45 protein-coding genes and 2 pseudogenes are annotated in these 57671 nt (G+C 39.8%); 16 read left to right on the top strand and 31 right to left on the bottom strand.

Annotated features, from left to right (window positions below; all coding sequences use genetic code 11):
- Positions 1 to 231 precede the first annotated feature (231 nt).
- Complete coding sequence (gene thrS, locus QM469_RS06650) at positions 232 to 2175, top strand: threonine--tRNA ligase (RefSeq protein ID WP_414276335.1); 1944 nt, start codon at positions 232 to 234, stop codon at positions 2173 to 2175.
- A gap of 146 nt (positions 2176 to 2321) precedes the next feature.
- Here thrS and QM469_RS06645 read toward each other — a convergent pair whose 3' ends face one another.
- The 5 genes from QM469_RS06645 to QM469_RS06625 all read right to left on the bottom strand — a co-directional run bounded on the left by QM469_RS06645 (position 2322) and on the right by QM469_RS06625 (position 8546).
- Positions 2322 to 3371, bottom strand: coding sequence for a DUF389 domain-containing protein (locus tag QM469_RS06645; protein WP_414276334.1), 1050 nt, complete (start codon positions 3369 to 3371; stop codon positions 2322 to 2324).
- Between the two features lie 451 nt (positions 3372 to 3822).
- Positions 3823 to 5814 carry an ABC transporter permease gene (locus tag QM469_RS06640; RefSeq protein ID WP_248034543.1) on the bottom strand — a complete coding sequence of 664 codons (1992 nt, stop codon included), beginning with the start codon at positions 5812 to 5814 and terminating at the stop codon, positions 3823 to 3825.
- A gap of 1 nt (position 5815) precedes the next feature.
- Positions 5816 to 6574, bottom strand: a complete 759-nt coding sequence (locus QM469_RS06635) for an ABC transporter ATP-binding protein (RefSeq protein WP_248034542.1) — start codon at positions 6572 to 6574, stop codon at positions 5816 to 5818.
- 327 nt (positions 6575 to 6901) lie between these two features.
- Positions 6902 to 7876 (bottom strand): sensor histidine kinase, encoded by a 975-nt coding sequence (locus QM469_RS06630; RefSeq protein ID WP_414276333.1) that lies wholly within the window; start codon positions 7874 to 7876, stop codon positions 6902 to 6904.
- Positions 7869 to 8546 carry a response regulator transcription factor gene (locus QM469_RS06625; protein WP_049495474.1) on the bottom strand — a complete coding sequence of 226 codons (678 nt, stop codon included), beginning with the start codon at positions 8544 to 8546 and terminating at the stop codon, positions 7869 to 7871. Before QM469_RS06625 ends, QM469_RS06630 begins: the two co-directional genes overlap by 8 nt.
- Before the next feature lie 95 nt (positions 8547 to 8641).
- Between QM469_RS06625 and QM469_RS06620 the strand changes: the two genes are divergently transcribed.
- From QM469_RS06620 to QM469_RS06605, 4 genes are all read left to right on the top strand, one after another.
- Positions 8642 to 9718, top strand: coding sequence for a DUF2974 domain-containing protein (locus QM469_RS06620; protein ID WP_414276354.1), 1077 nt, complete (start codon positions 8642 to 8644; stop codon positions 9716 to 9718).
- Between the two features lie 169 nt (positions 9719 to 9887).
- A complete protein-coding gene (locus tag QM469_RS06615; protein ID WP_414276332.1) occupies positions 9888 to 11081 on the top strand; it encodes an oxidoreductase in 1194 nt (397 codons plus the stop codon).
- 516 nt (positions 11082 to 11597) lie between these two features.
- Positions 11598 to 11861, top strand: a complete 264-nt coding sequence (locus QM469_RS06610; protein ID WP_414276331.1) for a hypothetical protein — start codon at positions 11598 to 11600, stop codon at positions 11859 to 11861.
- Positions 11862 to 11982: 121 nt separating this feature from the next.
- Positions 11983 to 12612, top strand: a complete 630-nt coding sequence (locus tag QM469_RS06605) for an MBL fold metallo-hydrolase (protein ID WP_414276330.1) — start codon at positions 11983 to 11985, stop codon at positions 12610 to 12612.
- A 148-nt stretch (positions 12613 to 12760) separates the two neighbouring features.
- On the opposite strand, the gene QM469_RS06600 is transcribed toward QM469_RS06605, so the two are convergent.
- The 4 genes from QM469_RS06600 to QM469_RS06585 form a co-directional block, all read right to left on the bottom strand.
- Positions 12761 to 15937 (bottom strand): LPXTG cell wall anchor domain-containing protein, encoded by a 3177-nt coding sequence (locus QM469_RS06600; RefSeq protein ID WP_414276329.1) that lies wholly within the window; start codon positions 15935 to 15937, stop codon positions 12761 to 12763.
- Between the two features lie 302 nt (positions 15938 to 16239).
- Entirely contained in the window at positions 16240 to 16863 is a 624-nt protein-coding gene (locus QM469_RS06595; RefSeq protein ID WP_248035941.1) for a recombinase family protein, read from the bottom strand.
- Between the two features lie 248 nt (positions 16864 to 17111).
- Positions 17112 to 17876 carry a hypothetical protein gene (locus QM469_RS06590; protein WP_414276328.1) on the bottom strand — a complete coding sequence of 255 codons (765 nt, stop codon included), beginning with the start codon at positions 17874 to 17876 and terminating at the stop codon, positions 17112 to 17114.
- Positions 17877 to 17964: 88 nt separating this feature from the next.
- Positions 17965 to 19857, bottom strand: coding sequence for a M13 family metallopeptidase (locus QM469_RS06585; RefSeq protein ID WP_414276327.1), 1893 nt, complete (start codon positions 19855 to 19857; stop codon positions 17965 to 17967).
- Between the two features lie 179 nt (positions 19858 to 20036).
- Here QM469_RS06585 and QM469_RS06580 point away from each other — a divergent pair, with 179 nt between their 5' ends.
- The 8 genes from QM469_RS06580 to QM469_RS06545 all read left to right on the top strand — a co-directional run bounded on the left by QM469_RS06580 (position 20037) and on the right by QM469_RS06545 (position 25723).
- The gene (locus QM469_RS06580; RefSeq protein ID WP_075231208.1) at positions 20037 to 20759 is read left to right on the top strand and encodes a metal ABC transporter ATP-binding protein; all 723 of its coding nucleotides are present in this window, start codon (positions 20037 to 20039) and stop codon (positions 20757 to 20759) included.
- The gene (locus QM469_RS06575) at positions 20756 to 21604 is read left to right on the top strand and encodes a metal ABC transporter permease (RefSeq protein ID WP_075231207.1); all 849 of its coding nucleotides are present in this window, start codon (positions 20756 to 20758) and stop codon (positions 21602 to 21604) included. The genes QM469_RS06580 and QM469_RS06575 overlap by 4 nt, the downstream gene beginning before the upstream one ends.
- Positions 21605 to 21635: 31 nt before the next feature.
- A complete protein-coding gene (gene psaA, locus QM469_RS06570) occupies positions 21636 to 22565 on the top strand; it encodes a metal ABC transporter substrate-binding lipoprotein/adhesin PsaA (RefSeq protein WP_315639398.1) in 930 nt (309 codons plus the stop codon).
- A 121-nt stretch (positions 22566 to 22686) separates the two neighbouring features.
- Positions 22687 to 23181, top strand: a complete 495-nt coding sequence (tpx, locus tag QM469_RS06565; RefSeq protein ID WP_315639400.1) for a thiol peroxidase — start codon at positions 22687 to 22689, stop codon at positions 23179 to 23181.
- 89 nt (positions 23182 to 23270) lie between these two features.
- Positions 23271 to 23921, top strand: coding sequence for a metal-dependent transcriptional regulator (locus QM469_RS06560; protein ID WP_315639402.1), 651 nt, complete (start codon positions 23271 to 23273; stop codon positions 23919 to 23921).
- Between the two features lie 117 nt (positions 23922 to 24038).
- Positions 24039 to 24749 (top strand): nicotinamide mononucleotide transporter, encoded by a 711-nt coding sequence (locus QM469_RS06555; protein ID WP_414276326.1) that lies wholly within the window; start codon positions 24039 to 24041, stop codon positions 24747 to 24749.
- Between the two features lie 128 nt (positions 24750 to 24877).
- Entirely contained in the window at positions 24878 to 25291 is a 414-nt protein-coding gene (locus QM469_RS06550) for a hypothetical protein (protein WP_228113874.1), read from the top strand.
- Positions 25292 to 25309: 18 nt separating this feature from the next.
- On the top strand, positions 25310 to 25723 hold the full coding sequence (locus tag QM469_RS06545; RefSeq protein ID WP_153225438.1) for a hypothetical protein: 414 nt from the start codon (positions 25310 to 25312) through the stop codon (positions 25721 to 25723).
- A gap of 38 nt (positions 25724 to 25761) precedes the next feature.
- On the opposite strand, the gene dtd is transcribed toward QM469_RS06545, so the two are convergent.
- Together dtd and QM469_RS06535 are read right to left on the bottom strand one after the other, a co-directional pair.
- Positions 25762 to 26205, bottom strand: coding sequence for a D-aminoacyl-tRNA deacylase (gene dtd / locus QM469_RS06540; RefSeq protein WP_153225439.1), 444 nt, complete (start codon positions 26203 to 26205; stop codon positions 25762 to 25764).
- Positions 26206 to 26235: 30 nt separating this feature from the next.
- Positions 26236 to 28452: a RelA/SpoT family protein gene (locus tag QM469_RS06535; protein ID WP_049503998.1), complete on the bottom strand. Its 2217-nt coding sequence runs from the start codon at positions 28450 to 28452 to the stop codon at positions 26236 to 26238.
- A gap of 292 nt (positions 28453 to 28744) precedes the next feature.
- Between QM469_RS06535 and QM469_RS06530 the strand changes: the two genes are divergently transcribed.
- On the top strand, positions 28745 to 31126 hold the full coding sequence (locus tag QM469_RS06530) for a bifunctional 2',3'-cyclic-nucleotide 2'-phosphodiesterase/3'-nucleotidase (protein ID WP_414276325.1): 2382 nt from the start codon (positions 28745 to 28747) through the stop codon (positions 31124 to 31126).
- A 100-nt stretch (positions 31127 to 31226) separates the two neighbouring features.
- Here QM469_RS06530 and QM469_RS06525 read toward each other — a convergent pair whose 3' ends face one another.
- From QM469_RS06525 to QM469_RS06430, 20 genes and pseudogenes are all read right to left on the bottom strand, one after another.
- A complete protein-coding gene (locus QM469_RS06525) occupies positions 31227 to 32357 on the bottom strand; it encodes an ABC transporter ATP-binding protein (RefSeq protein ID WP_049504000.1) in 1131 nt (376 codons plus the stop codon).
- A 113-nt stretch (positions 32358 to 32470) separates the two neighbouring features.
- On the bottom strand, positions 32471 to 33340 hold the full coding sequence (locus tag QM469_RS06520; protein WP_414276324.1) for a helix-turn-helix domain-containing protein: 870 nt from the start codon (positions 33338 to 33340) through the stop codon (positions 32471 to 32473).
- 2 nt (positions 33341 to 33342) lie between these two features.
- A complete protein-coding gene (locus tag QM469_RS06515) occupies positions 33343 to 33729 on the bottom strand; it encodes a Mini-ribonuclease 3 (protein ID WP_045763483.1) in 387 nt (128 codons plus the stop codon).
- Entirely contained in the window at positions 33722 to 35065 is a 1344-nt protein-coding gene (cysS, locus tag QM469_RS06510) for a cysteine--tRNA ligase (RefSeq protein WP_315640925.1), read from the bottom strand. Before cysS ends, QM469_RS06515 begins: the two co-directional genes overlap by 8 nt.
- 228 nt (positions 35066 to 35293) lie before the next feature.
- Positions 35294 to 36055 (bottom strand): nucleoside phosphorylase, encoded by a 762-nt coding sequence (locus QM469_RS06505; protein WP_315639409.1) that lies wholly within the window; start codon positions 36053 to 36055, stop codon positions 35294 to 35296.
- Positions 36056 to 36058: 3 nt separating this feature from the next.
- Positions 36059 to 36925 carry a GNAT family N-acetyltransferase gene (locus tag QM469_RS06500; protein ID WP_315639410.1) on the bottom strand — a complete coding sequence of 289 codons (867 nt, stop codon included), beginning with the start codon at positions 36923 to 36925 and terminating at the stop codon, positions 36059 to 36061.
- A gap of 11 nt (positions 36926 to 36936) precedes the next feature.
- On the bottom strand, positions 36937 to 37554 hold the full coding sequence (gene cysE, locus QM469_RS06495; protein WP_315639411.1) for a serine O-acetyltransferase: 618 nt from the start codon (positions 37552 to 37554) through the stop codon (positions 36937 to 36939).
- 15 nt (positions 37555 to 37569) lie between these two features.
- Positions 37570 to 39783, bottom strand: a complete 2214-nt coding sequence (gene pnp, locus QM469_RS06490) for a polyribonucleotide nucleotidyltransferase (RefSeq protein WP_414276323.1) — start codon at positions 39781 to 39783, stop codon at positions 37570 to 37572.
- A 335-nt stretch (positions 39784 to 40118) separates the two neighbouring features.
- A complete protein-coding gene (metF, locus tag QM469_RS06485; protein ID WP_414276322.1) occupies positions 40119 to 40985 on the bottom strand; it encodes a methylenetetrahydrofolate reductase [NAD(P)H] in 867 nt (288 codons plus the stop codon).
- A gap of 62 nt (positions 40986 to 41047) precedes the next feature.
- The gene (gene metE / locus QM469_RS06480) at positions 41048 to 43297 is read right to left on the bottom strand and encodes a 5-methyltetrahydropteroyltriglutamate--homocysteine S-methyltransferase (RefSeq protein WP_414276321.1); all 2250 of its coding nucleotides are present in this window, start codon (positions 43295 to 43297) and stop codon (positions 41048 to 41050) included.
- A gap of 259 nt (positions 43298 to 43556) precedes the next feature.
- Entirely contained in the window at positions 43557 to 43850 is a 294-nt protein-coding gene (locus tag QM469_RS06475) for a helix-turn-helix domain-containing protein (protein ID WP_227945965.1), read from the bottom strand.
- Positions 43851 to 44034: 184 nt separating this feature from the next.
- The gene (locus QM469_RS06470; RefSeq protein WP_414276320.1) at positions 44035 to 44400 is read right to left on the bottom strand and encodes a TIGR02328 family protein; all 366 of its coding nucleotides are present in this window, start codon (positions 44398 to 44400) and stop codon (positions 44035 to 44037) included.
- Positions 44384 to 44788: a YbgA family protein gene (locus tag QM469_RS06465; protein WP_414276319.1), complete on the bottom strand. Its 405-nt coding sequence runs from the start codon at positions 44786 to 44788 to the stop codon at positions 44384 to 44386. Before QM469_RS06465 ends, QM469_RS06470 begins: the two co-directional genes overlap by 17 nt.
- Positions 44789 to 44911: 123 nt before the next feature.
- Entirely contained in the window at positions 44912 to 47956 is a 3045-nt protein-coding gene (locus tag QM469_RS06460) for a type I restriction endonuclease subunit R (RefSeq protein ID WP_414276318.1), read from the bottom strand.
- A gap of 55 nt (positions 47957 to 48011) precedes the next feature.
- Positions 48012 to 48578: a restriction endonuclease subunit S gene (locus QM469_RS06455; protein ID WP_414276317.1), complete on the bottom strand. Its 567-nt coding sequence runs from the start codon at positions 48576 to 48578 to the stop codon at positions 48012 to 48014.
- Between the two features lie 74 nt (positions 48579 to 48652).
- The gene (locus QM469_RS06450; RefSeq protein ID WP_414276316.1) at positions 48653 to 49876 is read right to left on the bottom strand and encodes a restriction endonuclease subunit S; all 1224 of its coding nucleotides are present in this window, start codon (positions 49874 to 49876) and stop codon (positions 48653 to 48655) included.
- Complete coding sequence (locus QM469_RS06445) at positions 49876 to 50880, bottom strand: virulence RhuM family protein (RefSeq protein WP_414276315.1); 1005 nt, start codon at positions 50878 to 50880, stop codon at positions 49876 to 49878. The genes QM469_RS06450 and QM469_RS06445 overlap by 1 nt, the downstream gene beginning before the upstream one ends.
- A complete protein-coding gene (locus QM469_RS06440) occupies positions 50870 to 52441 on the bottom strand; it encodes a type I restriction-modification system subunit M (RefSeq protein WP_414276313.1) in 1572 nt (523 codons plus the stop codon). The genes QM469_RS06445 and QM469_RS06440 overlap by 11 nt, the downstream gene beginning before the upstream one ends.
- A gap of 150 nt (positions 52442 to 52591) precedes the next feature.
- Positions 52592 to 53746, bottom strand: coding sequence for an AbiH family protein (locus tag QM469_RS06435; protein WP_414276312.1), 1155 nt, complete (start codon positions 53744 to 53746; stop codon positions 52592 to 52594).
- A gap of 47 nt (positions 53747 to 53793) precedes the next feature.
- Positions 53794 to 56440, bottom strand: a pseudogene (locus QM469_RS06430) (DEAD/DEAH box helicase family protein).
- A 136-nt stretch (positions 56441 to 56576) separates the two neighbouring features.
- Between QM469_RS06430 and QM469_RS06425 the strand changes: the two are divergent.
- Together QM469_RS06425 and QM469_RS06420 are read left to right on the top strand one after the other, a co-directional pair.
- A complete protein-coding gene (locus tag QM469_RS06425; RefSeq protein WP_248035311.1) occupies positions 56577 to 57197 on the top strand; it encodes a TVP38/TMEM64 family protein in 621 nt (206 codons plus the stop codon).
- 286 nt (positions 57198 to 57483) lie between these two features.
- Positions 57484 to 57671, top strand: a pseudogene (locus QM469_RS06420) (IS3 family transposase); the annotation flags it as partial.

Raw genomic sequence — 57671 nt, 5'->3', positions numbered from 1 at the left:
TAGGAAGCCTAAACTGATACTACTCTACTGACTTTTATGCAAACATAAAACGGTGGCCACGTTAGAGCCAATCAGAGGTGTCCCTCTTTTTTGAGGAACATAAATGAAGGTGGAACCACGTTGCGACGTCCTTTTTAGGATGTCGCTTTTTGTTTTTCTTGATTTAAGACTGCAAAATAGGGAAACACCTCTGCTTTATAAATAATGGATAACCAATATAAGGAGAAAATCATGATTCAAATTACTTTCCCAGATGGCGCTGTTCGTGAATTCGAATCTGGCGTTACAACTTTTGAAATTGCTCAATCCATCAGCAATTCTCTAGCTAAAAAAGCTCTTGCTGCTAAATTCAACGGCAAACTCATCGACACTACTCGTGCGATCACTGAAGACGGAAGCATCGAAATCGTGACACCTGATCACGAAGACGCTCTTGACATCTTGCGTCACTCAGCTGCACACTTGTTTGCACAAGCCGCTCGTCGCCTTTTCCCAGACATTCACTTGGGGGTTGGTCCAGCTATCGAAGATGGTTTCTACTACGATACTGATAACCAAGCTGGTCAAATCTCTAACGAAGATCTTCCTCGTATCGAAGAAGAAATGCAAAAAATCGTTAAAGAAAACTTCCCATCTATTCGTGAGGAAGTGACTAAAGACGAGGCGCGTGAAATCTTCAAGAACGACCCATATAAATTGGAATTGATTGAGGAGCACTCAGAAGACGAGGGTGGCTTGACCATCTACCGTCAAGGTGAATACGTGGACCTTTGCCGTGGCCCACACGTCCCATCAACAGGCCGCATCCAAATCTTCCACCTTCTCCATGTAGCTGGTGCCTACTGGCGTGGAAATAGCGACAATGCTATGATGCAACGTATTTACGGTACAGCTTGGTTCGACAAGAAAGACTTGAAAAACTACCTTCAAATGCGTGAAGAAGCCAAAGAACGTGACCACCGTAAACTTGGTAAAGAGCTTGATCTCTTCATGATTTCTCAAGAGGTTGGTCAAGGGCTTCCATTCTGGTTGCCAAATGGGGCTACTATCCGTCGTGAATTGGAGCGCTACATCGTCGACAAGGAAATCGCTGCTGGTTACCAACACGTCTACACTCCACCAATTGCCTCAGTAGAACTTTACAAGACTTCTGGTCACTGGGATCACTACCGTGAAGATATGTTCCCAACTATGGATATGGGTGATGGGGAAGAATTCGTTCTTCGTCCAATGAACTGTCCTCACCATATCGAAGTCTTTAAACACCACGTTCACTCTTACCGTGAATTGCCAATCCGTATTGCTGAAATCGGTATGATGCACCGCTATGAAAAATCTGGTGCTCTCACAGGGCTTCAACGTGTACGTGAAATGTCACTTAATGACGGTCACACTTTCGTAACACCTGAACAAATTAAAGATGAGTTCCAACGTACGCTTCAATTGATTATAGATGTTTACGAAGATTTCAACTTGACTGACTATCGTTTCCGTTTATCATATCGTGATCCTCAAGATACTCACAAATATTTTGATAATGATGAAATGTGGGAAAATGCTCAACGTATGTTGAAATCAGCTATGGATGACATGGGACTTGACTACTTTGAAGCTGAAGGGGAAGCAGCCTTCTACGGACCAAAATTGGATATCCAAGTGAAGACAGCTCTTGGTAAAGAAGAAACTCTTTCTACAATCCAGCTTGACTTCTTGCTCCCAGAACGCTTCGACCTTAAATATATCGGAGCTGATGGTGAAGAACATCGCCCAGTTATGATCCACCGTGGGGTTATCTCAACGATGGAACGCTTCACAGCTATCTTGATTGAGAACTACAAGGGTGCCTTCCCAACATGGCTTGCACCACACCAAGTAACCCTCATCCCAGTATCTAACGAGAAACACGTTGACTACGCTTGGGAGGTAGCGAAGAAACTTCGTGACCGTGGTGTCCGTGCAGACGTGGATGAGCGCAATGAAAAAATGCAGTTCAAGATTCGTGCGTCTCAAACTCAAAAGATTCCTTACCAATTAATCGTTGGAGACAAGGAAATGGAAGAGAAGGCTGTAAACGTTCGCCGTTATGGTCAAAAAGAAACTGAAACTATGCCGGTAGATGCATTTGTAGAATTGATTCTTACAGACATCGCTAACAAATCACGAGTTGAAAAATAAACGATAAAACCTGGGATAAAAATTCCAGCTAAATAAAGAAGCAACAACTGAAAACGTTGTTGCTTCTTTATTTAATCCGAGCTAGTAGTGATTGGTCAAACCACCACACAAGATTTGCTTCCTCGAGTTAGAAAAGGTCAATATCCTCAATCCTTGTCTGCTTCATTTTCTTTTACGAGATCTTTTTGTGAATCTTTTTCAGAGAGTTTTTGATCGATATACTTATTAATGGTTTCATAAAATTCCTTGGTCAACTCACTATCTAATTTTGTCGAATTATGGACTTGATTGACTTTCAATTGAACAGATTGAATACCGTAAGAGGCTTGTTTTTGGCGAATTGTTTCTAATTCTTCTTCTGAAATCGGATCTCCAACAACTGTCAAGACCAATTCATTGCTACTTGACTTGTAGACTTTATTAATGATCGTATGATTGGCGAACTCTTTGCCTACAAACTGTTTGATCCCTTCTTTTCGCGCTTGATCTATCGTCAGAGTGACTGCTGAATAGCTGGCTGGAAGAACCAATAATACAATTAAGGATATCAACCCAATTCTCATTTTAATGTTTAGCTCTTTAAATGAACTTAAAGGAGATTTTCTCATTAAAATTCTTGTTCCAACAATATTGGTTAGCATGATAAAGACACAGTTGATCAAGAAAAGATAGAGAGCTCCAAATAAAAATCGTACATTTCCATTAGCTAAGCCATATCCTGCAGTACAGATAGGTGGCATTAGAGCTGTTGCAATGGCTACTCCAGGCACAATATTGTTTGCTTCTTTTTTCCTTGAACCAATTACACCTGCAATCCCACCAGCAATAGCAATGAGAACATCCCAAATGGTTGGAGATGTTCGTGCAATCAACTCGCTACTTGCATAAGATAAGGGAGAAATCCAGAAATACAGAGTCGAGACAAGCAAACTGACTAATACTTGAGTAAATAAAACCTCTAGAGATTGCTTGATTAAACGCGTATCAAAAATAGCTAAACCGAATCCCAGTCCAACAATCGGTGTCATAAGAGGGGAAATCAGCATGGCTCCAATAATGACAGCTGTTGAATTCATATTTAGACCTATAGAGGCAATAAAAATCGCACACATCAAAATCACTGTATCTCTTAATCGAACATGAAGGTCATCATATAATTTCTCACGGTATTCACGTGTTGAATAGTTTCCGGTCATTGGTTACTCCTTTTATTTCATATAATCTTGTTTCTGCAAAGACGATGGCAGAGAAACTTCTGTCCAATCTTACATATTTTTAATTCTCACCTGTCATTCTTTTGAAAATTATCCTTTAAATATCCATCAGTCCATCCTGCATATTATATCAAAAATTTTACAATCTTTCTCTGAAGAACTCAATCAATTTGAAAGATAGTGAAAGGTAGAAATTTTTGTTTCCTTATCCGAAAAAGAAAAAAACGTTATCTCCTCTGAAAGAAGATAACGTTTTAATGTTTAAACATGATGAGTGTGTTTGGTTTTCCAATTTTGCATCATGCAAATCGGTCAAGGTATTGCGATCCCCAAGGTAAACCCGCAAATTATAGCTACTAAGATAGAGTATCCAATATAATCTAGGATTCCTCCGTCAAAATAACTTTCTGACTTTACATTATATCCTTTATTTTTATATTTGAACAATCTTGCGATAACTTCTTGAAGTAATCATAAAGATTAGGACATAGACTAAAGCAAAGATACCACAGATAGAAAGGGTTACACTTAACATCATGGCTGAATCAACAACACCAACGACCTTGAGAATCAGGCTCAACATGTGATAAGCAAAAGCCAGATGAAGGAAGGCAAAGGCCAGAGGTAGGAAGAAAACAGTCAAGACCTGCTTGTTAATGGTTTGCTTGATTTGTTTTTGATCCAAACCAACCTTTTGCAGAATGACAAAGCGTTCACGGTCTTCATAACCTTCTGAAATTTGTTTATAGTAGATAACGAGTACAGTACCAACCATAAAGATGATAGAGAGAAAAATACCGATAAAGAGGACTCCACCAAAGAGAGCGTTCATTTCGACAGTTGACTCACTCGCAATGTTTGCACCGTAAACCATACCATCCTCGTTCTTGAGATTGTGACTGAAATTATTCACATACGCATCGAAATCATCAGATAGCTTTAACTGTTCCTCTTTACTTGCTGTCACATCCATTCCACCATATAGCTGAGTGTATATAGCAGAATCCTGGTATTTATCTAAAAAGTCCTGCAAATTTGAGACAACAAGGTAGTTATAATCTGAGATCAAAAGTACATACTGGTTAGCAACATGGTCTCTGAGGAAATCTTGCTGGATTTCTTGCTTGATCGTATAGTTCTGATTGTTCAGACTGAATGCTTTTTGACCTTTAAGGCCATCGTTCTTAGCGAATAGTCCCACCTCATTATTCGTAAGGTTCAGCTTTTGTCCAGTCATTTTTTCATAATCCTTTTGATCAAAGACTAGGAAAACTGTCTTGGGCATAACACTATTTTGACCTTTTGCAAAGGTGGTTAATTTGGTACCATCTTGACTAGAAAGGCCGAAACTTGCATAGCTAAGAACATCCTTAGTGCTGATTGTTAGGTTCTTTTCCTTGGCATACTGAGTTAAAAGTTGGTCTAAATCCTCAACTTCTACATTTTGTCCTGAAATTGACATATCGTGAGGATACAGGAGTTTTTTAATATTTTCAGAACCATTGTAGATACTGGTTGCTGCCGACATGGTGACCAAAACCATGGTGGAAAGGATGGCAATAGTCGCTAAACCAACCGCATTTTTCTTCATACGGAAAATGAGGTTAGAAACAGAGATGAGATTATTAGGTTTGTAGTAATATTTCTTGTTTTTCTTGAGCATTTTCAAGAAAACTGTAATCCCAGCATTGAACAAGAGATAGGTTCCTAAAATGACCAGTATTACAGCTAAAAAGAAGGTAGAAATAGCTAATAGAGCATTTGTTACGCTTTGAGCTAGATAATAGCCACTACCTAAAGAGAGTAGTCCCAAGATTGTCTGAAACACTAGGAAACGCCCCTTCTTCTCACCTTTTGCTTTCTCACGAGATAGTTGGAGAGCATCCATACGGATAATGCGGATAGCATTTAGGATGACAATGACTAAAAAGATAAAACCAAATACCAGAAGGATGGAAAGGACTACGGACCATTGGAATGTGGCTACTAACTCCACTTTCATCTTTGAAAGTTTGAGCAATAAAGCGAAAATCAGATTATCAAAGAGGGCACCAATTCCAATCCCTGCAGTGACTGTTACTAGCCCAAATATCAAGAGTTCCTTAAAGGTCATACCAATCAAATGGCGTTTTTCTAAGCCCAACATGCCATATATACCCAGTTCTTTGGAACGATTTTTCATGACAAAACTATTGGCATAAAGTACGATAATGGCAGATGCAAGTGTCACTACGATCAGACCTAGTTGAAGGGTAAATTGAATAGAAGATCCACCCCGCATTTCTACCATTTTAGGATTAAAAGTTAATGAATAAAATAGATAGCTGATAGTAACTGCAAGGAGAACTGCTAGTGCAAAAGGGTAATAGAGTTTGCGGTTTTTGATTAAGTTGGAGATGGCCAACTTATTGGTTAGTCGAAACATATTAGTTCACCTCACTTGCCATAACAGTCAAGGTGTCAGAGATTTCTTGGAACATCTGACGTTCAGTTTTTTCACCACGGTAGATTTGATTGTAGAGAATGCCGTCCTTGATGAAAATGACACGTTTAGCACGGCTGGCTGCAGCTGTTGAGTGGGTTACCATGAGAATGGTTTGACCTCGCTCGTTAATCTCATCGAAGACATCTAGCAGTGCTGCAGATGACTTAGAGTCTAGGGCTCCTGTTGGCTCATCAGCGAGGAGAATTTCTGGTTCTGTGATGATAGCCCGTGCAACTGCAACCCGTTGTTTTTGCCCTCCAGAGATTTCATAAGGGTACTTCTCCTGCAATTGATTGATGCCAAGATTTTCGGCCGTCACGACCAATTTTTTCATCATTTCTGTAATAGGTTTTCTAGACAATACCAAAGGGAGTAAGATATTGTCTTTAACAGAAAGCGTATCTAACAAATTGAAGTCTTGGAAGACAAAGCCTAATTTTTCACGACGGAAGCTTGATGCTTCAGAATTTTTAATGGTAGCTGTGTCAGTTCCGTTTAGGAAGACCTGCCCACGCGTTGGCTTGTCAAGCATAGCAAGAATATTGAGTAGGGTTGATTTACCAGAACCAGACTCACCCATGATAGCAACGTAGTCGCCTTTTTCAACGGTAAAGTGAATATCTTTCAGGGCTTCTACTTGGTTGCCTTGAAAGCGAGTTTTATAAATCTTTTGAACGTGTTTTACATTTAATAGTGTCATTTTAACTTCTCCTTTTTAATATCCCATTAATTGAAACTGAGCTTGCATCATTTCGATGCCAAGCTGAACTCGCTCGATATCCTTTGGACTCGGCTTACTTGTTTGTTTCTTTTGTAAAATTGTTTTCATGGTTTCTCTCCTTTTTCTTTATGCTCTAAGTTTACTCCAAAAAAAGATGGCTTGCCATAACATAACCTTACAAAAGAGGCCTTTAATCTTACATTTTTGTAAGATTACATTTTTTATCTAATTGAAGCCGTTTTTCTCACCATATCAAGGTCTAAAGAAGAGCTTGAAAGGTTTCTTCCAAGCTCTTCACAATTCTTTTCATTCAATCAGTAAATTCACTTCAGAGAACTTAATCCTCACAGTTGTTCCTTGCCCAAGCTCGGATTCTATTTGAATCTGATGTCCTAATTCTTGGCTGATTTTCTGGGTTAGATAGAGCCCAAGTCCAGACGACTGCTGGGTCATTCGACCATTATAGCCTGAAAATCCGCGTTCAAAGACTCGCAATCGATCACTATTTTTGATGCCAATCCCTGTATCTTTGATGCAAAGTTCCTGACCTTCCATGTAAATTTCAACTCCACCTTCATTTGTGTACTTGAGGCTATTTGAAAGGATTTGTTCAAGGACTACTAACAGCCATTTCTTGTCTGTAACAATGCTTCTATCCAAGTCATGCAGATTGATACTAATACCTTTCTGAATAAAGAAAAGGGCATATTTGCGAATGACTTCCTTAACCAAGTCTTCTATATTTTCTTTCTTCAACACCAAATCATCATGGAAGCTTTCCAAGCGTAGATATTGGAGAACGAGGTTGGTATAGGAATCAATCTTAAAAACTTCCTGTTCCAACTGTTGTTTCAGTTGACGATCCGCCACCTCGCTCACTAGGAGTTTACTGGCCGCAATCGGTGTCTTTATCTGATGAACCCAGAGAGTATAGTAGTCTACTAAATCATTGTAGCGGTTTTCAGCATCTGATTTCTTTTGGTAGAGCTCAGCTTCGCTTTTCTCTAATTTTTCAGTTAGAAGGACTTCCATTGGTGACTTAGCTTCTCTTTCGCCATAGAGCAATTCCTTACGATAACGTTGCAATTCCATCCAAAAATCCCATATCAAGAATATAAAGGAAAAAACTGATGATAGAAGGAAAAAATAGTTAAAGTAAGGTCCTTGACTAACAAATAGGACATCAAAAAGAAAGATCAGACCCGTCAATAACAAAATAAAAGCGAAAAAACGACTACGCGAACGGATATAAGCTAGAAAAAAACTTTTGAGTTCAACCATGTTTCAATCCGTACCCTATTCCTTTCTTGGTTTCGATAAAACCAATCAAACCTTCTTCCTCTAGTTTCTTGCGCAAACGAGCGACATTAACGGACAAGGTATTATCATCGATAAAAAAGTCACTGCTCCAAAGTTCTCGCATCAAATCATCACGCGCCACGATATTGCCTGCATGTTCAAATAAGACACGTAAAATCTGAAATTCATTCTTGGTTAGATTGATAACTTTTCCATTGACATGCACATCCATAGACTTGGTATTGAGGATAACTCCTGCATACTCTAGAAGACTCTCGTCCCGTCCAAATTCATAGGAACGACGCAATAACCCTTGTACCTTGGCTAAAAGGACCTGCTGGTCAAAAGGCTTGGTCACAAAATCGTCTGCTCCCATATTAATAGCCATCACGATGTCCATAGCCTGGTCTCTTGAAGACAGAAACATAATAGGAACTTTGGAAATCTTGCGAATTTCCTGACACCAATGATAACCATTAAAGAGAGGCAAGCCGATATCCATGAGAACCAGATGAGGCTCAGACTGAACAAATAGCGTCAGAACTTCCATAAAGTCTTCTACCATGACTACTTCAAAACCCCATTCGGAGAGCATTTTCCCAACTTGTTGACGGATTACTGGATCATCTTCTACTAGTAAAATCTTATGCATCTGCTCCTCCTTTTTTTATATTATAGCAAAATTCTTCTGACTACTAGCGAAATTGATGCAAATCTGATATGATAAAAGTTAAGAAAGGAATTCTCATGGCCAATATTTTTGACTATCTAACTGATGTTCAATACGATTCTTTTTATGATCTTCCCTTAAATGAACTGGATGTACTTGCTTTGACAGAGCTGACTTATCTTCCTTTTGATAACCTATTGGACCAGCCAGTCAATCGTTTAAGCGATGTCGCAATACGTGTCCCTCGAGAAAGTACCATGTTGACCAATAAAGAACGTCTGCAACTTTTAGACCAGCTTGCCCAACACAAACGTTTTAAAAATTGCAAGCTATCAAACTTTGTTAACGAGATTGACACTGAGCAACAGAAACAGTTCGCTGCTATGACCTATCGTCTGAACCTAGATACTTATCTCATTGTCTTTCGTGGCACAGACGACAGTATTATTGGCTGGAAGGAAGATTTCCATTTGACCTATATGAAGGAAATCCCTGCCCAAAAGCATGCTCTTGAATACTTGGAAGATTTCTTTAAACAATATCCAAAACAAAAAGTACTTCTTGCTGGGCATTCTAAGGGTGGGAATCTAGCCGTCTTTGCTGCTAGTCAAATCCAGCCTGATTTGCAGGAAAAGATATCAGCAGTTTATACCTATGACGCTCCTGGTTTGCAGGCTCATCTGACAGAAACGACTGGTTATCAAGATGTTATTCCAAAAATTCACCGTTTCGTCCCACAAGGTTCTGTCATTGGCATGATGCTGGAAGTTCCTGATACTCCTATTGTCGTCAAATCTACGGCTCTCGGAGGAATCGCCCAACACAGCACCTTTAGTTGGCAAACTGAGGATAATCACTTTGTCCAACTAGAAGAAATCAGCAGTGAGAGTCTCCAAATTAAAGACACTCTCAAAGAATGGGTGGATAGTGTTCCCGATGAGAAACTGGAGCTCTACTTCGATCTCTTCTTTGGTACCATTCTAGAATCTGGAATTAGCTCCATTAATGAACTGTCTTCTAAAAATGCTATTGACCATGTTCGACAACTTGTTTCTCAAGCCCAGACACTGGAACCTGAACAAGTTGAAATCTTAAAAAATCTGACACAACTCCTACTGGATGCTCGTTTTCAAGCCTGGAAGAATCATTTTTAATTCATTTTCAAAAGCTCGTTGCTAATCAAAATCGAGGTCGGGATTTTTATCTCGGCTTCTATTTTTATACTCTTCAATCTCTTTCTTGACGAGTTTCTCTTTTTTTGATAAAATGTAACATATTTTGTTACAACATATCAAAATAGTTCTCTTTGAAAGGAATTTTTATATGAAATCAATAAAAGGCATTTTATTTATTGTAGCTAGCATGCTGGTGACTATCCTGGGCTGGCTGAGTTCTGGGAGTCCACAGTTCCTGATTCCTGGCTTAGCTTTAACCACACTTTCACTGACCTTTATCCTTGCAACACGTTTACCCTTGTTAGAAGAGTGGTTTAATGGACTTGAAAATATGTATTCTGCTCATAAGTTTACAGCATTCTTATCCATCCTACTCCTTTTATTTCATAACTTTAGTATGGGAGGATTATGGGGTTCTCGGCTCGCAGCTCAATTAGGAAATATTGGTATCTATATATTTATCAGTATTGTTTTAGTTGCCTACCTTGGTCAATATCTCCAATACGAAGCTTGGAGATGGATTCATCGTGTCGTGTATTTAGCCTATATCTTTGGACTTCTTCACGTATACATGATGATGAGTCAACGACTCTTCAGTCTCAGTCTCCTCAGTTTTCTGGTTGGAATCTATGCAATTCTTGGTTTGATCGCTGGATTTTACATCATTTTCCTTTATCAACAAATTAGTTTTACTTATCCAGGTAAAATTATTGGTATCAAGCACCTCAACCATGATACAACTGAGCTTGAAATTAAGCTTAGCAAACCTTTCCAGTATAAGTACGGACAATTTGCCTTTCTTAAGATTTTTCAAGAAGGTTTTGAACAAGCTCCCCATCCCTTCTCTATTTCTGGTGGAAGTGGAAAAACACTTTATTTTACAATTAAAAACTCAGGTGACCATACCAAAAATATCTATGAAAATTTAAAAGTTGGTAGTAAAGTGACAGTTGACAGAGCTTATGGACATATGTTATTAGAACAAGGACAAGATCAGCAAATTTGGATCGCTGGAGGTATTGGAATTACTCCCTTTATCTCGTATATCCGAGAAAATCCTTTTCTGACTAAGAGCGTTCGATTCTACTATAGTTATCGTGGTAAGGAAAATGCAGTCTATCTCAATCTACTTCATGCCTATGCTGAGGAAAATCCCAACTTTGACCTTCGCTTGATAGACATCACCCAAGATGGCTACTTAAACTTTGAAAATGAGGATATTCCAGATCAAACAAGCATTTATATGTGTGGACCTTTAGTCATGATGGAAGCCATCTCTAAAAGCATTAAAGAAAAACATCCAAAAGCAGAACTCATCTATGAAGGTTTTAAGTTTAAATAAATATCGGTCTCTTCTTTGAAGGGACTTTTTTCTTGATTTCTTATTGTTTGATTTAAAGTTAAAGTAGGTGATTTTACAAGAACCTATAATTTCCTATACTGAACACTATGGCTACACACCACTTAATCATTTCTTTCTATACAAAATAAACATCCTATTCTGTTTAATATTCTTAAAAGTTATTGTAATAACTCTTCTCCTGTTAAATTCACTTATTCTTACAATTTATCAATAAAATAAAAACGATATTCGAATAAAATAAAAAAAAACGGTTCAGAATTGGTTGATAATTCTGAATCTTTATCATATAATATATTATGAAATTAGATTTTTATTTAGGGTGATAGAAGGAGAGAACAAATTGGAAACCATATTGTAACCCAATCATGATTTAATTTCATCAACTCTATTAAGTCTACAAAGAACAATTAGTAGACATATACTGGTATCTTAACTGGATTTTGTAATAAAGAATCCTTCAGTTTCTTTCTTTTATCATTGATCAGGAGAACATCTATGAAAAAAATCGGTATCTCTATTCTTGCTCTCCTAGTGTTAGGAGTTACTTGCTTGATTCTATTCGGTCAGCAAAGTTATCAAAAAACTGTCATTCAATACTATGGTAAAGACCAAGCCCTGCCCAACAATATAAACTATAGCGAATACAGCGATAAGCATGAAGCCAACTACGGTGGTACTCTTAATATTACTTCTATCAAGCATGCTAATGAAGGAGTTTATGCAACCTATGAAGGTCAATTAACACCTCTCAAATATTGATAAATTGATAACCAGCCTGCCTTTAACTAGTCATGCTGGTTTTTAATATTTATAAATCAATACGTATTCTCCCTAACTGTGTTATACTAGTAGGAGTAAATGCTTTGAAAGAGGAAATTCTATGAAAATCCATAAAACTGTGAATCCTGTTGCTTATGAGAACACTTATTATCTTGAAGGAGACCAACACCTGATTGTTGTTGATCCGGGTAGCAACTGGGAAGCTATTCGCAAGACTATCGAGACCATTAACAAACCAGTCAGTGCAATTCTCCTGACCCACACCCACTACGATCATATTATGAGTCTGGACTTGGTCAGAGATACTTTCGGAACCCCTCCAGTTTATGTGGCAGAAAGTGAAGCATCTTGGCTCTATACTCCTATTGATAATCTTTCTGGTCTTCCTCGACACGACGATATGGCAGATGTCGTATGTAAACCAGCTGAACATACCTTTGTCTTTCATGAAGAATACCAGATTGAGGAGTTCCGCTTCACTGTATTACCAACTCCAGGCCACTCTATCGGAGGAGTTTCATTTGTTTTTCCAGATGGGCACTTGGTCTTAACGGGTGATGCTCTCTTCCGAGAAACTATTGGACGAACAGACCTACCTACAGGTAGCATGGAACAACTCCTTCATAGTATCCAAACCCAGCTCTTTACTCTCCCGAACTACGATGTCTATCCTGGCCATGGTCCAGCTACGACCATCGCTCACGAAAAGACCTTTAATCCATTTTTCTAGCAAGAGCAAAGAGGCTGGGCAAGAAGTCTTTAAAAGCAGAAAAACGCATATTATCAGGTGTTGAGAAACCTTGATAATATGCGTTTTATCATGAAAAGATTTTCTAAATTTTTCCTCAAATAATTGATGGATAAATTATAGGTTGTGATTATTTTTCTTTCTTGCGATAGCTAAACAATCCAGCATTTAGAGTCAATACTCCAAATAGTGTAGTGAGAATTGAGCTATTTTCACCAGTATTTGGTAAAGTTTTTCTTGTTTTCTCTCCACCTTCTCCCTTAGTTTTCAATGGTTTGGATTGTGGTTGTGTTCCATCTGCACCATTGCTGTTTTGCGTAGGGATTGTTGGGTTTTCACTACCTGCAACTGGCGTTTGGATACTACCGCCATTGTGATTTACTGACATATTTTTAAAAGTCATAGCATAGATACTAAAGTGATTGGTTTCGAAAGTTACCTTATCCGCATCTTGCTTGAAGTCTAATGCTTGCAAAGCGCCATCTGGAGAAACATAGTAGACATTTTCAACTGGCTTTTCTGCAGAAAGGCTCACTAGAACCATGCCATTTGGCTGGACAGCCTTACCATTGGCGTCGTATAGACGAATATCGTAGGCCTTGTAGTTTTTCGCCGTAAGTGAATTTGACTTAGTTTCTTCTACCTTGATGTAGCTGACGTTTTTGAGTGTTTCCTCTGAAGCACGTACTTGAACACTTCCAATTTCATTCGCAAGGATTCGGCTAGTGCTTGGAGTTACTGGTTTCTCTGGTTTAGCAGATTGTGGTTGATCTGGAACAGCTGGTGTAACTGGTTTTGGTGTCTCTGAAGGCTTAGGTGCCGGTTTTACTTCTGGTTTTGGTGTCTCTGAAGGTTTAGTTTCCGGTTTTACTTCTGGTTTTGAAGTATCAGAAGGTTTAGTTTCCGGCTTAACTTCTGGTTTTGAAGTATCTGAAGGCTTAGGTGCCGGTTTTACCTCTGGTTTTGAAGTATCAGAAGGTTTAGTTTCCGGCTTAACTTCTGGTTTCGGAGTCTCTGATGGTTTAGTTTCAGGTTTTACTTCTGGTTTTGAAGTATCTGAAGGTTTAGTTTCCGGCTTAACTTCTGGTTTCGGAGTCTCTGATGGTTTAGTTTCCGGCTTAACTTCTGGTTTCGGAGTCTCTGAAGGCTTAGTTTCCGGCTTAACTTCTGGTTTCGGTGTCTCAGAAGGTTTAGTTTCAGGTTTTACTTCTGGTTTCGGAGTCTCTGATGGTTTAGTTTCCGGTTTTACTTCTGGTTTTGGTGTTTCTGAAGGTTTAGTTTCCGGTTTTACTTCTGGTTTTGGTGTTTCTGAAGGTTTAGTTTCCGGTTTTACTTCTGGTTTCGGAGTCTCTGAAGGCTTGGCATCCGCGTTTACCTTCTTATACTTTAGATACATGTAATTGTCATCCAAAGTACCACCAAAATATGTATTCATTATCCGGTAGTCCACTTTATAACCAGGCATCCAGCTAGCATACGAAACTACCTCATAGCCCTCAATATCTTTATAAATATTGATGGTCTCTCCTGGGTTTAAAACTCCAATTTCTCGAGATATCCTCTCTCCCGTATCTGCATCGAAATAATCGATACGGTATTTGAGGGGCTCCTGCTTTTCTTCATCTTTTGGCGCTGGTTTTGGTGTTTCTGAAGGCTTGGCATCCGCCTTTACCTTCTTATAATCTAGAAACATGTAACGTTCAAACGTTTGACCACCAAAATATCTACTCATTATCCTGTAGTCCACATTATATCCAGGCATCCAGCTATCATTCGAAACTACCTCATAGCCATCGATATTTTTATGGATATTAACAGTTTCACCAGAATTTAATACTCCATATTCTCGAGATATCTCCTCTCCCGTTTCTGCATCGAAATATTCGATAAGATAGTTGATGGGCTCTTGTTTTTCGTCAGCTTTTGGCGTTGGTTCTGATTTAACTTCTGGTTTTGGTGTCTCAGAAGGCTTCGTTTCCGGTTTTACTTCTGGTTTCGGAGTCTCTGAAGGCTTGGCATCCGCATTTACCTTCTTATATTCTAGAAACATATATCGATATCCAGACGAAGACCCAAAATATCTATCCATTAACCGGTAGTCCACATTATAACCAGACATCCAACGACGATTCGTAACTACCTCATAGCCATCAATATTTTTATGGATATTGATAGTTTCACCAGGGTTTAAAACTCCAATTTCTCGAGATAGCCTCTCTCCCGTATCTGCATCGAAATAATCGATACGATATTTGATGGGCTCTTGATTTTCGTCAGCTTTTGGTGCTGGTTTCTCCGTAGGTTGAGATGGTTTTTCATATCCAATATAGCCCGCTGGTCGATAATAAAAATAATTAACTGAAATATGATCACTTTCTACACCGTCAACAACACCAGGATAAAAGTTGAATTTCTCGTAAGGTACAGTTTCTCCAGGTTTATAAGAATTACCAGTAGTTGCTCCCCATCTTCCCTCTTCGTGTCTAACATCCGTTATCTCTTCCAAAATATAGCCATCTATATCACCCTTAGGTAAAGTAAAACTCTCACCTGGCTTAATAGTAACTGTTATATTTCGTTTTCCATCATCAATGGAATGAGCCTTGCGATGAAGTGGGAGTGTACCATCGGGCCAAAGTTTAGGAGTTCCAGTATAGCTAAAGCTAATATGAAGAGTCCGTTCGCTCCTATTAGGCTTCTCTAGCGGAAGTGTCTCATATTCAAGCTGACAATGTGCCACGATTGTATCGCCCTCTTTGGTAAGAATAAATCTCTCATCTTTCGATCTAGAAATATCATTCAGGTTATCATAACTAATATTCAGTATTTTGGGGTAAGCTCTTTGAAGCCTATAGCCTTCAAATGTTGGAGCTGCAATTGTTAAATCTTCACCAACGTTAACAGTTCCTGTCAACGTTTTAGTAGGTTCTACTTTCTCCCCAGTCCTTATATCATGAAAATCTAGTTCGATTACATATCGGATAGGAAGATGTTTTTCTTCTTTTAAGGTTGCATCTTCCCTTGGGGCATCAGATGGCTGAGTCTCGGCTGCGTTTGCTGTTGACTTAGCTTCAGGTTTCACTTCTTCAACCGGTTTAACCTCTGGTTTTTCTGAATCACTTGGTTTGCCATTTTCTACTGGTTTTGAAGCTGTATTTGGCTGTTCTGCCACATGTGTATCTGCCTGAGCTGTATTTGGCTGTTCTGCCACATGTGTGTCTGCTTGAGCTGTAAAAGCTGGCACTACACCCAACACCGCAACCGCAAAGGTTGCAATACCGAGTTTAACAAGTTTATTTGTTTTCATAATTTCCTCCTTAGGAATGTAGATTACTTTTGAAGGTGTGTAAATACTACAAAATCCTAATTTTTTTGATATTAGTGTTTCGAAGAAAACCTCAACCACTTGAGCGACAAGGGTTTTGGTGTATCACATAACGACCGTTAAACGATACACTTAAAAAACAAAAAAATACAAATCCAACACAGGCTCAAATCCTTGTTAAATTCGTATTTTCTGAAATATTCACATTGTTATTTTGAATGTTTCGCAAAACGGTCGTTAATCGAAACATATTTACGCCCTCATTGTAGCATTTTATCTTATTTTTAGCAAGAATTTTGCGAAACATTTTTACGATTGATAGCCACCTTGTTTCGTTCCAACACTTTATAGATGGTTGAGGTCGAAATTCGTTCTGTTTTTGCTATTGTTCTGATGCTTGATTCCCCTGCCAAATACAGCTCAATAATTCTCTCTTCCTTATCTCTTGACATTCGCTTGGCACCTAGTTTGACACCATTTTCCTTGGCTTTACGAAGTCCTTCACGGGTTCGAAATCGCAGATTTTCCAGTTCACTTTCTGCCACAAATCCCAAAATGACGCAAAGTAACCTACCGATGAGCGAGTCGGTTTCCAGTTTTTCATGCAAACTGACTAGCTGAATATCCGAAGCATTAAATCGTTCGATCAGTTCTAGCAATTTAAACATGGAGCGAGTCAGGCGATCTAACTTATAGATAGTGAAAATGACCTGCTTACCATCCTGCGAAAGGTCCGAAGCCAATTTTAAGGCTTTTTCGAGTTCTGGACGTGCATTGTTTGAACCAGATTCACGTTCAATAAAGAGCTGGTCGCAGTGCTTGAGAGCCTCCATTTGCACCTCCAAGCCTAGGTCTTGCTTGTGGGTAGAAACGCGAGCATAGCCTATATTGATGGTGGTCTGAAACATAAAAATCCTCCTGTTTTTGATACAGAAGGATATTTTACTATGGATTTCAGAATGAGAAAAGACCTCAATTTCATAATCTCTATGAACTACACACTAAATGATATGCTCCCCTTATAATGGACAGCGAAAAAATAAAATTCACTAGAAACTGTAGGGGAGCAGGTCATCATCCTTGTTTTTTTAGTTTCTATTTCTAGAGCAATCCTTGCTCAGTAGAATCAAAGTTGAACTAGAAAAATAGTTCAAAACTAATTGGCTGGATTCAATTCTTTCCAATCGATGTTAGCCAAATCAAGCTTTTCAGAAGAGATATCTAAAACTTGCTCTGCTTTCTCATTGCCACCAATTTGAAGAGTCGCTTCTTTAACCTTCTCTACTCCATTTTTATCAAACGAATATAGAGCTAGGTTCATTTCTGGACGAGTTGACTGCCAGTCTGCATAAGAGACTTGACCATTTTCATAAATAACAAAGCCTGAGCGAAAACCACCTGCAGAAGCTACATAAGCTGTTTGAAGTAAGTTTGGTTTTTGATTTTCCAAATAATAAATGGCTGAAACAAATTTTTCATCGCCAATAAGTAACTCATCTTGCCCATCCTTATTCAAATCAAGAAGAGCATATTTAAAGTCTGGTGCATTTTGATAATCCATTCGAGAGAAAATCAGGCTATATTCTTCTGAAGCAATCTTGTGTTGTTTATTTTCCTCGTATAAATCTTCTCTATTACCTTGTTTTAAAAGCTCTGTATAGTGATTATAACGTTCAATCACTTCTTTATACAAATCTGGTCCCGTTTCCTTCTTATTTTCAGCAATTGATTGTGACGCCTTGGTTGAAGAGTCACTAGTATTCTCAGTATTTTCTCCTGTTGATGAACTAGTCTTATCGTCTTTGGATACAGATGATAGTGTAGATGAAGGTTCTATATTTCTATTATTTTTATTGAGACCACAAGATGCCAAAACTGAAATTGAAAGAATAGCTGAAAGCACTATTAAGTATTTCTTCATGTTAACCTCGATAGCATTTTATTTTCAGATGGATAAACTTCAAGCATGAGTCACTTACTTCAAGATGATACTTGATTTAGGACTCACTTTACCAAATAATCACACGGTCTTCTGGTGAGCGCCACATTCCGTCGCCTTCTTTGACATCATAGGTTGTAAAGAAGTCATCAAAGTTTGGCACTTGGACATTGACACGAAGTTTAGCTGGTGCGTGTACATCGACGCTAGCCATGAGTTTCATCAACTCTGGACGACCTTTCATACGCCAGATACGCGCAAAGTTATGGAAGAATTCTTCAGCTGAGAAGTCTGGTTCTCTATTAGCAGCTTCAAGGGCAGCAGCAATTCCTCCTAGGTCGGCAACGTTTTCTGATACAGTTAATTTACCGTTAATGGTCGCTCCGTAAGATTCTTGACCATCAAACTGGTCGATAACCTTCTGCGTTTTCTCTTTGAAAGCTGCATAGTCGCTCTCTGTCCACCAATCCTTGAGACTACCATTTTCATCAAAGGAAGCTCCATTAGTATCAAAGGCGTGAGAAATTTCATGGGCAATCACCGCTCCGATACCACCATAGTTGGCAGAAGATGACTGATGCAAGTCATAGAATGGTGCCTGTAAAATAGCGGCTGGGAAAACAATCAAGTTCTTTTGTGGATTGTAGTAGGCATTGACCATGTGAGCAGGCATTCCCCACTCCTTGTAGTCAACTGGCTGATTCCACTTGCTCCAACTGTGCTTGATTTCCACACGCGCAAAGGCTAGGGCATTCTCAAAGAGGCTAGCAGATTCATCTACAACCTTATCCTTGTAGCGGGCTGGTAGCTCCTCTGGATAACCGATATAAGGCTTGATGACATTGAGTTTGACGATAGCTTTTTCTCGTGTTTCAGGAGTTAGCCAGTCATTTTTAGCTAAACGTTCCTTATAAACGTCAATCATGGTCGCAACTTTTTTCTCCACATCAGCTTTAGCTTCTGGAGAGAATTTTTCGTGGGCATACCAAAGGCCGAGGGCTTGTTTGAATGGTCCTTGAGCTAAATGGTAAGCTGCCTTACGTTTGTCTTGAGCCTCTGGAACTCCTGAAAGAGCTCGTCCGTAGGCACCTGACAAGATACGAATCTCATCTGTTAGATAGCTAGTTGAAAGATTAACCACACTCAAGATCAAAGTTGCCTTGAGTAAAGGCCAAGTTTCTTCACTATAGAATTGCTCTGCTGCTTGCCAGAAACGCTCTTCATCTACAATGACCTTATCAGGAACTTGACCAAGAACAGCTTGGAAAAAGTCATCTAAAGGAAGTGCAGGGGCAAACTTTTTGAAATCTTCATAAGAATACGGATGGTAAAGTTTGGCATACTCTGAACTCTCTTCGTTTGAAAGTACGACAGCTGCGATACGGCGGTCCAATTCCAATCGTTTCTCTAAAAGATCTTCGATTTCTTCATCTGAGAAGTTATAGGCTTTGAGGAGATTAGAAGTACTTTCTTTCCAAAGGTTCAACAATTCCTCACGCTGTGGATGGTCCTCCGCATAGTAGGTTGTGTCAGGCAAGATTGTTCCTGGAGCACTAGCCCAAAGAACATTGGTTCTAGCATCCATAAAGTCTGGTGATACTCCAAATGGAAGGAAGTTTGGTTTACCAGCTAATTCAAATGCAGCTAGTTTACTTGCGAAATCCGCAAAACTTTCCAAATCTTGGTATTCCTTAAGCAAAGGAAGGACTGGCTCAATTCCATCAGCTTCTCGTTTTTCAAAATCTCTGACCATACGATGGTACTTAACAAAGTTTGCCAAGATAGCATCTTCTGGCACATCTTCACCTGCCAACCATTTGTCGGTTGTCGTTAGCATCAACTCTTCGATTTCTTCGTCAAGGTCGATAAAACCACCTGTTCTCGATTTATCGGCTGGAATAACGGCAGTCTTTTCCCATTCACCATTTATAGCATCATAAAAATCATCTTGATAACGTGTCATCTTGTTCTCGCTTTCCTATTTTCACTTATTCCTAGCTTAGCAAAAATCCCTGGGGAATGCAATTAAAAATACCGTCTTCTCCTGATTGTTTTCTAGTTAATATTTTAAATATTTACAAAAATTAACTTGACTTAATTTTTATTTTAATGTATATTAAAAGATAGGAGGAATATAACTGTATGATACGTATCGAAAACCTCAGTGTCTCCTACAAAGAAACGTTGGCACTGAAGGATATTTCACTAGTGCTCCAAGGACCAACTATTACCGGAATTATTGGTCCAAACGGTGCTGGAAAATCAACCTTATTAAAAGGTATGCTGGGAATTATCCCACATCAAGGTCAGGCATTTCTCGATGACAAGGAAGTTAAAAAATCCTTACATCGAATCGCCTATGTCGAACAAAAAATCAATATCGACTACAACTTTCCCATCAAGGTCAAGGAATGCGTCTCGTTAGGACTATTTCCCTCTATTCCTCTCTTTCGAAGTTTAAATGCTAAACATTGGAAGAAAGTGCAAGAGGCCCTTGAAATCGTCGACCTAGCTGACTACGCTGAACGGCAAATCAGTCAACTGTCTGGAGGTCAATTCCAGCGGGTCTTGATTGCCAGATGTTTGGTGCAGGAAGCCGACTATATCCTCTTGGATGAACCCTTTGTTGGGATTGACTCAGTCAGTGAGGAAATCATCATGAATACGCTGAGAGATCTGAAAAAAGCTGGGAAGACGGTTCTCATCGTCCACCACGACCTCAGCAAGGTTCCCCACTACTTCGATCAAGTCTTGCTTGTCAATCGAGAAGTGATTGCCTTTGGTCCGACCAAAGAAACTTTTACCGAAGCCAATCTAAAAGAAGCTTACGGTAATCGACTCTTTTTCAATGGAGGTGACCTATGATTGCAGAATTTATCGATGGATTGCAAAAATTCCATTTCCTACAAAATGCCTTGATAACAGCTATTGTCGTCGGGGTCGTAGCTGGAGCTGTGGGATGTTTCATCATTCTACGCGGGATGTCACTCATGGGAGATGCCATTTCACATGCTGTCTTGCCAGGTGTAGCCCTCTCCTTCATCTTGGGCCTTGACTTCTTTATCGGAGCCATTGTCTTTGGATTGCTAGCTGCCATCATCATTACCTACATCAAGGGGAACTCGATTATCAAAAGCGATACCGCCATCGGCATTACCTTTTCTTCTTTCTTAGCCCTCGGTATCATCTTGATTAGTGTCGCTAAAAGTTCAACTGACCTTTTCCATATCCTTTTTGGTAATATCCTAGCCGTCCAAGATACGGATATGTTTATTACTATGGGTGTAGGGGTAGCCATTCTCTTGTTAATCTGGATTTTCTTCAAGCAACTCTTGATCACTTCCTTTGATGAACTCTTGGCTAAGGCCATGGGAATGCCTGTCAATTTCTATCACTACTTACTCATGGTACTCCTAACTCTCGTGTCTGTGACAGCTATGCAAAGTGTCGGAACTATCCTGATTGTAGCCATGCTGATTACCCCAGCAGCAACTGCTTATCTCTATGCTAATAGCCTGAAAAGTATGATTTTCCTTTCCTCAACCTTTGGAGCTACAGCTTCAGTTTTGGGACTCTTTATCGGCTATAGCTTTAACGTTGCGGCAGGTTCTAGTATCGTGCTTACAGCCGCTAGTTTCTTTCTTATTAGCTTCTTTATCGCTCCAAAACAACGATATTTGAAACTGAAAAATAAACATTTGTTAAAATAAGGGGCAGAACCCCACTAAATTGGAGGATCTAATGAAAAAATTAGGTACATTACTCGTTCTCTTTCTTTCTGTCATTGCTCTTGTAGCATGTGCTAGCGGAAAAAAAGATGCAGCTTCTGGTCAAAAACTAAAAGTTGTTGCTACAAACTCAATCATCGCTGATATTACTAAAAATATTGCTGGTGACAAAATTGATCTTCACAGTATCGTTCCTGTTGGTCAAGACCCACACGAATACGAACCACTTCCTGAAGACGTTAAGAAAACTTCTCAAGCTGATTTGATTTTCTATAACGGTATCAACCTTGAAACAGGTGGCAATGCTTGGTTTACAAAATTGGTAGAAAATGCCAAGAAAACTGAAAACAAAGACTACTTTGCAGTCAGCGAAGGTGTTGATGTTATCTACCTTGAAGGCCAAAACGAAAAAGGCAAAGAAGACCCACACGCTTGGCTCAACCTTGAAAATGGGATCATCTTTGCTAAAAATATCGCAAAACAATTGAGCGCTAAAGACCCTAGCAACAAGGAATTCTACGAAAAAAATCTCAAAGAATATACTGAAAAACTAGACAAACTTGATAAGGAAGCTAAAGAGAAATTTAACAACATCCCTGCTGAGAAAAAACTCATCGTAACCAGCGAAGGATGCTTCAAATACTTCTCTAAAGCTTACGGTGTACCAAGTGCCTACATCTGGGAAATCAATACTGAAGAAGAAGGAACACCTGACCAAATCAAGACCTTGGTTGAAAAACTTCGCCAAACAAAAACTCCTTCCCTCTTTGTCGAATCCAGTGTCGATGACCGTCCAATGAAGACTGTTTCACAAGACACAAACATCCCAATCTATGCTCAAATCTTTACAGATTCTATCGCTGAAGAAGGTAAAGAAGGCGACAGCTACTACAACATGATGAAATACAACCTTGACAAGATTGCTGAAGGTTTGGCAAAATAAGCCTCTGAAAAACGTCATTCTCACGTGAGCTGACGTTTTTTTCTGCCCATATTTTCAGTCAAACTATTGGAAAAGTCTGAACATTTAATGTAGAATGAAAGAAAAAAGATTGGAGTAGCTTATGACTACATTCCTTGGAAATCCTGTAACTTTCACAGGAAAACAACTGCAAGTAGGAGACAAGGCTCTTGACTTTTCTCTAACAACAACTGACCTTTCTAAAAAATCACTGGCTGACTTTGAAGGTAAGAAAAAGATTTTGAGTGTCATTCCTTCTATCGACACTGGTATCTGCTCACTTCAGACTCGTCGCTTTAACCAAGAATTGGCTAGCTTGGACAACACTGTTGTCCTTACTGTTTCTATGGACCTTCCATTTGCTCAAAAACGTTGGTGTGGCGCAGAGGGAATTGAAAATGCCATCATGCTCTCAGACTACTTCGACCACTCTTTTGGACGTGATTACGCGCTCTTAATCAATGAGTGGCATCTGCTTGCGCGCGCGGTCTTTGTCCTTGATGCTGACAATATTATCCGTTATGTTGAGTATGTGGACAATATCAATTCCGAGCCAAACTTTGAAGCAGCCATTGAAGCAGCAAAGTCGCTTGACTAAAAGAAAGCCCACTTATAACAAGGCAGAAAGCTAGAGAAATCTAGCTTTTTTTGGTATACTAGATGGAGATAATAAACAAGGAAATGCAAATGACACCTAATAAAGAAGACTACTTAAAATGTATTTATGAGATTGGCATGGAACTTCCTAAGATTACCAATAAAGAAATCGCTGCTCGAATGCAGGTATCACCTCCAGCTGTAACTGAAATGATCAAGCGCATGCAATCCGAAAATCTTATCCTAAAAGATCAGAAAAAGGGCTACTTACTAACGGACATTGGTTTAAAACTTGTATCTGACCTTTACCGAAAGCACAGACTCATTGAGGTTTTTCTGGTTCACCATCTAGACTATACCAGCAATCAGATTCACGATGAGGCTGAGGTATTAGAGCATACAGTTTCAGACCTTTTTGTGGAGCGACTGGAAAATATGTTAGGCTTTCCAAAGACCTGTCCCCATGGTGGAACCATTCCTGCCAAGGGTGAGCTTCTAGTTGAGGTTAATAACCTACCACTCTCTGATATCAAGGCAGCTGGAACCTATCTTTTGACAAGAGTTCATGATAGCTTTGAACTTCTCCAATATTTGGAAAAACATGCAATCCATATTGGAGAACAACTCCAAGTCAAGCAGTTCGATGGCTTCTCTAATACCTTTACCCTGATTCACAACAATGAAGAACTTCAAGTCAGCCTCGAAATCGCCAAACAACTCTATGTTGAAAAAATGAACTAATTTCTCAAGTCCCCTACCAACCCTGAAAGCTTTATTTTCAGGGTTTTATTTCTAGCATTTGATGTTACTCTCATTTTGTTGTAGAATGTTTGTAAAAAAAGAAAGATATTTTAACCTATGAAAAAATCACTAAAAATTTTTGCGACATCCAAATGGTTTGACCTCTTTGGGGTTGCTCTGGTCGTTGGAATTGCGATCGCATCTGGTTACCTCAACTCCCGTCTCGATAAATTCGTAGACTGGGGCTCATGGACTGCCCTTGTGCCCTTTGGATTGATTTCCGTAACCAACGTTGGGATTTCCATGTTGTCCACTCGTTTCACGGGAAAATTAAGCAAATGGGGAAATTACTTTGGCATTGTCAATACGATTTTGTCCGGCACCATTGACTATATCCTTGGAAATAAGGCGGCCATTATCACCTATCCTGTCACCTTCCTCATTTATACCTTTGCTATTAAGAAATGGGAAGCTTCGCAAGAAGGCAGACCCAACCAAATGAGCCAAAAACAGATAAAATTAGCTGCCATCATCATTTCAATCATCGCCTTCCTCTTTGCATTTATGACCAACTATATCGGCTATGGAGGAAAGATGAATCTCCTTGCCTACGTAACAACTATTTCCTTTGCACTCTCCCTCATTGCCAATGCTTTGAATGCATTGAAACTGACAACTCAGTGGGGATTTTGGTTGATTTACAATTTCGTTCAGCTGACAAAGGCTGGCATTCAAGGAAACTTTGCCAATATCGGAAAATACATCTTTTATATCCTCAATGCAATCGGAGCTTTATTTGTCTGGAATGATGAAGAAGTGGAAAAATAGAAGGAAACTCAAATAAAGAAAGCAAGCCGACTTAATAGAATTTCCTTACTAAAATTTTTTATCATTTTACTTGTAACTCCCATTCTTTTGGAGTAGAATGAAGCTAGATAAAAGAGGGAGGTCATCTTATGAAAAATCTCTTTAGAATCCATTTTACAGCCATCGTAGTCAGCGATTTGCTACTGTTGGTAACTTTCAGACCTCGATACGAACTTTCTTTGGAGAGAGGCCTGATTTTTTGCTTCATTTTCATCCTTGCTCAAGGACTACTGCTATTTCGCTTGGTCAATCGACTCAAAAAACATTTCTCTGAGATTTATCCTCAGATGAACAAAAAAATTCGCCTTTACTACTTAAAGATTCTCTCCACTGACCTACTATTATTTGTCTTTTTAGCCATCACTGGCCCTCAACATTTTTACTCTCTTACTCCAGTCTTTACTTCCTGTCATTCTACTTTTTATTATATAACGGCTAGCCACCTAAGAGAAAACTATCCAGACTTTTATGACAAACATATCTCTTTGTGGGAGTGTCTCTAAGGAAAAAAAGGTTTTATCATGAAAAAAATCATCTACATCAAAACCATTCAACTCCTTATCATCGATGGAATCATGCTGGCATTTTTGACATTTAAAGAGGGACTGACGTGGGATTGGATTTTGATTTACAGTGGTTGGCTCATTTTCTTTCATCCTGTGCTATTGACCTATCTGTCTAACCAGCTTTGTGACCACTTCAGTCAACTCTATTCCCAGATTAGACCTAGATTCTGGCGTTTTGCCTTACAAATCCTCCTATGGGATAGCCTGATAATTCTCTCCTTGCTGTTTTTAAGGGGTGTCCCACTCTTCCTTCAGGGAACTCTCCTCATCCTAGGACATTTCATCCCTTCCTATCGCACCTGCCAAATCCTGAAACAAGACTTCCCCAAAGCTTATCAAGAACCGATTTCATTTTGGAATATTTTGTGATAGATGAGAAAAACCAAGCCGGTCGGGCTTGGTCTTTCTTATCTATTTTTCGTATCAAGGATAATGGTAACCGGTCCGTCATTGACCAGCTCAACCTGCATATCCGCTCCAAAGATGCCTGTCTGAACGGGCACTTCTTGAGCTAATTTTTTGTTGAAAGCATCATAGAAGTCTGATGCCATATCAGGCTTGGCTGCGCCTGTGAAGGCTGGACGATTTCCCTTTTTGGTATCTGCAAACAAAGTAAACTGAGAGATGGAGAGGATTTGGCCTTGGATATCCTTAACCGATAAGTTCATCTTGCCTTCAGCATCTGAGAAAATTCGCATATTGACAAGCTTTCTGACTGCATACTCCAAATCTTCTTTTTGATCCTCAGGTCCAACACCTACTAAGAGTAAGAGCCCCTGCTGGATTTTCCCATATACTTGACCCTCAATAGAAACTTGTGCTTTCTTGACACGCTGAACGATAATTTTCATAGCAATCCTTTCTGATGATATCAAGCCAACTTAACCATTGGTACGTTTAACCGAGTAGACTTCTGGTACACTCTTAATCTTATCAACCACGGTGGTCAGCATTGAAAGGTTTGAAATTCCAAAGGAAACATGGATATTAGCAAATTTCATATCCTTGGTTGGTTGGGCATTAACGGTTGAAATATTCTTAGTTGTATTTGATAAGACTTGCAAGATATCATTCAATAGACCAGAACGGTTGAGCCCGTAGATATCGATGTGAGCCATATACTCCTTGCTTGAGAATTGGTCTTCCCATTCAACATCGAGTAGACGTTGCTCATAGTTTTCCTGTGAACGAAGATTCATACAGTCTACACGGTGGATGGCAACTCCGCGTCCTTTGGTAATATAGCCGACGATATCATCACCTGGAACAGGGTTACAACATTTAGCAATCCGGATCAGGAGCCCAGAAGCACCTTGGATGACTACTCCACCCTCATGCTTAACCTTAAGCGTGTCCTTGTTCTCCACCTTGACTTCGCCACCCTTGACCAGTTCTTCTGCTTCTGCCTTAGCTTTGGCCCGCTCTTCTTCACGACGTTCCTTCTCAGTCAAACGGTTAAAGACAGTGATGGCTCCGATTTCTCCAAAACCAATCGCCGCAAATAGCGCTTCTTCTGTCTTGTAGCTGGTTTTTTGAAGGACTTCATCCATGTGGCGTTTGTCCATAAATTTATTGGCCACATAGCCGTTTTCTTGGAGCTGACTAATCAGCAATTCACGACCTTTATTGATGGACAATTCTTTATCTTGGTTTTTAAAGAACTGACGAATTTTGTTACGAGCCTTGCTGGTCTTGACCATATTGAGCCAGTCACGGCTTGGTCCAAATGAATTTGGATTAGTGATGATTTCAACCTGGTCACCCGTTTTTAACTTGGTCGTCAATGGAACCATACGGCCATTAACCTTGGCACCAGTCGCTTTTTCCCCAATCTTTGTATGAATTTCATAAGCAAAGTCAATCGGACCTGAATCTTTTGGAAGTGAACGAACCGCCCCATCTGGAGTAAAGACATAAATCTCCTCAGCCAGATAGTTTTCCTTGACAGTATCCACAAATTCCTTGGCATCATCTGCTTGATCTTGGAGCTCCATCATCTCCTTGATCCAGTTCATTCCAATAGCAGATTCCTTACTATTAACCTGACCCTTGATTCCTTTTTTGTAAGCCCAGTGAGCCGCAACCCCGTACTCAGCAACCTCGTGCATCTCCTTAGTACGAATCTGGAACTCAATCGGCCCTTTTGGTCCATAAACAGTCGTATGGATAGACTGGTAACCATTGGCCTTACGATTGGCAATATAGTCTTTAAAACGTCCCGGCATTGGTTTCCAAAGCTCATGAACGTAGCCCAACATCGCATAGACATCACTCTGAGTGTCTAGAATACAACGAATGGCAATCAAGTCATAGATCTCTTCAAAGCGTTTTTTCTTGTCCTGCATCTTGCGATAAATAGAGTAGATATGCTTTGGACGACCGTAGATTTTTCCTGTAAGATGGCGCTCAGATGAGTATTCCTCGAGTTTCGTCACAACTTCATCGACCAAGGCTTCACGCTCTTGACGTTTTTCCTTCATCATGTGACTAATCTTGTAAAATTCAGTTGGATTGAGATAGCGGAAAGAGAGATCTTCCAGTTCCCATTTCACACTTGAAATCCCCAAACGATGAGCAAGCGGTGCATAGATTTCCATTGTTTCTCTGGAAATACGCTCCTGCTTGTCCTTACGAAGGTGCTTAAGAGTTCGCATATTGTGCAGACGGTCAGAAAGTTTGACCAAGATAACACGGATATCCTCTGACATAGCCATGAGCATCTTGCGATGATTTTCAGCCAGCTGCTCCTCGATAGACTTATACTCAACCTTACCAAGCTTTGTAACACCGTCAACAATCACTCGAACATCATGGCCAAACTCACGCTCTAAGTCATCCAAGGTAGCTTCTGTGTCTTCTACCACGTCATGCAAAAAACCACAGGCAACAGTGACAGCATCTAGCTTGAGTTTAGCCAAAATACCTGCTACCTGAATAGGGTGGATAATGTAAGGCTCGCCTGATTTACGATACTGGCCACTATGGCATTCTACAGCGTAAACCAAGGCCTTGTGTACAAAAGCCACATCTTCTTTCGATAAATATTTTTGCGTTAAAGCGACGACTTCATCGCCTGAATAAATTACTTCTTTCGGCATGCATACTCTCCAATTCTTCCTACCATTTTAACACTTTTTTGAGGATATGAAAACTAGTAAAGCCCATTCTAGATTAGAATCACTTACTGATTATTCTAAAAAGAAAAAAGTACAATTTTCAGATAAATGTTCACATTTTCCTGCATTTTTGTTATGTATGACAAATAAAACTTCCATTTTCAAATTTTCCCTGCTTCTTTGTTTAAAATCTATAAAATAATATTCGTAACTAACTTGATACCTAGCCTGTGATTTTGTATAATCAAGTGAAACTATTTTTTAGGAGAATGTTATGACATCATTTCGCAAACCAGCCGCCCTTTTAGGGCTTACTGCCGCTGTCTTTGCAGTATCTACTGCACAGGCTGATGAGACCAGCACAAATTTAGATGCTAGTATCAAACCTAGTTCAGCAACAAGTCCAGCTGAAAAACCAGTCACTAGTAAAGCAAGTGACACACTAGCTGATTCTGAAAAAGAAGGGACTATTGAAAAAGGGACTACAGAAGTTGCCCTAGCACCAACTGCTGAAGCTAAAGCTTCAAACGAAGGAAGTCTCGCAGAAGATGAAGCCAACCAACCTGTCGAAGGGCAAGAAGTTGATGTCCGTATCCTTGCAACTACCGACCTGCATACAAATCTAGTCAACTATGACTACTATCAAGACAAACCTGTTGAAAATGTCGGTCTTGCAAAAACAGCAATCCTCATCGAAGAAGCTAAAAAGGAAAATAGCAATACTATCCTCGTTGACAATGGGGATACCATCCAAGGAACACCTCTTGGAACCTACAAGGCTATCGTCAATCCAGTTAAAGAAGGCGAACAACACCCTATGTATACAGCACTTCAAAAGCTTGGTTTTGAAGTGGGGACACTCGGAAATCACGAGTTTAACTATGGATTAGACTATCTTAAACGTGTCATCGAAACCGCTGGTATGCCTATTGTCAATGCCAATGTTGTCGATCCTAAAACAGGTGCTTACATCTACGATCCTTACAAAATTATCACCAAAACTTTTGTAGATAAAACTGGTCACAAAACGACTGTCAAAATTGGGGTTACAGGAATTGTCCCTCCTCAAATTCTTAGCTGGGATAAAGCTAACCTTGAAGGTAAGGTTTTGGTTAATGATTCAGTAGAAGCTATCAAAAATATTATTCCTGAAATGCGTAAAGCAGGTGCAGATATCACTCTCGTTCTATCTCACTCAGGTATTGGAGATGACAAGTACGAAAAAGGTGAGGAAAACGAGGGCTACCAAATTGCTAGCCTACCTGGTGTTGATGCCGTAGTCACAGGTCACTCACATGCCGAGTTTCCTAGTGGAAACGGAACAGGTTTTTATGAAAAATATCCTGGTGTTGATGGTACCAACGGTAAAATCAATGGCACTCCTGTCACCATGGCTGGAAAATACGGTGATCATCTAGGTATTATTGACCTCAATCTTGTATATAAAAATGGAAAATGGTCAGTTGTCAACAGCAAAGGATCTATCCGTAAAATTTATACAAAATCCAAGGAAGCCGACGAACGCATCAAAGAAATTGCTAAAGAATCTCATGAAGGAACTGTCAAATATGTCCGCCAGCAAGTCGGAACAACAAGTGCCCCGATTACTAGCTACTTTGCCCTTGTAAAAGATGATCCATCAGTTCAAATCGTCAACAACGCTCAAATTTGGTATGCTAAGAGAGAACTAGCAGGAACTCCTGAAGGTAGTCTCCCGATTCTTTCTGCCGCTGCTCCATTTAAAGCTGGTACCCGTGGGGATGCAACTGCCTACACAGACATCCCAGCAGGTCCAATTGCGATCAAAAACGTAGCAGATCTCTACCTCTACGACAATGTTACAGCTATTCTCAAAATTACTGGAGCCCAATTAAAAGAATGGTTGGAAATGTCTGCAGGCCAGTTCAACACTATTGATCCGAGTAAAAAAGAAGCTCAGCAGCTCATCAACTCTAGCTATCGTACCTATAACTTTGACGTCATCGATGGTGTAACTTACGAGTATGATGTAACACAACCGAACAAATATGACCGAGAAGGCAAGTTACTTCATCCAGATGCTAATCGTGTTCGCAATCTTAAATACCAAGGCAAAGATGTTCGTCCAGAGCAAGAATTTATCGTTGTAACCAACAACTATCGCGCAAATGGTCAATTCCCTGGTGTTCGTGATGCTAGCCTCAACCGTCTACTTGGACTTGAAAATCGTCAAGCAATTATTAACTATATCCTTGAAGAAAAAAATATCAACCCAAGTGCAGATAAAAATTGGCGCTTCACTGATAGCATTAAAGGATTAGATATCCGTTTCTTGACAGCTGATAAGGCTAAAAATTTGCTAGGCACAGATGGCGATGTTCAATATCTCGCAAGTTCAGAGCAAGAAGGTTTTGGTGAATACCGACTTCTCTATGTAGAGCCAAAAGTAGATCCTACAACACCAGACCAACAAGATTCTGGCAATCAGAGCCTTAATGGACGAAATGAGACTATTACTCTTTCAAATGGTGGTCAAACTATCACACTACCAACAACTACTAAAGCAGCTACTACTAGTTTGCCAAATACCGGAGAAGAAACATCCATCCTTACACTACTAGGAATCGTCCTAGCAGGATTCGGACTTTCTCTTAAAAGCAAGAAAAAACAAGGCTAATTAAGTCAAAAGAAGTAAGATGATGTTCATCCTACTTCTTTTATTATGGTTACAAGAAAGGCACTGCAAATTCAACAGTGCCTATTTTTATTTCTATATCTTAGTAAACTGTTCTTTCAGTTTCTACGTCGAAGAAGTGTGCTTTGTTCAAGTCAAATCCAAGTTCAACTGTTGCACCTGCTTGCAAGTAGTCACGAGCGTCAACTTTTGCAACGAACTCATCTTTACCAACTTGGCAGTATAGGTGAGATTCTGAACCGAGCAATTCTGATACAGAGATTGTTGCTTTCACAACTGATTCTGGGAATGTTTCAAGAAAAGCAGGTTCTGCATTTACGTCTTCTGGACGGATACCGAAGATCAATTCTTTTCCTTCGTAGCCTTTTTCACGAAGAACTTTCAAAGCACCTTCTGGAACTTTCAAAGTAAATCCGTCAGCAACAATGCGGTCACCGTTCAATTTAACGTTGATGAAGTTCATAGCTGGGCTTCCGATGAATCCTGCTACGAATTTGTTAACTGGGTTTTTGTAAACTTCTTGAGGAGTACCGATTTGTTCAACACGTCCGATAGTACCTGTACCAGCAGGGTTTTTAGTTGCTGACATGATAACGATACGATCTGCAAGTGTCATCGCTTCTGTTTGGTCGTGAGTTACGTAGATAGTTGTAGCTCCGATACGACGGTGGATTTTAGCGATTTCAGCACGCATTGATACACGAAGTTTTGCATCCAAGTTTGACAAAGGTTCGTCCATCAAGAATACTTTTGCATCACGGACGATCGCACGACCCATGGCAACACGTTGACGTTGACCACCTGAAAGGTCAGCTGGTTTACGATCCAAGAATTCTTTCAAACCAAGAATTTCTGCTGCTTCTTGTACACGTTTGTCAATGTCTTCTTTGCTATATTTACGCAATTTCAAACCAAAAGCCATGTTATCGTATACAGTCATGTGTGGGTAAAGAGCGTAGTTTTGAAATACCATGGCAATGTCACGGTCTTTTGGAGCCACATCGTTGACAACCACGCCATCGATAGATGCAGTACCTTCTGTGATGTCTTCAAGACCTGCAATCATACGAAGAGTAGTTGATTTACCACATCCTGAAGGTCCTACGAAAACGATAAATTCTTTGTCTTTGATGTTCAAGTTGAAATCTTCAACTGAGTAGTGTTCGCTATTTGGATATTTTTTGTAAATATTTTTAAGATTTAATTCTACCATTTTGGAGAACTCCTTTTGTCATTTGATAGTTTTATTATAGATGAAAACGCTTTACATTTCTATGGCAAGGTGACCAAAAAAATAAAAAAGTTCTGTGCAACTTGCACAAAACTTTAAATAATATCTGGTAAAATCAACTGATAACACAAGGTCAAATCAGTCAATTCTTTCAACTGCAGTCCTGTCAGTTCTTCCCACTTATCAATCTTGTATTGGAGAGAATTGCGGTGCAGATAGAGCTGCTGTGCTGTTTTAGTCAGGACTGCACTGTTTTCCCACAGTGAAAGGATGATTTCCTGAATCTGATCCTGGTCCACAATCATCTGATGCAGATATTCCTTGACAACTCGGAGATCCACGATTCTTTCACCCATACTCCAAAGGTAAAGTTGAGAAAAAGTATGGAAACCTTGATGCCCTTGTCGCCACCAATTTTTGAACAAGTCTCGTTCTGCTTTGATGAGATCTGACAGAGCCTGATGTCCTATCTGTGACCAGACCTGACCTAACATGATGGATAAACGTACTCCAAAGTCATATTCTACAGCTTCCAAGGTATCCATCAAGATAGAGCGAACGGATGTGTACTTATCCTGTTGGAGAACAAAAATGTAATCCTGCGCTCCAACCTGAAGAACTGTTTGACAATTTGGAAAGAGGGTTCCCATCATCTCTAACCAAGACGTTAAATTTTCCTGTTGGAAATAGGATAGGTGACAATAGACCAGCTGCAATTTTTTAAAGTTTTGCGGTGCCTGTCCTTTGCCTTCAATGAGATAACTATACCAGGGATTGAGGGAAATGGTTTGCTCCTGTTTGGTTAAGAGAGCCACCAGTTGTTTTTCACGCTCGCTAAGACTAGCTTCCTCAAGCAAAAGCCACTGATAATTTGACAGAGGTAGACTTAGATAACCCTCTTTATCAACTGGCTGATCTAAGATTTTACCATCAGGAAACCAATCCAGTAGTTCTTTTGCAATCATTTCTAGCCCTCCACTTTTTGGATGCACCAAGAAATCAAGGTTTCTAGGCGTTCCACATTTTCAGTCATATGAAGATAGCCCATGACCGCTTCAAAACCAGTAGACATACGATAGGTTACCACATCCGCATTCTTAGCCTTGGTATGGCTGTTGGTGTTGCGACCCCGTTTATAGATTTCTTCTTCTTTTTCCGTTAGGACTTCTTCTTCCAGCATGAGGGAAATCAAGTGTGCCTGAGCCTTAGCTGATACATACTTGGTTGCCTCTTGGTGGAGTTTATTGGGTTTGGTCATGCCTTTAAGAATGAGATGGCGACGAATATACATAGAGTATACTGCATCTCCTTCAAAGGCTAGCGCAATCCCGTTAATGAGATTGACATCAATCACGTGTCCACCTCACTCCATCCTTGGTATCCAGTAGCTTAATCCCTTGAGCAGCCAGTTGGTCACGGATTTGGTCAGCTGTCGCAAAGTCACGATTGGCACGCGCTTCTTGGCGTTTTTGGATCAAGGCTTCAATCTCTTCATCCAAAACTTCCTCGACAAAGACAATACCAAAGACCTCTAACATAGCTGTAAGAGCTTCCTTAACAACCGCATCATAGTTTCCTGAGTTGATCCATTTAGCCATTTCAAAGACAACTGTGATACCATTGGCAGAGTTGAAATCCTCATCCATGGCCGCTACAAACTTATCTTTAAATGCCTGTAACTCTTGAGCATCTACAGTTCCAGTAAAAGGTTGTTCATAGGTGTTCTTTAGATACTTGAGATTAGTCTCTGCATCACGCACTGCTTTTTCCGTAAAGTTGATAGGCTTGCGGTAGTGTTGAGTCGCAAAGAAGAATCGCAATACTTGACCGTCGATAGTTTTGAGAGCATCGTGTACCGTAATGAAGTTTCCCAAAGACTTAGACATCTTGACATTATCGATATTGACAAAACCATTGTGCATCCAGTAGTTAGCGAAGGTCTTACCTGTTTTGGCTTCTGACTGGGCAATTTCATTGGTATGGTGAGGGAACTCAAGGTCTGCTCCACCACCGTGAATATCGATGGTATCTCCTAAAATCTCAGTTGACATGACCGAACACTCGATATGCCAGCCTGGACGACCAGGTCCCCAAGGACTGTCCCAAGAAATCTCACCTGGTTTCGCTGCTTTCCAAAGGGCAAAGTCCACAGGATTTTCCTTACGAGCTGTTTCTTCATCTGTACGACCTGAAGCACCCAGCTCCAAGTCTTCTAGGGTTTTATTGGCCAATTTAGCATAATTGTGGGATTTTTCTACACGGAAATAGACATCCCCGTGGCTCTCATAGGCATAGTCCTTTTCAATCAAATCAGTAACAAAACGAATAATATCATCCATAAACTCTACAACACGTGGATGACAAGTCGCAGGCTTCACCCCCAAAGCCGTCACATCTTCACGAAAGGCAGCGATATACTTTTCCGCTACTTCCTGAGGTGTGATACCTTCTTCCTTGGCGCGGTTAATAATCTTGTCATCTACATCGGTAAAGTTTGAAATGTAGGCAACCTCATAACCACGGTACTCAAAGTAGCGACGAATGGTATCGAAGGCTACTGTTGAGCGGGCATTCCCCACGTGGATATAGTTATAAACTGTCGGCCCACAGACATACATCTTAACCTTGCCGTCCTCGATTGGGACAAATTCTCGCAAATCACGAGACATGGTGTCATAGATTTTAATCATAAAATAATAGTCAGGAAAGCTAAAATTCATAAACAGATATTTTCATAACTAACTGTTCAACGAAATTTTAGTCCGATTGCCTGTCACAAATCGGAATTCCTTGCTCCTTTCTAAACATAAAAGAAGAATACAGTAAAAAGATGAAGGGAGTCACTACGGAAGTTTTATTGCTATCTTTTCCGTTAGGCTCCCTTCCTTTCTTGTTTCAAATTTATCGTAAAGACTAGTCTAAACTAACTCTTGAGCAATGACTAGGGCAATCTCAAAGAAAGTCATAGCATCCGCTTTTCTATCCTCGCGTCTAGCATCCCATTCATGATTGTGATGGTCGACATAGTCAGCTGTGTAGAAAAATTGATAGACATTGGCTTGTCGATATTGGGCCCAGGCCATGATAGCTGAAGCTTCCATATCTACAACTCTAGCTCCTGCTGCTAGTCTTCGTTTGACCTTAGCAGCTGTTTCACGATAGAAGGCATCTGTGGTCCAAGACTTTGTTCGAATATGCTCAATGCCAGCTTTATCCAAGGCTTTTTCCATAGTAAAGAGTAGAGATTGCTCATAGGCTATTTCATCACTTGCTGGAGCATAGTGATAACTAGTACCTTCATCACGTAAAGCCGAGCTTGGTAGGATAATCTTATCTGCTTGAATAGACTGGTCCAGAACTCCACAAGATCCCAAAACAATAAAGTTCTTAAATCCTCTTGCTTTGAGTTCTTCCAAGAGTCCAACAACCATTGGAGCTCCAATCGTAGCCATAGCAACTGCTACCTTACTCCCATCTTTTTCATAGATATACCATGGCAGTTTGCCATTTAGATTGGTAAGATAGCCACCTTCGTAGACACCATCTATCTGCTTTACTCGTTCAAGGATCTCTCCATTAAAAGACAAGATAATGGTATCACAGATTTCTCCACCACTAAGAAGGCTTCGATCAGTTGGCTCTATAACAGCAGGTACATTTTCAAATTCTTCTAATAGCATTTATTACTCTTTCTCATTCAGATAAACCACTTGGGTTTGTTTGACAAAGCCAATCTTTTCATACAAACGTTTAGCACCTACATTGCTATCTTCCACGGCAATCTGAAATTCCTTATCATTTTGCTCAATCAGTTGGTTGACTAGGGATTTTGCTAAATAGCTTCCATAACCTTTTCCACGTTCAAGTTCTGATATTGCTAAACCGTAGAGGTAATTCGTATTAGTCGATAAATCTACCGTGCAAGTCCCAATAACCTGACCGTCTTTTAATAAAATATATAGGTGACTTTCTGGATCCTTCAGAGCTTCGGCGACATATCTATCCACAACTTCTTTCGATTCATGTTCCTCTGAAAATGCCTGAAATTTTAACTGGCTAATTTGCTCCTGATACGAACTATCTGCTAACAAAACTTCAAGATTGGAAAGTTTTGCTAACTGATAAGGTCTTCTATCCTTACCTAACCAGGTTTCTGTCTCTTCATCCTTGACCAGTCCCCAGTTATTGACAAAATCAGGATGACGGTCTAGAAAAATACGTTCTGTCTGAAAAGTCACTGAACGAATAGGGGAAGAAGTCGTTTCTTTCTCAAAGCTAGTAAACAAAGCACGTGCAATTCCCTGACGGCGATGATTGGGATGAACCAGTATCGTCACTTCCACATCTTGGTCATCAGCATAGACAGTTAACAAACCAACCAGTTCGCCTTTTTCGTAAAAAAGGAAAAATGCAGGCATGCTTAGGTCAAAATTAAGCATGTTAGAAAGATAAGGATCACGATAAGTTCCATCATAGGCTTGGCAACAGTTAATTAGTTTTTTCGCCTCAGATAACTCCTCTTGGCTTAACTTATTTCTTGCTTGAATCATATAGATATCCTCTACAGCTCGGACGATCTATGACTGGCATCTCTCGCTTGCTCGAGTTTATTGACGTAGTATTCCCGTTTTCCTTCAACTTCATGAATGGTTGGTTCATCCTTTTGCCCATGCACTCGGACAATCTTAGCAGGAATACCGACAACCGTTACATCGCTAGGTACATCTGCAACAACAACCGCTGCAGCACCGACTTTGGCATTTTCACCGATTTCTACAGGCCCGATAACTTGGGCATGTGCAGATATGAGAGCTCCCTTACGCACGGTCGGATGACGTTTGCCAACATCCTTACCAGTCCCACCAAGAGTCACTCCGTGATAGAGAAGAACTCCTTTTTCAACGATAGCCGTCTCCCCAATCACAAGGCCAGAACCGTGGTCAATAAAGACACCTGATTCGATCTGAGCTCCAGGATGGATCTCAATCTGCGTCCAAAAACGCCAAAACTGGCTGTGCATACGAGCTAAGAGCTTAAAGCCATGTTTCCAGAGAAAATGAGAGAGACGGTGGGCAGCCAAGGCTTTCACACCAGGATAGGTCAAAAGAACCTCCAAAGTGGTGCGAGCCGCTGGATCATTTTCTTTTACGATATCAATGGTTTCACGCCACCATCCCATACATTTCTCCTTTTCTTATTCTGAATCTTTTGGTGTTTCTGTAAATTCTTTCTTAGGTTTGTGATCCTTGTGATGACGTGGGCGGTAAGGTCTCTCAGACTTTTCGCCTTTTTCATCACGTTCAGGTTTTGGAGGACGAGGAAGAAGGGCTTTCATAGAAGCATCCACACGTCCTTTTTCATCAATCTTGATAACCTTAACATCAACTTCATCCCCGATTGCTACCAAGTCTTCGACATTATTGGTACGTGTCCAAGCCATCTCAGAGATATGAACAAGGGCATCTGTCTTATCAAAGAGGTTGACAAAGGCACCAAATTTCTCGATACGAACAACTTTAGCATGGTAAACTTCATCCACTTTAGCTTCACGAACCAAACCAGCAATGATTTCTTTAGCGCGGTTAATGGCAACTTGGTCACTAGAGTAGATAGATACGTTACCTTCTTCGTCGATGTCAATCTTAACGCCTGTTTCAGCGATGATCTTATCGATGGTTTCTCCACCTTTACCGATGACAATCTTGATCTTATCAACATCAATCTTAATAGTATCAATTTTCGGAGCTGTTGGAGCCAATTCTGGACGAACTTCTGGAATAGTAGCTTCGATGACGTCAAGGATTTCAAAACGCGCTTTCTTGGCTTGAGCAAGAGCTTCCGTCAAGATTTCTGCAGTAATCCCTTGGATCTTGATATCCATCTGAAGGGCTGTAATACCATCGCGAGTACCTGCAACCTTAAAGTCCATATCTCCAAAGTGGTCTTCCAAACCTTGGATATCTGTCAATACTGTGTAGTTGTTTCCATCTGAGATCAGCCCCATAGCAATCCCTGCTACTGGTGCCTTGATTGGCACACCACCAGCCATAAGGGCAAGTGTTCCCGCACAGATAGAGGCTTGAGAAGAAGAACCGTTTGATTCCAATACTTCTGCTACTAGACGAATCGCATATGGGAATTCTTCCAAGCTTGGCAATACTTGAGCAAGGGCACGCTCACCGAGAGCACCGTGACCAATCTCACGACGGCCAGGAGCACCGTAACGACCTGTTTCCCCTACAGAGTATTGTGGGAAGTTATAGTGGTGCATAAAACGTTTCTTGTACTCTGGATCCAAACCATCGATGATTTGAGTTTCACCCATTGGCGCCAAAGTCAAGATAGAAAGAGCCTGAGTTTGTCCACGAGTAAAGAGACCTGAACCGTGTACGCGAGGAAGGAAATCAACAACCGCATCCAAAGGACGGATTTCATCAACCTTACGGCCGTCAGGACGAACCTTGTCTTCAGTGATCAAACGGCGCACTTCAGCGTGTTCCATTTGTTCCAAGATTTCAGCCACATCACGCATGATACGGTCAAATTCTTCGTGGTCTGCATATTTTTCTTGGTAAACTGCAGTCACTTGGTCTTTGACTGCTTGTGTTGCAGCTTCACGCGCCAATTTTTCTTCAACTTGAACAGCTTTTTGAAGGTCGCTGTTATAGGCTGCGATGATTTCAGTTTGCAATTCAGCATCTACATGAAGCAATTCTACTTCTGCTTTTTCTTTACCGACTGCCGCAACGATTTCTTCTTGGAAGGCAATCAATTCTTTAACAGCTTCATGTCCTTTGAGAAGGGCTTCCAACATGATTTCTTCTGACAATTCTTTGGCACCAGACTCTACCATGTTGATAGCGTGCTTAGTACCTGCTACTGTCAATTCAAGAAGCGATTGCTCTGCTTGTTCTTGCGTTGGGTTGATGATGATTTGTCCATCCACATAACCTACTTGTACCCCAGCGATTGGTCCGTCAAATGGAATATCTGAGATAGACAAGGCCAATGATGAACCAAACATAGCTGCCATTGGTGCAGATGCATTTTCATCGTAAGAAAGAACAGTATTGATGACCTGCACTTCATTACGGAAACCTTCCGCAAACATTGGACGGATTGGACGGTCAATCAAACGCGCTGTCAAAGTCGCATCTGTTGAAGGACGTCCTTCACGTTTCATAAAGCCACCAGGAAATTTCCCAGCCGCATACATTTTTTCTTCGTAGTTGACTTGAAGCGGAAAGAAATCCCCAGTTGCCATCTTCTTAGACATAACGGCAGCAGTCAAGACAGTTGACTCACCGTAACGTACGACAACAGAGCCATTTGCTTGCTTAGCAACCTGACCAGTCTCTACAATCAACTCACGACCAGCAAAAGTCGTTTGAAACACTTGTTTTGTCATTTTAATCCCCTTTTGGATTGATAATATTATACGCCTTGCCTACAAAGATCAAGATACTAAGGCCGTCAAAAGCAAAGTAAAAATAGGAAACTGACGAAGTCTTCGATGAAGACAAGACAGTTTATCTTTTTTACACAGCTTTTCGGCCGGGTTCAATTACTCAAGATATTTTGGACTTTTTGAGTTTCGTTTTCGCAACCTTTATAACCTAAATACCCTCATCTTTGTATCAAGTACGTACAGAGTCTATTTTATCATATTTTTCTTAAAAAGTGCTGGCTTTTCTATTAAAAAGGAACCATTCCTCTATGAAAAGAAGAATGGTTTGCTTTTTATTATCCTAAAGATTGGTGATTAAACAAGGCATGGGTTGCTTGGTGAATGTACTGAGCAGTATCTGCATTGTTCATGGTGTAGAGATGCACACCTGCTACGTCTTGCGTTACCAAGTCCACGATTTGGTCTACGGCATAGGCAAGTCCTGCTGCTCTGAGTGACTCAGGGTCATTCTCATACTTGTCTAAGATAGCTTTGAACTTACGTGGGAGATGGATATTCTCACAAGTCTTCAAGAGACGAAGAGCTTGGTTACGGTTGAGGATTGGCATGATACCCGCATGAATAGGCACATCAATTCCAGCCAAGGTACACTTGTCTTGGAAATCATAGAAACGCTCATTGTCAAAGAAGAGTTGCGTTACTAGACTAGAGCATCCTGCATCCACTTTTTTCTTAAGATTTTGGATATCTGAGATTTGGTTTGGCGAATCAGGGTGTCCTTCAGGATAACAAGCACCAATGATATCAAAGTGTGGGGCCTGCTCCTTGATAAACTCGATCAGGTCTGTCGCATAACGGAAGTCCTTTTGCGGCTCAACACCTGGAATGAGATCTCCACGAAGAGCCAAGATTTTTTGTACTCCAACCTTATCCAAATCTACAATTGTCTCAGCAACCTTATCCTTTGTCAGATAAATAGCTGGCAAGTGAGCGATTGTCGGAATAGCCAAATCATTTTGGATATAGTCAGCCAAACGAACCGTCGTCTCTTTGATATTAAATTTATTATTGCTGGCAGTCACACTGATAAAGTGTGGTGCCAAGCCCTGCATGTCTTTCAGAGCTGCAATAATTTTATCATTGCCTACTGCTGGGTTTGGAGGGAAAACTTCAAATGAGAGGGACGGTGTTTGACGTGACATATGTATGAACCTTTTCTAGTTGATTTCTTACTGATCAACCGTGTAGGGAGACTTGTCTTTTCTTACAATTTCTCACGCGCAGCTTTGGCAGCTTCTACAAGGCGGATCAAGCTTTCTTTCGTTTCTGGAATACCACGTGTTTTCAAACCACAGTCAGGGTTGATCCAAACTTTCTTGCTTGGCACTTTAGCAAGGATGGCTTCGATTGTATTGTCGATTTCGCCTTCATTTGGCACACGAGGTGAGTGGATATCGTAAACCCCAGGTCCCACTTCTGTTTGGAAGTTTTTCGCTTTAAGTTCGTCCAAGATTTCAAGGTTTGAACGGCTAGCTTCAAAGGAAATAACATCTGCATCCATGTTGTCGATAGCTGGGATGATATCTGTAAATTCTGAGTAACACATGTGAGTGTGGATTTGTGTGTCTGGCGCTACTGTTGAGTGTACCAAGCGGAAGGCAGGAATTGCCCAGTCAAGGTAGTCTTCGTACCAGTCGCTACGACGAAGTGGCAATTTTTCACGAAGAGCAGCCTCGTCGATTTGAATGATTTTCACACCAGCAGCTTCAAGGTCAAGTACTTCATCCTTGATAGCAAGGGCGATTTGAAGAGTTGAATCCTTGATAGAGATGTCTTCACGTGGGAATGACCAGTTGAGAATAGTTACTGGTCCAGTCAACATACCCTTAACAGGTTTGTTTGTACGGCTTTGTGCATAGCTAGACCATTTAACAGTGATAGGGTTAAGACGAGTGACATCACCCCAGATGATTGGTGGTTTAACCCCACGCATACCGTATGATTGTACCCAACCATTTTTAGAGAAGAGGTAACCTGACAAGTTTTGACCGAAGTACTCAACCATGTCATTACGCTCAAATTCACCGTGAACAAGGACATCAAAGTCGATATCTTCTTGCCATTTGATCCATTCGTCAATTGTTTCAGCAAGGAAAGCGTCATACTCTTCTTGAGACAATTCACCTTTACGGTAAGCCAAACGTTTAGCACGAACTTCTTTTGTTTGAGGGAATGAACCAATAGTTGTTGTTGGAAGAGCTGGAAGTTTGAAAGCTTCTTCTTGGATAGCTTCACGTTCAGCAAATGCTGGCAAACGAGTGTAGTCTGCATCAGTCAAACCAGCGATACGCGCACGAAGTTCCGCATTTTCACCAACACGCTCAGTCGCAAAGAGTTCTTTGTTGGCTGCAAGTGCTTCTTCACCTTGACCATTGCGGATAGCATCCAAATCACGAATCTCATCCAATTTTTCAACTGCAAAAGCAAAATGGTTCAAGATTGCTGGTTCAAATTCTTCATTAGCAGTTGTAAATGGCACATGAAGAAGTGAGCATGAGCTTGTCAAGACAATGTTTTCAGCTGGGATTTGCTCAAGAACAGCCAAGCTCTTTTCATAGTTGTTACGCCAGATGTTTTTACCATTGACAATACCTGCATAAAGAGTCTTATCAGCTGGGAAACCACCTTTAACCAATTCAAGAGTTTTCTTACCTTCAACGAAGTCAAGACCGATAGCATCTACTGGCAAGTTTACAAGGTCAGCGTAAACGTCACGAACGTCTCCGAAGTAAGTTTGAAGCAAGACTTCAAGACCTTTTTTGTCAGCCAAGAGTTTGTTGTAGAGGTTCAAGAAGAGAGCTTTTTCTTCGGCTGTCAAGTCTTTTACAAGAGCCGCTTCATCCAATTGGATGCGAGTCGCACCAAGTTCAGCCAATTTTGCAAAAACTTCTTGGTAAGCAGCAACTAAGCTGTCTACGAAGTCTTCTGCTTTCACGCCTTCTTCAAAATCTGACAATTGAAGGAAAGTGAATGGACCTACAAGGGCAGGACGAGTGTTGAGACCAAGTTCTTTAGCTTCTTGGAACTCATCAAAGATTTTGTGACCTGCAAGTTTAACTTGAGTGTCTTTTTCAAATTTAGGAACGATGTAGTGGTAGTTGGTGTTGAACCATTTCTTCATTGGAAGGGCGCGAACGTCCCCTTTTTCTCCTTGGTAACCACGACCCAAAGCGAAGTAGCGCTCAAGGTCAGACAAGTCCAAGTTTTGAACTGAAGCAGGTACCACGTTGAAAAGGAAAGCAGCATCTAGGAAGTTGTCATAGTGAGAAAAGTCATTTGATGGAATTTCAGTGATGCCTTTTTCTTTAACGATATTCCAGTGTTTAGCACGCAAGTCTTTTGCTGCTGCCAAAAGTTCTTCTTCTGAGATTTCTTTTCTAAAGTATTTTTCAGTTGTAAATTTTAATTCGCGGAATTCGCCCAAACGAGGGAAACCGATAATTGTAGTTGACATGTTTTGTCCTCCAAAAATTGTTGTTGAAACTATCTTAACAGAAAAGAAATCATCTGTATAATTGTAAAAAATTAGGCTTTGATATAGTTTGAAACTATATCGCTTTTTAAAGCACAAAAAAAGATTTGGAGAAGATTCCCCAAATCCTTTGGTAGACAATGGTTAATAGAGTTTTTAAATATCTACGTTTAGAACAAAATATTAGTGAATCGAGAGCTGACTATGGCTTGCTATTAGAAAAGACTATAGGCACTGATTCTCAACTATTTTCCTGTTCCAGTGGGACGACTGCTAGTGTCTTTCCTAAACTGGCTAAAACTTTTAAGACCGTATCCAACTGAGGACTAGTCTTTCCTGTTTCCATCCTAGCTATGACAGGCTGGCTTACCCCACTGAGTTCCTCTAACTTTTTCTGACTGATACCTTGCTCATGTCTAGCCTCAATTAACTCACTCATGATAGCCACTCGCATATCGCTTTCAAGAATTTCTTCCTTGGTAAAGAGTTGAGACCGAACATCCTTCCAATTACTCCCAATGGCACTATTTTTCATCACTTAACCCTCTTTCTTTTAAGTCCTTTAGTTCACGCTTGGTTTTTTAAAATTATAACTTAAAAGTTATTAAAAGTAAATCCAAATACTTATAAAAGAAGACCTTAGAATCGTTCTAAAGGTCTCATTTTTATTATTCGAAAAAATTACGAAAAGAGTTTTAAATTGGAGTTAATCCTGCCTCTTACTCCAGCTCTATCCCCTTTTCACGAAGATTAGCCAGACATTCCTCATAGTAGGTAGCGTCATGCTCGCTATAGATAGGACTTTTCAGCTTTTCCTCTGCTAAGTCTTGATAAGGAGGGCAAGTCTTACCTCGGTAGTTCTTGTCCAGCCACTCTGGACTGACCTTAAAGCCTCGTTTAACCATCTCCTCCATAATCAAGTCATGATAGGCATAGAGACGATAGGGCGAGTGGGTAAAGACATAGTCAACCGTTGCATGCTTTCTGCCCCAGCCATTGCCACGCAGGGCGCAACACTCTCGATGTTGCCCCAAGAGTTGAGGACGAGGAAGCTGTGAAATCAAAGCCTCATGCCAAAGTCTCATGGAAGTCTCCTTTCAGTAACGTTGAATGTTGCAAATAGGTATTTGGATAGCAATCAAGCAAGTCTCTAGTCTTAGTTATCAAGTCTTCCTTAGAAGCCTGACCAAAGCGGTAGCGATCCAGCAAGAGCATATAGTCCTTGCGCTCGGCATCTGTCGCTTTCTTTTTAAAATAGCCCCAAATATGCTGAAAGGCATTGCAAACCTGACCCCTGTGTTCTGGAATCTGACAGGCACAGTCGATCAGTTCCTGAACATGACTTACCACCACCTCTTCATTCTTCAAGTATTGGCGAATCTCATTGTAAATATTGCTGGAATGGCTCAAAACGAGGTATTTGTTTCTAGCCCAGAGTTGTTGGCACTGGGATTTTTGGTTAGTTTGTTCCATGTTTCTCCTTACTTTCTATGAGTTTCCAGGAAATATGGAAACAAAGTTATATCTTAAAAATGAGCGAATAAAGAGTGTTTTTTGTAGAGCCTGATTTTTCTAATAAACCTTGTTTGATAATACTTAAATACCTGAATAAGTCTCTACTAACAACTGAATCTTACGCAAAACTTCTTGCTTTTTCCGTTCACGCGCTCCCTGTCTACGAGAAGTGGGCGGAATAATCGAATCTAAATCAGTCCCACTGTTTTCAGCATAACCTCGTTGAATTGATTTGTCTATGAATAATTGGTAATCAGCTACAAGTTTCTCAGACTCAGCTAGGTCATGGATTGCGACTTTCTTGCGCTCCTTGCCATATTCATAGAAAGCATTGATAACTCCTTCATGGTCTTTCAATTTTTGCAAATCAGTGTCATTGATAAAGCCGATAACCAACTCTTCTTTGGCACGAATATCGATACTAGAACGAATTACACGACTAACTTCTGCTTTCATTACTTCTTTAGACTCAGAATTTTTCGATTTTTCAACAATCAATGCAAGAATATAGTCCAGATTAATCTCATCTGTTTTTAAGAGTTCGATTTCAAATTCAACATCTGAAAGGTCAATACCTAAGTCTTTTGTTCTTTCATAATTTTTAAGGTTTAAGAATTCATCTCGAATTTCTACATAAGTGCTTCTTAAATCCTGAAGATAACCTTCTGAAATAGGTTTGTCTATCTCTTGGAATTCGTCATAATTTCGAAGAACATTATCAAGCTTCAACAACTCACCAAATAACTTAACAAACTCCTTCTTATCATGCTCTGTTTCAATTTCTTGTGGATTAGGGAATCTTTCCAGAATTTCTTGACAGACTTCTGTATAACCTTTGACCTTAATACCCGTTACCTGATCTACGAAACCGTCCATGTATTCGCTAAAACTTTTTTCTAAGATAATATCAAGCTTATTAGTATCCCCAAAGGTTTTAATAGCTTCTTGAGTAGCTTTTTCTAAATCACGGAAACATACGATATTCCCAAAAGGTTTAACCTTGTTAAAAATCCGATTGGTTCTCGAGAAGGCCTGAATCAAACCATGATAACGTAGATTTTTATCGACAAAGAGTGTATTCATAGTCGGGGCATCAAATCCCGTTAAGAACATACCGACCACAATCAGCAAATCCACTTCCTTGGATTTAACGCGTTTGGAAAGGTCACGATAGTAATTTTGAAACTCCTTCCCATCAGCTGAGAAGTTGGTCTTAAACATGTGATTATAGTCGTCAATCGCTCTAGAAAGAAATTCTTTAGAAGATAGAGGCATGGCTGTATCTTGAGGTTCTAGCTCTTCATCTTGAATTTCCCCATAAGCAGATTGTTCTTCGTTAGGTGCAAAACTAAAGATGGTTGCAACTTTTAAACGTTTAGCTTCTGGTAAAGCTGCTTGTTGTCGCTGGAGCTCTTCATAGTATAATTTTGCTGCTTCAATACTTTGTACAGCCAGCATGGCATTAAATCCAGATAGTTGTTTTTGTTTATGAGTATAGTGTTGATTTCGATGCGTCTTATCATTATAAACTCTCAACAGATACTCTGTGATGGTTGCAATCCGTTCAGGATGCAAAAGGAGTTCCTTTTCCATCTTTTTGAGTTTCTTCTCATCAAGCTCTCGGTCAACTGCCTTTTCCGCTTCTCTATACTTATTGATTTCAGGCTTAATATAGTTGTAATCAACCTTGAACTTCAAGACTTTTTTATCTCGAATAGCATCTGTAATAACGTAGTTATGAAGTTGTTCTCCAAAAACTTCTTGTGTCGTTTCACCCGTCAAGCTATTTTCTGGGAAAATTGGTGTCCCTGTAAATCCAAATAGGGCGTACTGTTTAAAAGCCTTCTTAATGCGCTTTTGAGCCTTCCCAAACTGAGAACGATGACACTCGTCAAAAATCAAGACACATTTCTTAGCATAGACTTCATGATTAGGATTTGCAGTGATAAACTTATTTAACTTTTGAATAGTTGTGACAACGATTCGATCATCATTTTCCTCGATACTGCGTTGTAGTTCTTTTGTATTGTTACTACCATTGACTGAATTTGGTTGGAATTTTTGATATTCCTTCATAGTTTGATAGTCTAAGTCTTTTCTATCTACAACGAATATCACTTTGTCAGTGTAGTCCAACTCTGTCGCTAAGCGCGCAGTCTTAAAGCTGGTCAAGGTTTTCCCTGACCCTGTCGTATGCCAGATATAACCACAAGCATTGATGGTTCCAAAATTCTTCATTTCATTGGAAGAATGAATCTTGCGCAAGATACTTTCAGTTGCTGCTATCTGATAAGGACGCATAATGAGCAAGGTATTATCCACATCAAAAACACAATACTTGGTCAAAACTTCCAAGAGGACACGCTTGCTTAAGAAAGTAACAGTAAAATCTTCCAATTCGTGAATAGTCTTATTCTTACGGTCTGCCCACTCACAGGTAAACTCATAGTGATTTTTATTTTGAGCTGTCGTATTTGCAAAGTAGCGTGTATAAGTACCATTCGAAATCACAAAAATCTGAACATACTTATACAAAGAATTTTCGCTGTTAAAGCTTTCCTTGCTATAACGATGAACCTGATTAAAGGCTTCTTGCAGACTAACTCCACGCTTCTTCAATTCAATCTGAACTAGCGGAAGACCATTGACTAAAATGGTCACATCATAACGGTTGGTATGACTCCCCACTTGCGTCACTTGGTTGATGACCTGCATGCTGTTGTTATGAATGTTTTTCTTGTCAAGGATAAAAATATTTTTAATCCGTCCATCATCAAAGACAAAGTCATAGATATGATTCTCTTGGATTTTTCGTGTTTTTTCAACCAAACCCTCATTGGGACAGTCTAAATACTCGACTATAAAACGTTGCCATTCAGCATTCGTAAAGATCACCTTATTAAGCTTTTCAATTTGAACCTTTGCATTCGCTAAAAGATCCGCAGGTGTATGGATATCCAATCGTTCATAATTGAGACCATTGACTAAATCCATAAGCAATTGTCTTTCCAAATCTGCCTCAGACTGAAATTCTCTATCTATGCGATACTCTGGTTGATACTCAGCCAAGAGAATCCCTTCATTTGTTTCCGCAATTACTTCATGTACTTTTGAATAATCAACCATAGTATGCTTCCTTTTTTGTTTTAATTAAGATTCTTTCTCAAAATGATTCAAGAATTTATCTAGTGAAGTTTAATAATTGTTCTCTCCAGTATTCATACTGTTTCTGTCTCAGTTCGATTTCTTTTGGAAGACCCTCAGAATGAGAATTGGTTAGGGTGTTAAAACTGTCAAGGATGGAGACAATTCTTTTTTGTTCGAAAAGGGGTGGTAAGATAATCTTAATTTTTGCAAGATTTTTAGGATAAAGTTCAATTACTTTTGTACCAAGTACTCTTTTTTCCTTTTGAATTTGGAAAAATCTAGTTCTAAAAAGATAGGCTAAAAATTTAGTATTTTGCTCAGTTCTGATTATACATGAGTGCCCACCTATACAAACTTCCTCTTTCCCTAACCAAACCAAAGATTTACCAACATCCTCAACATTTTCAGACGTCGTCGCAACAATCAAATCACCAGTTTTAGCTTTTTGAAGTTTTCTTGCTAACTCTGAATTTATATATGATTTTGTTCTCTCAGTTTCAATTCCATAATATGTATATATCTGTCCGTAATGAATGCACGGAACACCGACATCCTGGAAATCTTTCTTCTGTAGGCCATTACCTCGAATAATATCTCCCAAAGCTCCCAACTCCACTCGAATTGAACCAAATACCCACTGTAAAAGCTTGATAATAGCGGAGTTGTCCCACTCCTCTACTCTACTCTACTCTCAGTGTACTCGCCTTCGGCGACGAATGTCAAGAGTTTTTCTCTAAAAAAATCGTACTGTTTTTGACGTAGTTCAATCTCCTTGGGCAGTCCGATGTTAAGGTCATGACAAATCGTATCAAAGTTGTCTAAAACTTGAACAATGCGAGATTGAATTTCGAGGGAAGGGACTGGAATTTTAAATTTTTCAGTATCATTACTAGAAATTTGTGGCATCTGCATATTATTAGCGATGTTTTGAAAATGTTCTTTATTATGAACTAAGTAATGATAAATATATCTTAAATTGATATTTTCATTGTCTGAACTGTATGACCAAAATTCATTTTTAAAACTAAATGGTTCTGTGCAGTATTCAAAATCAATAATTCCACGAGATTTTACAACAATTGCCTCTTCTGTGTGAATATCCTTATCGGGAATATCTCCATAGTTCACATCAGCGTAAGTCTTTCCTCCTGCAAAGATACGGATTGGCGCACCATCTTTGTGAAGTAATTTCATCTGACTAGCTGTAATTTTAGTTCCTTTTCCTTTTTTAAGACATTCGTTCAACTTCTTCCACTCAACTTGATAAACCTCATCCTCAAAAGATAACAGTTTATCTCGATAATAAGAATATTGCTTTTTACGTGAGGTCAATTCTGAGGTCAATTCTGTAACATAATCCGTGAATTTGTCAAGTGTTTGCACGATTTTTTCTTGAATTTCTCTAGAAAGTAATGGAATTTTTATTTTCTTAAAAGCAACTTTTGAAATATTATATCTGGTTACACCGCTTGCAGTTTTCTCAATCTGTTTTCTTAATCTGATGCTCCTGAATAAATATTTGGTGAATTCTGGCAAAAGTTCAATATCCTCATTAAATCGGATTCCAAAACTAAAACTATTTAAATAAATCTGCTCATCAGGAACAAAAGTAACTGTAGAAGACATACCAACTTCTTCTTTGCTCTCAGAAGAACCTGTTATTAACACATCTCCGTATTCTATAAAATTTTGCCTCTCATTTTTGTCTACCTGAACAGTTTCCAATAGATTAAATTCAACTTGTATATTATTAAAAATATTTTTATAAGTTACATACTTAGCATTTCCATTTTCAAAATCAGATTTTGTTTTCCCAGTTAAACCACTATAAAATTGACTAATTTCCCCCAACTCTTTCCACTCAACGGGACAGGTTTGGATTTCTTCTAGGATATTCATCACTTACCTCCTTCCTTGGCTAGATTTTCAATGTTTTTAATTTCCTTGAGGTAATCTTTTTCAACTTGACTGAGGGTCTTGGCTTGGTAGCTCTTATATTCCTTATCTACTTTATGCTTCATCTGTTCACGAGAGATAGAACCACTATTGTCCAGCAAGTCTTCTCCAGTAGCCTGAAGTATTCGATCAACGTGAGCCACCCAGTCAGCCATGGTCATAACTTCTTCTCGCTCTGCCTGTCTTTCAGCAAAGTCTAGATATCCTGATACAAGCTGGTTAAGCCCACGGAGTTCCTTTTCTGTCAGATAATTCTTGGCAACTTTTGCTTCAGATAGAGTAGGGAGGTCTCCTTTAAAGGTAGTTAAGCCCAGAAACTCCTTTTCACTATCAATACGATTGTAGATGAGTTCGCTGGCAGTATTGTGGTGAATAGCATAATGCATCTTGTTTTGAACCGTCGCAAAGAATTTCTTTGCCTCTGGTGAGTTTGCATTGTAGTCACTTGATGTCGCAAAGAGATCCAAGACCTGACGGTAAAAGACTTTTTCACTAGAGCGAATGTCTCGAATTCTCTCAAGGAGTTCCTTAAAGTAAGAGCCTCCACCCAAGTTTTTCAGACGCTCATCATCCATAGCGAAGCCCTTAATCAGATACTCTTTCAAGACTGTCGAAGCATAGAGTCTGAACTGAATGCCACGAGGAGAACGAACACGATAGCCAATCGCTAAAATCATATCCAGATTATAAAAGGCGACTTTTTTTGACTGAGTTTTACCAGCCATTGCACCGTGACGAGTGGTTGTCAACTGATAGTTGACAACCACTGTTTCATCCAATTCACCGTCTTCAAAGATAGCCTTGATATGTTTACTAATGTTTTGCTTGGAAGTTTGAAAGAGCTCAGCTAGTTCTTGTTGGGTCAGCCAAACCGTCCCATTATCCAAGTGGAGTTCAATAGCAGACTCGCCGTCATCTGTTCTATAGAGAATTACATCATTTGCCATTGCTCAGCTCCTCTACAATCTTGTCTATCTGTGCACGCAAGTGGTCAATTTGGGCAACAGTCTCAGCGATTTCTTTATTGAGAACATCTATATCAATCTTCTCACGTGTATCTTCTTGTTCGACATAGGTTGAAACAGATAGGTTATAATCCTGCTCTGAACCAATCACATCATTATCAACAAGAGCAGATTTATAGTCAACATTTTGATAATTAGAGAATAATTCAACTATATGTTCGATATTGCTATCCGTCAAAACATTGTTGTTAGTTTCTTTTTTGAATTCCTTACTCGCATCGATAAAGAGCGTTTTGTTCTCTAGTTTATTTTTTGCCAAAACCAAGATCGTCGTTGCGATAGAAGTTCCAAAGAAGAGATTGTCTGGAAGGGAAATCACTGCTTCAACAAAGTTGTTATCTACTAGATACTGACGAATGATCTTTTCAGCTCCACCACGATAGAAAATACCTGGGAAACATACAATAGCTGCTCGACCTTTATTGGACAAGTGATTGAGACTATGCATGATAAAGGCAAAGTCAGCTTTTGACTTAGGAGCTAGCTTACCAGCTGGCGCAAAGCGGTCATCATTTATTAGAGTTGGATCTCCATCTCCCACCCATTTGACAGAATACGGAGGGTTAGAAACGATAGCATCAAACGGCTTTTCTTCCAGATGCTGAGGATTTAAAAGGGTATCTCCTCGCTTAATATCAAAATTATTGTAGTTGATATTGTGCAAGAACATATTCATACGAGCCAAGTTATAGTTGGTCATATTGATTTCCTGACCAAAGAATCCATCTTCTAGAATATGGTCTTCATATTGTTTTTTCATTTGAAGAAGGAGAGAGCCCGAACCACATGTTGGGTCATAGACCTTGTTAATCTTGTCCTTACCGACCATCACTAGACGAGCTAGTAGTTTAGAGACTGTCTGAGGTGTGAAAAATTCACCCCCACTTTTTCCTGCATTACTTGCATAGTTGGAAATCAAGAACTCATAGGCATCACCAAAGGCATCGATGTCATTTTCCTCAAAGTTGCCAAAGTTAATGCTATTGATACCATTTAGAATGTCAGAAAGTCGTTTATTTTTTTCTGGAACAGTTCCACCAAGGATATTGCTTCGTGTATCCAAGTTATCAAACAAACCTTTGATATCATCCTCTGATTTGAACCCAATCGCTGACTTCTCAATAGCTTGAAAAATGTTGGCCAAGTCTTCGTTTAAGTTTTCATTTTGCGAGGCATTCTCGACAACATTTTCAAATAGTTGGCTCGGAAGGATAAAGAATCCCTTATCCTCAACTGTCCCTGGTTTAAAATCTTGCTCAGCTTCTTGGTCACTCAATTCAGCATAACGGAATTCTAAGTCACCAGCTTCATGCTCAGCACGGTCAAAATAATCGGCCATATGCTCTGAAATAAAACGATAGAATAGAATCCCTAGGATATATTGCTTAAAATCCCAACCGTCTACAGCTCCACGCACATCGTCCGCAATCGCCCAAATTTTACGATGCAGTTCCTTGCGTTCTGTATTTTCTTTACTTGCCATTTTTACTTCCCTTATTTAATGTATTGTCTTTTCTATTTTATCATATTTTAAGAAAACCCACTCGACCTAAGGAAGACGAGTGGGATAAAAATGTTTTTAGATTAAGATTTTACAATTTTATTATATAAGTTCAATTATTTTTTGATTTTATTAAGGTAGTAGCTCTTTCTTCATACGCTCATTATCATCACTCTTTATAAATACAACATTTCGTTTTCCTGTTAACTCTACCAATTTTTCTTTACCAAGAATGATTGCAAGATTCTTAATAATCGAACGTTTAGCTGCTTCATCAAAATAAGTGAAAATAAATCGATAAGTATATTTTCCATTCTCTGCTAATGAAAAGCATTTTTGAAATATTTCCTTATCCAGAGGGTCAACAGAGTGACCAAACACAATAATGTTCTTTGAAGCTATACGAATATCTGGAACATCGTCTGGTAATTCAATATTCGATTTGAAAAATTCTTCAAATTGATTTCCAGTCTCTTTAACAACTCTTTGGTAATACTTCTGATAAGGAATCAAATCACTGTTGACATCATTTTCTTTATCCTCTATTCCAAAGACCATGGTATTGATCCTATTAGTTTGTCTATCTAAATCAATTCTACCATGTATAAAATGAGTTTTTTCCTCAGAAGTCCCAAATAAATATCCTGATGTATTAGTATAATTAAAGTTTAGAACTGAAGAATTTGATAAATCTGATATTGCATCTAGAGCTGTTGGCTTGGATTTTATCTCGATAACTTTAAAATCAAGAAAGTCTATATAAGATAAATATATTTCTAACAATTCAACCAATAGATCAAGTTGCCTGATAAATTCGTTATTTAATTTATCCAATGCAACTTCTCTTTCTAATTTTTTCCATCCTTTTTCATAAAATAGGGAGAAAAATAGACGTCCAACATATGATTTTGAACAATAATTTCTATCCTTTTGTAATTGAAGCATATTTCTTTCTATATGTTGAAGGAATGGTTCATTATATCCTATAGAATACAACAAATCAGTATTCTCTTTACAATACATTACAGCTTCAGAAAGTTGAGAAATCATGGTTTCAAGATTAGACCAATTATCTCCAAGAGTATCTTTATTCTCATTAATAAATTTCAAATACAAATTATCTTTGTATTTATCAATATCTATGTTTTTAGAATCTAGAAAAGCTTGTAAGTCACTTTCTGGTCTATCGAATAATCTCTGTTCAAACTCAATAAAATCTGTATACTTTGTTTTTCGACCCATTGCAATATCAAATCCATTGCCCAAAATTAAAATTGTATCTGACATAATTACTTCCTTTTTACTTTATATAAACATTAAAATTGTAACTCTCCCTACTTCAAAGCACTTTTAACCTTCTTCTTGGTAATGAGGCGGTCATTTTTGTTAGCTAGGGATTTGAGTCGGGATTCGAGTAAGACTTTTCTGCCTGCTTCGTTGCGGGTGTAGACTAGCTGGTAATCACCTAGCTGAGGGGCGACTGCGTCTAGAAAGAGCTGAGCTTCTTCCTTGCGCTTTTCAAAGAGGCTAGGAACTACAAAATACTTGGATTGACCTGCTGGTGCTTTTTTTGCTACTAAGAGGTAGCGTTGATTGTCCACGGGTGCAAAGAATTCTCCTAAGGTCTGAGAAAAGAGTTCCTTGTCTCGCATACTACCACCTTTTAGATAGGCAAAAACGCAATAGCTATCCTTATCTTCTTCCACCTGCACGCGCGACCGATCATCGGAAAGATGCCCCATCTTTAGCATGGCATTACGAATACCTTCACCCACCTGACGTAGGCGTACATAAGGACTCTTGTAGCTGTAATAGCGAAAGGCTGTAATGGCTAGGAAGAGGCCACAAAGAGCTGTCAACCATGGCAAGTCAAAGAAGGTGAGTCTAAAGACATAAGTCAGGAGACTAATGGCAAATACCATAAAAGCATAGCGAAGCCACTTTTCAGCATCTGCTAGGGCAAGCAGAGGGATTCGTTTGCTGTCGGTCGCTACTTCATTGACAATCTCAATCTTGTCAGCAACGATGAGAGAGTTTTGCCATTTTTTACGAAGGGAGCCACGATCCTTGGATAGTTCCTTGATCTTCTCGTTGTAGTCTTCGAGTTTCTTTTTCTTAAGTGGGAACTCAGGAAAGTTCAAGCGATACAGACCTGTTTCGATGGTCTCTTCCTTACAGGACAAGCCAAGGAAATGGTCCATCCGACGGGCAAGGGTTTGTAAGTCTTGATATGGATTGAGGTCTTGTTCTTCTTGATCCTCCTTAGAAAAGGCTGGATTTTTATATGGTTTGATGGCTACTAGGTGCCAGATATTACTGGGTCTTATCTGGATGTCCTTGCCAGATACGGATAGCACGGCCTCGCATCTGATTACTGAGCATAAAGCTTCCGACAAAACTTCCTAGGATGAGAGAGTTGACGCAAGGCGCATCCCATCCTTCTCCTAAGAGAGACTTGGTTCCGACCAAGACCTGGATAGAACCACGTTGGAAGAGCTCAGTCACTGCTGCGACCATCCCCTTAAAGCTAGATGGAAAGCCTACTTGGAGATAGGCTCCTTGGTCGAGTTTTCCGATGGCTGAGAAGGTCAAGTTGGTATTTGGGATGAGTGCTTCGAGTTCTTCCTTGACACTGGACGGTATGATAACGACACTACCTGAAAGGACTGCTATGGGGACAGAAAGGCCTTGTTTTTGCTCACTTCGGCGAATAGTTTCAAAGTAAGGGAGGACACCTAATTACGTGATTGGCGCTTGGTCATCTCCCAGATAACTAGCAAAATCCTTGCGGATATAGTCCGCCAAGACTAACTGTCTCAAGTCCTGACCTAGACTAGTATACTCGGTTTCAAAGATAGATGCGATGCCAGCCAGTTTTCCTAGAGATTGATTGAGGATTTGGTCATTGGCTTTGGATTTGAGCAAGAAAACCTGACGTTTTTCGATTAGCCCTCTTGATTTCAACTCGGCTTCTATCTTTTTCTTTGTCTCCTGTGGGTCCTCATACCAGTCGGGTGTCTGATAGAGAAGGCCTTGCAAGAGGACTTCGAGCCAGTAGTAATTAAGAGCAGGCAAGCCTTCAGCTCCCAGTAAATCTCGTAAGTACTTAGGAATTTCTAGCTTTTGAGCCTGTAGATAAATGAGGAAGGCTGAGAGATACTTGGGATCTTCGAGGAGCATATCCGCAGAGATTTCCCCTTTGAGAACCTTGGAACTCTTAATCAACTCTTGAAAGTCACGATCAACGACTAGGTGGCTGACATATTGCCACTTGGTATCCTCAAACTCTTCCAAGCGCTTGTCTTCTTCCTTGGTCGGAAAACAGATATAGACAAAATCCTGATGAGGGCAGAGGGTGTCTTCCTTGACCAGTTCTGGCACTGCTATTTCTTGGTCGATCTCGCCACACATCTGGAGATAGCGATCCCAGAGTTCTGGCTCACTGTCATATGGCGGTGTTGCAGTGAGTGAGATGACTTGTAGTTGCGGGTAATTTTTACGGAAGTCTTCTAGGCTTTTCCACCATTCATTTCTCAAGTGATGGCATTCGTCCAGACAGAGGGTTTCGACACCCTTTTCCTTGAGGCTGGCAAGCAGGTCAAAGCCGACAAAGTCTTCAACCTCGCCATTATCTTCTTGAGATTGTACTTGTTGCATGGCACTGTGAAAGGCTTGGTAGGTGGCGATGGTGATTTGCTTCATGTCCTTGAGATTTTGAGAAACGAGACTTGTGACCTGGTCCTCATTCTCTAAAAAGGCCTTGCGAATCCTATCCACCCATTGTTCCCGAATGGTAACAGTCGGCACCAAAACCAGGGCTAGATTATCAAAGCGGGCAATCAACTCGATCCCAATGGTTGTTTTCCCAGAACCTGGTGCTGCCACCAAGTGGACATGGCCATCTGATTGATATTCCTGAAAGTTATCCAAGACCTGTCTTTGGTAGTTGCGCCAAGTGCCATTAAACTTCAATCCTAACATTATTTTCCTCATTCTAAGCTGCCATTTTCTTATTCCCATTTTACCATACTTGAGGCAAAGTCACATAAAGTACCCCATATAGTCTTTCTCCTCAAAATATGGTATAGTAGAATCATACTATTCAAGAGGAGTTTATATGTCACACGATAAACAAATGAAAGCTGTTTCTCCCCTTCTACAGCAAGCAATCAATATTTCTTCCATCATCGGTGGAGTTGGTACTTTGATTTTCTGTATCTGGGCCTATCAGGCTGGTGTTCTGCATTCTAAGGAAACCCTATCTGCCTTTATCCAACAGGCCGGTATCTGGGGACCACCACTTTTTATCTTTTTACAGATATTGCAGACGGTCGTTCCCATCATTCCTGGTGCTCTAACCTCTGTGGCAGGTGTCTTTATCTACGGTCATATCGTGGGGACGATCTACAACTATTTCGGTATTGTTATTGGTTGCGCCATTATCTTTTACCTGGTGCGTCTCTACGGAGCCCCCTTTGTTCAGTCTGTCGTCAGCAAGCGCACCTATGACAAGTACATTGGCTGGTTGGATAAGGGCAATCGTTTTGACCGTTTCTTTATTTTTATGATGATTTGGCCAGTTAGCCCAGCGGACTTTCTCTGTATGCTGGCTGCTCTGACCAAGATGAGCTTCAAGCGCTACATGACCATCATCATCTTGACCAAGCCCTTTACCCTGGTTGTTTACACTTATGGATTGACCTACATCATTGATTACTTTTGGCAAATGTTCGCCTGATCACTAAAAAAAATTGATCAAAAACTCAATTTTATACTCAATGAAAATCAAAGAGCAAACTAGGAAACTAGCCGCAGGTTGCTCAAAGCACTGCTTTGAGGTTGTGGATAGAACTGACGAAGTCAGTAACATATATACGGCAAGGTGAAGCTGACGTGGTTTGAATTTGATTTTCGAAGAGTATTATCAGAAAATGAAAAAAATAAAACGCATAGTATCAAGGCTTTCATGAACTGCACCCCAAAAGTTAGACAGAAAAAAATCTAACTTTTGGGGTGTTTTTATTATGAAATTAACTTATGATGATAAAGTTCAGGTCTATGAACTTAGAAAACAAGGATATAGCTTAGAGAAGCTTTCAAATAAATTTGGGATAAATAATTCTAATATTAGGTACATGATTAAATTGATTGATCGTTACGGAATAGAGTTCGTCAAAAAAGGAAAAAATCGTTACTATTCTCCTGATTTAAA

This window comes from Streptococcus infantis (genome assembly GCF_047464215.1).
Classification (GTDB): domain Bacteria; phylum Bacillota; class Bacilli; order Lactobacillales; family Streptococcaceae; genus Streptococcus; species Streptococcus infantis_P.
The sequence above is the reverse complement of the archived record's forward strand: the minus strand, read 5'-3'. Positions and strand labels throughout refer to the sequence as shown.

Bases quoted from the DNA above. Each gene is read 5' to 3' on its own strand.
- QM469_RS06600 (WP_414276329.1), bottom strand. From the start codon at position 15,937: ATGAAAACAAATAAACTTGTTAAACTCGGTATTGCAACCTTTGCGGTT.
- metE (WP_414276321.1), bottom strand. From the start codon at position 43,297: ATGTCAACTACAATTATCGGTTTCCCTCGTTTGGGCGAATTCCGCGAA.
- thrS (WP_414276335.1), top strand. From the start codon at position 232: ATGATTCAAATTACTTTCCCAGATGGCGCTGTTCGTGAATTCGAATCT.
- QM469_RS06525 (WP_049504000.1), bottom strand. From the start codon at position 32,357: ATGGTAGAATTAAATCTTAAAAATATTTACAAAAAATATCCAAATAGC.
- pnp (WP_414276323.1), bottom strand. From the start codon at position 39,783: ATGACAAAACAAGTGTTTCAAACGACTTTTGCTGGTCGTGAGTTGATT.
- QM469_RS06500 (WP_315639410.1), bottom strand. From the start codon at position 36,925: ATGATTCAAGCAAGAAATAAGTTAAGCCAAGAGGAGTTATCTGAGGCG.
- QM469_RS06450 (WP_414276316.1), bottom strand. From the start codon at position 49,876: ATGAATATCCTAGAAGAAATCCAAACCTGTCCCGTTGAGTGGAAAGAG.
- QM469_RS06520 (WP_414276324.1), bottom strand. From the start codon at position 33,340: ATGATTGCAAAAGAACTACTGGATTGGTTTCCTGATGGTAAAATCTTA.
- QM469_RS06575 (WP_075231207.1), top strand. From the start codon at position 20,756: ATGATTGCAGAATTTATCGATGGATTGCAAAAATTCCATTTCCTACAA.
- QM469_RS06625 (WP_049495474.1), bottom strand. From the start codon at position 8,546: ATGCATAAGATTTTACTAGTAGAAGATGATCCAGTAATCCGTCAACAA.
- QM469_RS06645 (WP_414276334.1), bottom strand. From the start codon at position 3,371: ATGACCGGAAACTATTCAACACGTGAATACCGTGAGAAATTATATGAT.
- QM469_RS06465 (WP_414276319.1), bottom strand. From the start codon at position 44,788: ATGGAACAAACTAACCAAAAATCCCAGTGCCAACAACTCTGGGCTAGA.
- QM469_RS06475 (WP_227945965.1), bottom strand. From the start codon at position 43,850: ATGAAAAATAGTGCCATTGGGAGTAATTGGAAGGATGTTCGGTCTCAA.
- QM469_RS06620 (WP_414276354.1), top strand. From the start codon at position 8,642: ATGGCCAATATTTTTGACTATCTAACTGATGTTCAATACGATTCTTTT.
- psaA (WP_315639398.1), top strand. From the start codon at position 21,636: ATGAAAAAATTAGGTACATTACTCGTTCTCTTTCTTTCTGTCATTGCT.
- dtd (WP_153225439.1), bottom strand. From the start codon at position 26,205: ATGAAAATTATCGTTCAGCGTGTCAAGAAAGCACAAGTTTCTATTGAG.
- QM469_RS06585 (WP_414276327.1), bottom strand. From the start codon at position 19,857: ATGACACGTTATCAAGATGATTTTTATGATGCTATAAATGGTGAATGG.
- cysS (WP_315640925.1), bottom strand. From the start codon at position 35,065: ATGATTAAAATCTATGACACCATGTCTCGTGATTTGCGAGAATTTGTC.
- QM469_RS06550 (WP_228113874.1), top strand. From the start codon at position 24,878: ATGAAAAATCTCTTTAGAATCCATTTTACAGCCATCGTAGTCAGCGAT.
- metF (WP_414276322.1), bottom strand. From the start codon at position 40,985: ATGTCACGTCAAACACCGTCCCTCTCATTTGAAGTTTTCCCTCCAAAC.
- QM469_RS06505 (WP_315639409.1), bottom strand. From the start codon at position 36,055: ATGCTATTAGAAGAATTTGAAAATGTACCTGCTGTTATAGAGCCAACT.
- QM469_RS06460 (WP_414276318.1), bottom strand. From the start codon at position 47,956: ATGGTTGATTATTCAAAAGTACATGAAGTAATTGCGGAAACAAATGAA.
- QM469_RS06615 (WP_414276332.1), top strand. From the start codon at position 9,888: ATGAAATCAATAAAAGGCATTTTATTTATTGTAGCTAGCATGCTGGTG.
- cysE (WP_315639411.1), bottom strand. From the start codon at position 37,554: ATGGGATGGTGGCGTGAAACCATTGATATCGTAAAAGAAAATGATCCA.
- QM469_RS06440 (WP_414276313.1), bottom strand. From the start codon at position 52,441: ATGGCAAGTAAAGAAAATACAGAACGCAAGGAACTGCATCGTAAAATT.
- QM469_RS06535 (WP_049503998.1), bottom strand. From the start codon at position 28,452: ATGCCGAAAGAAGTAATTTATTCAGGCGATGAAGTCGTCGCTTTAACG.
- QM469_RS06610 (WP_414276331.1), top strand. From the start codon at position 11,598: ATGAAAAAAATCGGTATCTCTATTCTTGCTCTCCTAGTGTTAGGAGTT.
- QM469_RS06470 (WP_414276320.1), bottom strand. From the start codon at position 44,400: ATGAGACTTTGGCATGAGGCTTTGATTTCACAGCTTCCTCGTCCTCAA.
- QM469_RS06630 (WP_414276333.1), bottom strand. From the start codon at position 7,876: ATGGTTGAACTCAAAAGTTTTTTTCTAGCTTATATCCGTTCGCGTAGT.
- QM469_RS06435 (WP_414276312.1), bottom strand. From the start codon at position 53,746: ATGTCAGATACAATTTTAATTTTGGGCAATGGATTTGATATTGCAATG.
- QM469_RS06425 (WP_248035311.1), top strand. From the start codon at position 56,577: ATGTCACACGATAAACAAATGAAAGCTGTTTCTCCCCTTCTACAGCAA.
- QM469_RS06580 (WP_075231208.1), top strand. From the start codon at position 20,037: ATGATACGTATCGAAAACCTCAGTGTCTCCTACAAAGAAACGTTGGCA.
- QM469_RS06635 (WP_248034542.1), bottom strand. From the start codon at position 6,574: ATGACACTATTAAATGTAAAACACGTTCAAAAGATTTATAAAACTCGC.
- QM469_RS06595 (WP_248035941.1), bottom strand. From the start codon at position 16,863: ATGTTTCAGACCACCATCAATATAGGCTATGCTCGCGTTTCTACCCAC.
- QM469_RS06590 (WP_414276328.1), bottom strand. From the start codon at position 17,876: ATGAAGAAATACTTAATAGTGCTTTCAGCTATTCTTTCAATTTCAGTT.
- QM469_RS06560 (WP_315639402.1), top strand. From the start codon at position 23,271: ATGACACCTAATAAAGAAGACTACTTAAAATGTATTTATGAGATTGGC.
- QM469_RS06545 (WP_153225438.1), top strand. From the start codon at position 25,310: ATGAAAAAAATCATCTACATCAAAACCATTCAACTCCTTATCATCGAT.
- QM469_RS06640 (WP_248034543.1), bottom strand. From the start codon at position 5,814: ATGTTTCGACTAACCAATAAGTTGGCCATCTCCAACTTAATCAAAAAC.
- QM469_RS06530 (WP_414276325.1), top strand. From the start codon at position 28,745: ATGACATCATTTCGCAAACCAGCCGCCCTTTTAGGGCTTACTGCCGCT.
- QM469_RS06445 (WP_414276315.1), bottom strand. From the start codon at position 50,880: ATGGCAAATGATGTAATTCTCTATAGAACAGATGACGGCGAGTCTGCT.
- QM469_RS06605 (WP_414276330.1), top strand. From the start codon at position 11,983: ATGAAAATCCATAAAACTGTGAATCCTGTTGCTTATGAGAACACTTAT.
- tpx (WP_315639400.1), top strand. From the start codon at position 22,687: ATGACTACATTCCTTGGAAATCCTGTAACTTTCACAGGAAAACAACTG.
- QM469_RS06555 (WP_414276326.1), top strand. From the start codon at position 24,039: ATGAAAAAATCACTAAAAATTTTTGCGACATCCAAATGGTTTGACCTC.